General features: G+C 52.0%; 62 protein-coding genes and 2 riboswitches (2 of these 64 running past the window's edge). Of the genes, 25 read left to right on the forward strand and 37 right to left on the reverse strand.

The genetic code is table 11. The annotated features are described in order from the left end of the window. The 8 genes from OEV59_05775 to OEV59_05810 all read right to left on the reverse strand — a co-directional run. On the reverse strand, positions 1–229 hold the 5' end (the start) of the coding sequence (locus OEV59_05775; GenBank protein ID MDH4227244.1) for a hypothetical protein. 749 nt of this gene lie to the left of the window's left edge; only the first 229 of its 978 coding nucleotides appear in the window; it begins with the start codon at positions 227–229; the stop codon falls past the left edge of the window. A 137-nt stretch (positions 230–366) separates the two neighbouring features. Then, positions 367–933: an alpha/beta hydrolase gene (locus tag OEV59_05780; protein MDH4227245.1), complete on the reverse strand. Its 567-nt coding sequence runs from the start codon at positions 931–933 to the stop codon at positions 367–369. A 46-nt stretch (positions 934–979) separates the two neighbouring features. Beyond that, entirely contained in the window at positions 980–2,092 is a 1,113-nt protein-coding gene (locus OEV59_05785; GenBank protein MDH4227246.1) for a DUF362 domain-containing protein, read from the reverse strand. Between the two features lie 2 nt (positions 2,093–2,094). Beyond that, positions 2,095–2,820: a hypothetical protein gene (locus OEV59_05790; protein ID MDH4227247.1), complete on the reverse strand. Its 726-nt coding sequence runs from the start codon at positions 2,818–2,820 to the stop codon at positions 2,095–2,097. 6 nt (positions 2,821–2,826) lie between these two features. Then, positions 2,827–3,510, reverse strand: coding sequence for a hypothetical protein (locus OEV59_05795; GenBank protein MDH4227248.1), 684 nt, complete (start codon positions 3,508–3,510; stop codon positions 2,827–2,829). A 58-nt stretch (positions 3,511–3,568) separates the two neighbouring features. Next, positions 3,569–4,264 (reverse strand): hypothetical protein, encoded by a 696-nt coding sequence (locus tag OEV59_05800; protein ID MDH4227249.1) that lies wholly within the window; start codon positions 4,262–4,264, stop codon positions 3,569–3,571. A gap of 33 nt (positions 4,265–4,297) precedes the next feature. Next, positions 4,298–5,956 carry a ribonuclease J gene (locus tag OEV59_05805; protein MDH4227250.1) on the reverse strand — a complete coding sequence of 553 codons (1,659 nt, stop codon included), beginning with the start codon at positions 5,954–5,956 and terminating at the stop codon, positions 4,298–4,300. A gap of 25 nt (positions 5,957–5,981) precedes the next feature. Then, entirely contained in the window at positions 5,982–6,692 is a 711-nt protein-coding gene (locus tag OEV59_05810) for a 1-acyl-sn-glycerol-3-phosphate acyltransferase (GenBank protein MDH4227251.1), read from the reverse strand. A 148-nt stretch (positions 6,693–6,840) separates the two neighbouring features. On the opposite strand from OEV59_05810, the gene OEV59_05815 reads away from it, so the two are divergent. From OEV59_05815 to OEV59_05825, 3 genes are all read left to right on the forward strand, one after another. Next, positions 6,841–7,278, forward strand: coding sequence for a single-stranded DNA-binding protein (locus OEV59_05815; GenBank protein MDH4227252.1), 438 nt, complete (start codon positions 6,841–6,843; stop codon positions 7,276–7,278). A gap of 161 nt (positions 7,279–7,439) precedes the next feature. After that, positions 7,440–8,249, forward strand: a complete 810-nt coding sequence (locus tag OEV59_05820) for a phospholipase D-like domain-containing protein (GenBank protein ID MDH4227253.1) — start codon at positions 7,440–7,442, stop codon at positions 8,247–8,249. Between the two features lie 13 nt (positions 8,250–8,262). After that, the gene (locus OEV59_05825) at positions 8,263–8,517 is read left to right on the forward strand and encodes a hypothetical protein (protein ID MDH4227254.1); all 255 of its coding nucleotides are present in this window, start codon (positions 8,263–8,265) and stop codon (positions 8,515–8,517) included. Positions 8,518–8,739: 222 nt separating this feature from the next. On the opposite strand, the gene OEV59_05830 is transcribed toward OEV59_05825, so the two are convergent. Beyond that, on the reverse strand, positions 8,740–9,312 hold the full coding sequence (locus tag OEV59_05830; GenBank protein ID MDH4227255.1) for a hypothetical protein: 573 nt from the start codon (positions 9,310–9,312) through the stop codon (positions 8,740–8,742). 138 nt (positions 9,313–9,450) lie between these two features. Beyond that, positions 9,451–9,537, forward strand: a riboswitch (cyclic di-GMP riboswitch). Between the two features lie 59 nt (positions 9,538–9,596). On the opposite strand from OEV59_05830, the gene OEV59_05835 reads away from it, so the two are divergent. From OEV59_05835 to OEV59_05845, 3 genes are read left to right on the forward strand one after another with little or no spacing between them, the layout of a single operon-like run. Beyond that, positions 9,597–10,061, forward strand: a complete 465-nt coding sequence (locus tag OEV59_05835) for a tetratricopeptide repeat protein (GenBank protein MDH4227256.1) — start codon at positions 9,597–9,599, stop codon at positions 10,059–10,061. Positions 10,062–10,080: 19 nt separating this feature from the next. Next, positions 10,081–10,494, forward strand: coding sequence for a hypothetical protein (locus OEV59_05840; GenBank protein ID MDH4227257.1), 414 nt, complete (start codon positions 10,081–10,083; stop codon positions 10,492–10,494). Positions 10,495–10,505: 11 nt separating this feature from the next. Then, positions 10,506–11,390 carry a hydratase gene (locus OEV59_05845; GenBank protein ID MDH4227258.1) on the forward strand — a complete coding sequence of 295 codons (885 nt, stop codon included), beginning with the start codon at positions 10,506–10,508 and terminating at the stop codon, positions 11,388–11,390. Here OEV59_05845 and OEV59_05850 read toward each other — a convergent pair. Then, on the reverse strand, positions 11,387–12,208 hold the full coding sequence (locus OEV59_05850) for a DUF362 domain-containing protein (GenBank protein MDH4227259.1): 822 nt from the start codon (positions 12,206–12,208) through the stop codon (positions 11,387–11,389). The two genes, OEV59_05845 and OEV59_05850, sit on opposite strands and share 4 nt — an antisense overlap. Positions 12,209–12,299: 91 nt before the next feature. Here OEV59_05850 and OEV59_05855 point away from each other — a divergent pair, with 91 nt between their 5' ends. Next, the gene (locus OEV59_05855) at positions 12,300–13,481 is read left to right on the forward strand and encodes a universal stress protein (protein ID MDH4227260.1); all 1,182 of its coding nucleotides are present in this window, start codon (positions 12,300–12,302) and stop codon (positions 13,479–13,481) included. Continuing rightward, the gene (locus OEV59_05860; GenBank protein ID MDH4227261.1) at positions 13,478–14,701 is read left to right on the forward strand and encodes a radical SAM protein; all 1,224 of its coding nucleotides are present in this window, start codon (positions 13,478–13,480) and stop codon (positions 14,699–14,701) included. Before OEV59_05855 ends, OEV59_05860 begins: the two co-directional genes overlap by 4 nt. Before the next feature lie 170 nt (positions 14,702–14,871). On the opposite strand, the gene OEV59_05865 is transcribed toward OEV59_05860, so the two are convergent. From OEV59_05865 to OEV59_05885, 5 genes are read right to left on the reverse strand one after another with little or no spacing between them, the layout of a single operon-like run. Then, entirely contained in the window at positions 14,872–16,350 is a 1,479-nt protein-coding gene (locus OEV59_05865) for a c-type cytochrome (GenBank protein ID MDH4227262.1), read from the reverse strand. Then, positions 16,350–17,108 (reverse strand): cytochrome c, encoded by a 759-nt coding sequence (locus OEV59_05870; protein ID MDH4227263.1) that lies wholly within the window; start codon positions 17,106–17,108, stop codon positions 16,350–16,352. Before OEV59_05870 ends, OEV59_05865 begins: the two co-directional genes overlap by 1 nt. A 13-nt stretch (positions 17,109–17,121) precedes the next feature. Beyond that, entirely contained in the window at positions 17,122–17,556 is a 435-nt protein-coding gene (locus OEV59_05875; GenBank protein MDH4227264.1) for a cytochrome c, read from the reverse strand. Continuing rightward, a complete protein-coding gene (locus OEV59_05880; protein MDH4227265.1) occupies positions 17,549–19,246 on the reverse strand; it encodes a cytochrome ubiquinol oxidase subunit I in 1,698 nt (565 codons plus the stop codon). The genes OEV59_05875 and OEV59_05880 overlap by 8 nt, the downstream gene beginning before the upstream one ends. Before the next feature lie 3 nt (positions 19,247–19,249). Next, complete coding sequence (locus OEV59_05885) at positions 19,250–19,393, reverse strand: hypothetical protein (protein ID MDH4227266.1); 144 nt, start codon at positions 19,391–19,393, stop codon at positions 19,250–19,252. 100 nt (positions 19,394–19,493) lie between these two features. Between OEV59_05885 and OEV59_05890 the strand changes: the two genes are divergently transcribed. Together OEV59_05890 and OEV59_05895 are read left to right on the forward strand one after the other, a co-directional pair. Further along, positions 19,494–19,931, forward strand: a complete 438-nt coding sequence (locus OEV59_05890; GenBank protein MDH4227267.1) for an NUDIX hydrolase — start codon at positions 19,494–19,496, stop codon at positions 19,929–19,931. Between the two features lie 8 nt (positions 19,932–19,939). Next, on the forward strand, positions 19,940–21,025 hold the full coding sequence (locus OEV59_05895; protein ID MDH4227268.1) for an MBL fold metallo-hydrolase: 1,086 nt from the start codon (positions 19,940–19,942) through the stop codon (positions 21,023–21,025). Positions 21,026–21,108: 83 nt separating this feature from the next. Here OEV59_05895 and OEV59_05900 read toward each other — a convergent pair whose 3' ends face one another. The 10 genes from OEV59_05900 to OEV59_05945 all read right to left on the reverse strand — a co-directional run bounded on the left by OEV59_05900 (position 21,109) and on the right by OEV59_05945 (position 28,652). Further along, a complete protein-coding gene (locus tag OEV59_05900; protein MDH4227269.1) occupies positions 21,109–21,447 on the reverse strand; it encodes a cupin domain-containing protein in 339 nt (112 codons plus the stop codon). A gap of 152 nt (positions 21,448–21,599) precedes the next feature. Continuing rightward, on the reverse strand, positions 21,600–22,004 hold the full coding sequence (locus OEV59_05905; protein MDH4227270.1) for a DUF420 domain-containing protein: 405 nt from the start codon (positions 22,002–22,004) through the stop codon (positions 21,600–21,602). 16 nt (positions 22,005–22,020) lie between these two features. Further along, on the reverse strand, positions 22,021–22,167 hold the full coding sequence (locus tag OEV59_05910) for a hypothetical protein (protein MDH4227271.1): 147 nt from the start codon (positions 22,165–22,167) through the stop codon (positions 22,021–22,023). Between the two features lie 34 nt (positions 22,168–22,201). Next, positions 22,202–23,107, reverse strand: a complete 906-nt coding sequence (cyoE, locus tag OEV59_05915; GenBank protein ID MDH4227272.1) for a heme o synthase — start codon at positions 23,105–23,107, stop codon at positions 22,202–22,204. Next, complete coding sequence (locus tag OEV59_05920; GenBank protein MDH4227273.1) at positions 23,104–24,042, reverse strand: COX15/CtaA family protein; 939 nt, start codon at positions 24,040–24,042, stop codon at positions 23,104–23,106. The genes cyoE and OEV59_05920 overlap by 4 nt, the downstream gene beginning before the upstream one ends. Before the next feature lie 27 nt (positions 24,043–24,069). After that, entirely contained in the window at positions 24,070–25,662 is a 1,593-nt protein-coding gene (locus OEV59_05925) for a cbb3-type cytochrome c oxidase subunit I (GenBank protein MDH4227274.1), read from the reverse strand. Continuing rightward, entirely contained in the window at positions 25,659–26,408 is a 750-nt protein-coding gene (locus OEV59_05930; GenBank protein MDH4227275.1) for a cytochrome c oxidase subunit II, read from the reverse strand. The genes OEV59_05925 and OEV59_05930 overlap by 4 nt, the downstream gene beginning before the upstream one ends. Then, the gene (locus OEV59_05935) at positions 26,405–27,226 is read right to left on the reverse strand and encodes an SCO family protein (GenBank protein MDH4227276.1); all 822 of its coding nucleotides are present in this window, start codon (positions 27,224–27,226) and stop codon (positions 26,405–26,407) included. Before OEV59_05935 ends, OEV59_05930 begins: the two co-directional genes overlap by 4 nt. A gap of 43 nt (positions 27,227–27,269) precedes the next feature. Continuing rightward, entirely contained in the window at positions 27,270–28,025 is a 756-nt protein-coding gene (locus tag OEV59_05940; GenBank protein ID MDH4227277.1) for a heme-copper oxidase subunit III, read from the reverse strand. Between the two features lie 192 nt (positions 28,026–28,217). Further along, positions 28,218–28,652 (reverse strand): Rrf2 family transcriptional regulator, encoded by a 435-nt coding sequence (locus OEV59_05945; GenBank protein MDH4227278.1) that lies wholly within the window; start codon positions 28,650–28,652, stop codon positions 28,218–28,220. A 170-nt stretch (positions 28,653–28,822) separates the two neighbouring features. On the opposite strand from OEV59_05945, the gene gatC reads away from it, so the two are divergent. The 9 genes from gatC (at position 28,823) to OEV59_05990 (ending at position 37,290) form a co-directional block, all read left to right on the forward strand. After that, entirely contained in the window at positions 28,823–29,113 is a 291-nt protein-coding gene (gatC, locus tag OEV59_05950; protein ID MDH4227279.1) for an Asp-tRNA(Asn)/Glu-tRNA(Gln) amidotransferase subunit GatC, read from the forward strand. Between the two features lie 52 nt (positions 29,114–29,165). Then, positions 29,166–29,349, forward strand: a riboswitch (cobalamin riboswitch). A 109-nt stretch (positions 29,350–29,458) separates the two neighbouring features. Next, complete coding sequence (locus OEV59_05955) at positions 29,459–31,579, forward strand: TonB-dependent receptor (GenBank protein MDH4227280.1); 2,121 nt, start codon at positions 29,459–29,461, stop codon at positions 31,577–31,579. Between the two features lie 80 nt (positions 31,580–31,659). Continuing rightward, positions 31,660–32,742: a nicotinate-nucleotide--dimethylbenzimidazole phosphoribosyltransferase gene (gene cobT / locus OEV59_05960; GenBank protein MDH4227281.1), complete on the forward strand. Its 1,083-nt coding sequence runs from the start codon at positions 31,660–31,662 to the stop codon at positions 32,740–32,742. After that, positions 32,739–33,278 (forward strand): bifunctional adenosylcobinamide kinase/adenosylcobinamide-phosphate guanylyltransferase, encoded by a 540-nt coding sequence (gene cobU, locus OEV59_05965; GenBank protein MDH4227282.1) that lies wholly within the window; start codon positions 32,739–32,741, stop codon positions 33,276–33,278. Before cobT ends, cobU begins: the two co-directional genes overlap by 4 nt. Before the next feature lie 11 nt (positions 33,279–33,289). After that, complete coding sequence (gene cobS / locus OEV59_05970) at positions 33,290–34,021, forward strand: adenosylcobinamide-GDP ribazoletransferase (GenBank protein MDH4227283.1); 732 nt, start codon at positions 33,290–33,292, stop codon at positions 34,019–34,021. 14 nt (positions 34,022–34,035) lie between these two features. Next, complete coding sequence (locus OEV59_05975; GenBank protein ID MDH4227284.1) at positions 34,036–34,725, forward strand: adenine nucleotide alpha hydrolase; 690 nt, start codon at positions 34,036–34,038, stop codon at positions 34,723–34,725. Further along, a complete protein-coding gene (locus OEV59_05980; GenBank protein MDH4227285.1) occupies positions 34,718–35,566 on the forward strand; it encodes a helical backbone metal receptor in 849 nt (282 codons plus the stop codon). Before OEV59_05975 ends, OEV59_05980 begins: the two co-directional genes overlap by 8 nt. A gap of 2 nt (positions 35,567–35,568) precedes the next feature. Next, positions 35,569–36,537, forward strand: a complete 969-nt coding sequence (locus tag OEV59_05985) for an iron ABC transporter permease (GenBank protein ID MDH4227286.1) — start codon at positions 35,569–35,571, stop codon at positions 36,535–36,537. A gap of 6 nt (positions 36,538–36,543) precedes the next feature. Beyond that, complete coding sequence (locus OEV59_05990) at positions 36,544–37,290, forward strand: ABC transporter ATP-binding protein (protein ID MDH4227287.1); 747 nt, start codon at positions 36,544–36,546, stop codon at positions 37,288–37,290. Between the two features lie 24 nt (positions 37,291–37,314). On the opposite strand, the gene OEV59_05995 is transcribed toward OEV59_05990, so the two are convergent. From OEV59_05995 to OEV59_06020, 6 genes are all read right to left on the reverse strand, one after another. Then, the gene (locus tag OEV59_05995) at positions 37,315–37,956 is read right to left on the reverse strand and encodes a hypothetical protein (GenBank protein ID MDH4227288.1); all 642 of its coding nucleotides are present in this window, start codon (positions 37,954–37,956) and stop codon (positions 37,315–37,317) included. 82 nt (positions 37,957–38,038) lie between these two features. After that, a complete protein-coding gene (locus OEV59_06000; GenBank protein MDH4227289.1) occupies positions 38,039–38,734 on the reverse strand; it encodes a hypothetical protein in 696 nt (231 codons plus the stop codon). A 69-nt stretch (positions 38,735–38,803) separates the two neighbouring features. Continuing rightward, positions 38,804–39,526: a hypothetical protein gene (locus OEV59_06005; protein MDH4227290.1), complete on the reverse strand. Its 723-nt coding sequence runs from the start codon at positions 39,524–39,526 to the stop codon at positions 38,804–38,806. 43 nt (positions 39,527–39,569) lie between these two features. After that, on the reverse strand, positions 39,570–40,142 hold the full coding sequence (locus OEV59_06010; GenBank protein MDH4227291.1) for a hypothetical protein: 573 nt from the start codon (positions 40,140–40,142) through the stop codon (positions 39,570–39,572). Positions 40,143–40,219: 77 nt separating this feature from the next. Next, positions 40,220–40,927, reverse strand: coding sequence for a hypothetical protein (locus OEV59_06015; protein ID MDH4227292.1), 708 nt, complete (start codon positions 40,925–40,927; stop codon positions 40,220–40,222). A gap of 49 nt (positions 40,928–40,976) precedes the next feature. After that, a complete protein-coding gene (locus OEV59_06020) occupies positions 40,977–41,531 on the reverse strand; it encodes a sigma-70 family RNA polymerase sigma factor (GenBank protein MDH4227293.1) in 555 nt (184 codons plus the stop codon). 188 nt (positions 41,532–41,719) lie between these two features. Between OEV59_06020 and OEV59_06025 the strand changes: the two genes are divergently transcribed. Genes OEV59_06025 through OEV59_06045 form a run of 5 tightly spaced genes read left to right on the forward strand, consistent with a single transcriptional unit; the run spans position 41,720 to position 47,346 of the window. Then, positions 41,720–42,625: a DMT family transporter gene (locus tag OEV59_06025; GenBank protein ID MDH4227294.1), complete on the forward strand. Its 906-nt coding sequence runs from the start codon at positions 41,720–41,722 to the stop codon at positions 42,623–42,625. A 44-nt stretch (positions 42,626–42,669) separates the two neighbouring features. Next, a complete protein-coding gene (gene gatA / locus OEV59_06030) occupies positions 42,670–44,127 on the forward strand; it encodes an Asp-tRNA(Asn)/Glu-tRNA(Gln) amidotransferase subunit GatA (GenBank protein ID MDH4227295.1) in 1,458 nt (485 codons plus the stop codon). An 11-nt stretch (positions 44,128–44,138) separates the two neighbouring features. Next, positions 44,139–45,458 (forward strand): B12-binding domain-containing radical SAM protein, encoded by a 1,320-nt coding sequence (locus OEV59_06035; protein ID MDH4227296.1) that lies wholly within the window; start codon positions 44,139–44,141, stop codon positions 45,456–45,458. A gap of 12 nt (positions 45,459–45,470) precedes the next feature. Continuing rightward, positions 45,471–46,934: an Asp-tRNA(Asn)/Glu-tRNA(Gln) amidotransferase subunit GatB gene (gene gatB, locus OEV59_06040; protein ID MDH4227297.1), complete on the forward strand. Its 1,464-nt coding sequence runs from the start codon at positions 45,471–45,473 to the stop codon at positions 46,932–46,934. Positions 46,935–46,938: 4 nt separating this feature from the next. After that, on the forward strand, positions 46,939–47,346 hold the full coding sequence (locus OEV59_06045) for a bacteriohemerythrin (GenBank protein ID MDH4227298.1): 408 nt from the start codon (positions 46,939–46,941) through the stop codon (positions 47,344–47,346). 3 nt (positions 47,347–47,349) lie between these two features. Here the strand turns inward: OEV59_06045 and OEV59_06050 are convergent, their stop codons facing one another. Beyond that, the gene (locus tag OEV59_06050) at positions 47,350–49,062 is read right to left on the reverse strand and encodes an NAD+ synthase (GenBank protein MDH4227299.1); all 1,713 of its coding nucleotides are present in this window, start codon (positions 49,060–49,062) and stop codon (positions 47,350–47,352) included. A 174-nt stretch (positions 49,063–49,236) separates the two neighbouring features. Here OEV59_06050 and OEV59_06055 point away from each other — a divergent pair, with 174 nt between their 5' ends. Beyond that, positions 49,237–51,354, forward strand: coding sequence for an ATP-binding protein (locus OEV59_06055; GenBank protein MDH4227300.1), 2,118 nt, complete (start codon positions 49,237–49,239; stop codon positions 51,352–51,354). Here OEV59_06055 and hemL read toward each other — a convergent pair. The 5 genes from hemL to mgtE all read right to left on the reverse strand — a co-directional run. Then, positions 51,351–52,634, reverse strand: coding sequence for a glutamate-1-semialdehyde 2,1-aminomutase (gene hemL, locus OEV59_06060; protein MDH4227301.1), 1,284 nt, complete (start codon positions 52,632–52,634; stop codon positions 51,351–51,353). The genes OEV59_06055 and hemL overlap by 4 nt on opposite strands. A 268-nt stretch (positions 52,635–52,902) precedes the next feature. Then, positions 52,903–53,880 (reverse strand): hypothetical protein, encoded by a 978-nt coding sequence (locus OEV59_06065; protein MDH4227302.1) that lies wholly within the window; start codon positions 53,878–53,880, stop codon positions 52,903–52,905. Positions 53,881–53,945: 65 nt separating this feature from the next. Beyond that, positions 53,946–54,833, reverse strand: coding sequence for a glycine--tRNA ligase subunit alpha (glyQ, locus tag OEV59_06070; protein MDH4227303.1), 888 nt, complete (start codon positions 54,831–54,833; stop codon positions 53,946–53,948). A 29-nt stretch (positions 54,834–54,862) separates the two neighbouring features. After that, positions 54,863–55,636 carry a DNA repair protein RecO gene (recO, locus tag OEV59_06075; protein MDH4227304.1) on the reverse strand — a complete coding sequence of 258 codons (774 nt, stop codon included), beginning with the start codon at positions 55,634–55,636 and terminating at the stop codon, positions 54,863–54,865. After that, on the reverse strand, positions 55,633–56,386 hold the 3' portion of the coding sequence (gene mgtE, locus OEV59_06080) for a magnesium transporter (protein ID MDH4227305.1). Its footprint extends 605 nt past the window's final position; only the last 754 of its 1,359 coding nucleotides appear in the window; its start codon lies off the right edge, out of view; its stop codon occupies positions 55,633–55,635. Before mgtE ends, recO begins: the two co-directional genes overlap by 4 nt.

Below are 56,386 nucleotides of genomic sequence, written 5' to 3' on the forward strand. Positions count from 1 at the left end.
TCTCTTCCTGGGCCTTTATGGCAGCTTCCTTAAGCTTTAGCTCGTAATCCTTATGGCCCTTGGTAACGTCTGCCTCGGTCGCTATTGCAGCCGCGACAGCGCCCTCTGTCCTCTTTTTTCTTTCCTCGAGAACGCGCATAACGGGCTGGAAGAGAACGCCGTTTAGGACGAACATCAGTACGATAAATGCTACGAATTGGACTATCAGGCTTACGTCTATATCTATCATTTTCCTACATTTCCCGCGGTTTTTTACTTAAATCAGCTGTAAAAAGACACTTTCGGCTTTTTACAAGAAACGTTAGTAAGTAACATATAAATCGCGGTATTGTCAAGCATTACTTGGAAAGACTGCGGCCTGCGTCCTTACGCCTTGAGCTGTTCCTTTATAATGCGCACGCACTCGGCCCTCCTGTTAATCGCCGTAAAGTGCGTGCCACCCGGAATAACGAAGCAGTCTGCCGGGCACTTTATGGTCCTGTCCGCATCACCGTGTATACGTATGATATCTACCACCGTGCCCTTATAGCCTTCCCACGAAAATATCGCAAAGGCCATGGCCCTTATAAAGGACGGCTCTGCCGAGGCAGCCATCTTTAGAACTCCGCTGCCGGAAATACCAAATAAAAACTGAATCGGTGTTATCGGGATTACGGACGCAAGAGAGGCAAGGAGCCTTAACCTGCCGCTTATTTCGTTATGGCCAAGCGCGCTCGATATGAGCACAACCTTCGGGTTCTTTAGAATCTTATATATCTCGAGCGCCACCATGCCGCCAAGAGAGACCCCGCCGACGATATCCCCGCTCGTTATGTTGTTATCCGCGATGACCCTTTTGGCCACATCCGCGAGTGTACGCTCGCCTCTATGGCGCGGCCAATCCGGAAAGCAGACGTCCTCGATGCTCTTCCATTCATCGTATTTGGAGTACATACGACTGTCCGCGCCCATACCGGGCAGCAAGAAAAGCATATTGTCTCTATATCTCCGTTATCTTGTAATGCCTCGTGCCTATGCCGAGCTTTTCCGCGTGGTCTAACTGGTGGTTCCAGTCTATGGTCGGGTGAACGCCGCGAAACTTATCGGCTCCTTTGGCATGGTTCATCGTAAGGGCCGAGTCCTTGAAGCCTTCCTCCGCGTTCACCATGTCAGCGGAGGCCGCATCAAGGGCAACAGGGTCAATAGAGGCAAGGATGCCTACATCCTTTACAATCGGCGTGTCGTTATGGCCGTAGCAATCGCATGCAGGGCTTATCTGAGTTAGGTAATTCACGAACACGGATTTTTTCTCCTTGCCCATAAGGGCGCCGAGCACGTGCTCTGCCATCTTCTCCTGTATGTTGGCAACGGCCTCGTTCCATTGCACGTTGATTGTGCCCTCCGGGCAAACCGCTATACAATGACCGCAGCCTATACATGTCCTTTTATCAATGACCGCTGCCTTCTTTATTGTTATTGCGCTAACCGGGCAGGCCTCCTCGCACATGCCGCATGCAGTGCAGCCGCTTTGGTCAACCACAGGCGCGGTGTTCGAGTGTTGAAGAAGCTTGCCTTCCCTTGCAGCGCAGCCCATACCGACGTTCTTTAGCGCGCCGCCAAATCCCGTGAGCTCGTGGCACTTGAAATGCGTCATTACGACAATGCCGTCTGCCGATACTATGTCCCTTGCAATGATTGCCTCTTTAAGGTGCTTACCCTTTATCTCCACCCTAACCTTGCTTTCGCCCCTTAAGCCGTCGGCTATGACGATTGGCGCGCCCGTTACCTCGTAGCCAAAGCCGTTTAGGAGCGCGCATTCAAGATGGTCTGCCGAGTTCGTCCTTCTTCCGACATAAAGGGTGTTTGTGTCGGTGAGGAACGGGGCTGCGCCCGTGTCCTTTATGGCGTCAACGGCCATGCGTATGAACTGCGGTCGCAAAAACGACGTATTGCCGTACTCGCCAAAGTGGAGCTTTACTGCGACAAGGTCGCCTTTCTTAAAGAGCTTTGGAAGCCCGGCCTTTTTAAGAAGCGCTGAGGTCTTGTCAAAGAGGTTTTTATCCGCCCCTGCCCGCGTGTCCGCGAAATAAACTGTCGAAGGATTCTTTGCCACTCTTACGCTCCTTTCCCCGTGCGCTCGAAAATTGCCAGCATATCGGGCAGAACAAAACGCCTGTAAAAAAGAAACCCGGCAACGAATATTATAACCGCCATGGCCGCGTATGTAAACGCGAACTTCGCCTTCCAAGCAAAGAACGGCGCTTCCTTTGCGGCCCATTCGAGCGCGCTGTACTTCTCAACAGGCGGCTGCGGCATCAGGCTGCCAAGCACGAATTCGATGGCTGTAAAGCATCCGATAAAGACAACGGCAAAGACAAGTATCTTGATATTGAAGTTCCTTGTGCGGCCCTTACCAACGGCATTCAGGAACCCGGAAGGTTTTAGCGCAAAGTACGAGAACGCCCAGAACGCGCCAAACACCACGGAAAAAATTATCGCCGGCACGGAGACAAGGAGATAATACCCGCGAAACACGAAGACGGCAGCGAGATACAGGGCTGCCGCAAGCCCCAGGCCAAAGAGCGCGTACATTACGGGCTTAAACCTGCCTATTTCCTTTAGCACGCATGGGAATGCCATCATAAGAACCGCAAGAAAATAAAACGGCGTCCAGTCGAACACAGAGGCATAGTCGTAGTTAGTGAACCTGGCGACGTTATCAAACCTGAAGGAGAGGAGAAACAGCCTTGTGCCGGGCTGCATGAGCCCTGCTGCCGCAGCAAGGTAAAAAAGCAGATAGCTTCGTAGGTGGCAATTCGCCAATTGGATTATACGTTCCATGGTCCTTTAACCTGCTCCTTGCTGTTTTACGAATAAAAACCTGTATGCCGCAAACGACACAAAAAATATCACAGCACTTGCCGCGTAGCCCATATTAACGACAATACCTCGCCATTCATTATAGCTGTAACTTGGCGCAGGCTCAACGCCAGGCAACGGCGCAGGATAAAAAAACAATATCACCTGCCCGGAAAACATAAAAGACAACGCTACCGCGATTATATAAACCGTAAATGCCTTTGTCCTCTCTATCTTCTCAAAAGTCCCGCGCCTTACAAGAAACCACGCCAAAACCCAGAAAGCCGTCAAGAACAGGAATATCGCCTTAATCGCCGTTGAAAAAACAGCGGCCTTGCCCGTGTAAAACATATATATTACAAATGCGGCACTAAGCGCGGCCGAGAGAACAAAGAGCGGCACCTGTGCCTTCTTGAGCTTGTCAAATTGCTTTAACAATACTGACACCATAAGTACTACATGAACATATGACCCAACACTGGCAACGGTCATCACATCTCTCAAATTATCCATAAAAACATCCATATCACTACCGTGGCTCATGCTGTCAAGGTCTACAGACAGTACAGCAATTCCGGCGGCACGAAACATGACAAAAAACACCATCCAAAAAAAATAAAAGCCTAGAAACTTCTCAAGATGTCCGGACAGTTTTTGCTTGAGGTTTTCCATAGGTATTCAAAATAGCTCCGTGCATCCCAGACACTCCTGCAACATGACAAAGCGTTTTCTACTGCTCTGTTTTTCCCTTACCCGATGCCGATAAAAATATCATCCTATACGCAACAAAGGACGCTGCAAACATAGCGGCCCCGGCAATATAGAGCATGGTAACCATATCGAAGCGCCACTTATCGAAAGTGGCAAACGGATCTCCGGGCGACTTAATAAGCTTTACCGTAAGCTCCGGCAACTCCGGCGCCGGATATATAAGCGCGACGACCGCAGGCGCCACCATGAACGCCACCATCACGGCAGCAACGTAAGCCATCCAGTTCATGCGGTTTACACCGGAGATGTCGTCAAGCCACGACGGATTATCCCCGGCAAAGAACCATGCGATTACGCCAAGCGGCGGCAGACAGAGCGCGACTATAAGTACATGCGCGGCAAACGCGGCATGCATGCCCTTGTAAGCGAAGTAAAAGGCTACGGCAAGCATAAGCGTCAGCGAGACGCCGAATACAAACGGCCGCGCCCTTTTTGCCCTTCCGATGTTCTTTAGAAGCGCTGCCAGAAATAACGGCAGCGTAAGAAAGAAGTACGCCGTAACCGCGTACAGGGCCTTGTCAACGGGCAACGCGGGCTTGCCTGCCGAGTACGGAACATTCAGGGAAAGAAACGCGATATCGCGCGCAATAAAAAGCGCAAACGACGAAATGGAGAGGAAATAGAACGGCAGGTACCGCTCGAAATGTTTTTGCATATATTTTATTCTGGCAGCCGAAAGGCGCCGCCATCAAACCTCTATAATCACCGGAAGTATCACGGGCCTTCGCTCGAGGGTCTTCTTAAAGAACCTTCTAAGCGCCACCCTGACTATCTCTTCCACTTCTTTCAGGTCGCCCTTTTCCTCGGCCCCGGTGTTCGAGAGCGTCTCGACAACGTGCAGCCTTGCCATGGACAGTATCTCCGAGCTCTCTTCCTCGAACACGAGCCCGCGCGTAAAAATCTCTGGGCCGTAGATGGTCTCGCCGCTTGCCTGGTTGATTGCGATTATTGCTACCACCATGCCGTCCTGGGAAAGATGCTTTCTATCCCTTAGCACTATGTCGCCTATGTCTCCTACCCCCTTGCCGTCGACAAACACCCTGCCGGACTCCACACGGCCGGCCTTCTTTATAGAATCCTTCGTAAGCTCGACAACATCGCCGTCCTCGGCAATTACGATGTTTTCCTTTTCAACGCCAACGGACTCCGCAAGACGTCCGTGCTTTACAAGGTGGCGATACTCGCCGTGTAGCGGGATAAAGCATCTCGGCTTTACGAGATTTAACATTATAAGGAGTTCTTCCTTTGCCGCGTGCCCGGATACGTGCACGTCCGAGACCTTTTCGAAAATGACCTCTGCCCCGCGCTTAAAGAGGTGGTTCATCATGTTCGATATGGCCTTTTCGTGGCCGGGTATGAACTTAGAAGAAAGGATTACCGTATCGCCGTTGATTATCCTAAGCTGTTTGTGCGCGTCCATTGCCATCCTAAGAAGCGCGCTCATGGGCTCGCCCTGGCTCCCGGTAGTTAGAAGCACGGCCTGGTTCGGCTCAAGCGCATCGATAGTTTTAATATCCACTATAAGGTCATCTGGGACATTCAAGTACCCGAGTGTTCTTGCTATGGCAACATTGCCGACCATGCTCTTGCCGTTTAACACGAGCTTTCTGTTTTGCTTGGCTGTTGCGTTAATAACCTGCTGAATGCGGTGTATGTGGGATGAAAACGCGGCAACTATGATGCGGCCCTTTGCCCTTGAAAATATCTCGTCAAAGGCCTTGCCTATGGTGCTCTCTGATATGGTGTAACCCTCGCTCTCGACATTTGTCGAGTCAGATAGTAGAAGGTCAACACCCTTTTCCCCGTATTCCGAGAACCGGGCGTAGTCCGTTACCTCGCCGTCAACAGGCGTCTGGTCGAATTTGAAATCGCCTGTATGTATGACAACACCGGCGGGTGTGGTTATCGCAAGGGCACAACCATCTACTATGGAATGGCTCACACGTATGAACTCAACCGAGAAGTCGCCTAGCACGACGCGGTCACGCGGCCTCATGGTCTCGAAGGTGGTGGTCTTTAAAAGGTCGTACTCCTCGAGCTTTGTTTCTATGAGGCCGATGGTCATGGCGGTTGCGTAAATCGGCACGTTTATCTTGGGAAGGACAAACGGAAGCGCTCCTATGTGGTCCTCGTGCCCGTGCGTGATAACAAAGCCCTTTACCTTGTCCTTATTTGCGGCAAGATAGGAAACATCCGGAATGACCACGTCTATGCCGAGCATGTACTCCTCCGGGAACATGAGCCCGGAGTCAACGACGATTATCGAGTCTCCGTACTCATAGGCCATCATATTAAGGCCTATCTCTCCGAGCCCTCCAAGAGGTATAATTTTCAGCGCGTTTGCCATTAATCACCTTTCACTGCCGTATTCGTCAAAAACTCCAATCAATGCCTTTATCAACCGCTGTAAATGTTTGCTCGGAAAGCTCCTCTGCCTTTTTGCCTTTGCTCTCTATGGGGCTTCCGATAGAGACATTTACCTTATGCGGCCTCACAACAAAGCCGCCGATTTTCATTATATCGCGCGTGCCGCTAATGGACACGGGCACTATAGGCGCGCCGCTCTTTTGCGCGAGTATAAACGCCCCCCGTTTAAACGGCGCGAGTTTTCCGGTAGTGTTCCTCGTGCCCTCTGGAAATATCAATACCGAAGTCCCTGCCGCGATTTTCTCTGCTGCGGCAATGAGGCTCTTTACCGACTCTCTCGAATTATCAAGGTCCACGGGCACATACCCCGCCCTATACATTGCCCAGCCGAGAAACGGTATGCCAAAGAGGCTCTTCTTGGCAATCCATCGAAACTGCGCCGGAAGCCTGCCCTGCACAACCGGTATGTCGAAGGTGCCGGTGTGGTTCGCTGCCAGTATAAAAGGAGGAGGCGGAAGCTTCTCTGCCCCCGATACCTCCACCCCCACGCCGGAGAGAAAAAGGATGAGCTTCATCCACATGGACGCCACGGTGTGCGGCGCGTTGCCGCTTTTATCGAACACGGCTGCCGTGGCAGTGGCAGTCGAAAATACTATGAGAAGCGGCACGCCGATTGTCCAAAGTAAGAGCGTCCTCGCTATTATACTGAAACTCATCGTAAAATGATAACTTTTTTAAGCTCTTAAAGTCAATTTTGTTTTGGCTTCCCGCCGCATACAACGCGCCGGGGCAAAACCCTTGCACTTTGCCCTGCCTGGTGATAAAGTACATTTTAAATAACGGCTAAACATACTTTAGGGGGTAATACCTATGGCAGGCATAAACAAAGCAATCCTCGTCGGCAACCTCGGACAAGACCCGGAAATCCGGTACACTCCAAGCGGATTGGCGGTCGCCAACTTCAGCCTCGCAACAAGCGAGAGCTTCAAGGGCAAGGACGGCCAGAGGGAAACCAAGACAGAGTGGCATAAAATCGTGGCATTCGGGAAACTCGCTGAGATATGCGGCGAGTACCTTAATAAGGGCAAGCAGATATACATCGAGGGCCGCATACAAACGCGCCAGTGGGAAGACAAGGACGGCAACAAACGCTACACAACCGAAATCGTCGCCAACCAGATGCAGATGCTTGGCACCAAAGGGGGCAGCGGCGGAGGGTTTGACAAAGGCGAGTCGTCCTCCGGAGGGCCTCCTACTGCCGAAGAGCCGCCGCCGGCAGATATGGACGATATACCGTTCTAAGGCACGGCCGCGCGATTTTTGCGCCATACTGCGTTGGGGCTGTTTTTCCTTGCTCGACGTATCGGCAATATACGCCTGCGATCAAAAACCCGCGCGCGCCTCGCCTGACGGCCAACTGACGGGTTTAAAAACAAAAATAAACACTCCGCCCGGAGTTAAAAATGATAGCAATAATAAAATCACCGTGGGAAGAAACATTTATCGACCTTCTAAAACACTCCAGAAAAAACATTTACCTAGCAAGTCCTTTCATCAAAAAGAACACAGCCAAAATAGTAATAAAACATAGCCGCAAATCAGTCGACTTGAGGTGCATGACCTCTTTCAAGCTGGCCAATTTTTCAAGAGCGGCTTCAGACCTTGACGCTTTAAAAATACTTTCACACCGCACAGCCAGACAAAAAAATGTGCATAATCTTCATGCCAAATTTTTCGTCTTCGACGAAGTAGCAATAGTAACTTCAGGGAATCTAACGCCAGGCGGACTAAGGAACAACCTCGAATACGGCCTTCTAGTAGACGGCAGCACTGCGAAAAGCATTAAAAAAGACTACCTGGAAATTTTCAACAACCCGAACAATCCATCTATAACAAAAACGGTCATAGAAAAAGCAGACGAAATACTTCTTTCTATCCCAAAAGAAAAAAAGAAAACCGTACAGATTCGCGACTCAGCCCTTTTTGAAGATTTTATGAACGACGAAAACATGGAAGAGCGTTTTGATGCCGGCAAGGATATTATAAGACGAAATTTATCGTCATGGAAAAAAGACGTATTCGACTGTCTGACCGAAGTCCCAAAAGACATATTTTCGATAGATGACATTTATTCTTTTTCAACCAGGCTCAAAATGCTCCATCCGAAGAATATGAACATAAAGCCAAAAATTCGGCAACAGTTGCAATACTTAAGAAATATTGGCTTATTGGAATTCGTAAAGCCTGGACTGTATAAAAAACTCTGGTCATAAAAACGGAGGGTGTATGAAATCTTTTATTTTCACAACAGCAGAGGGATATACCTTTTCTCCAAACTCCAAAACAAGCGCGCCTGATATAGAAAACTGCCAAGTACTTGGTTTTGCCGAAGGAGCGTCTGCTGAAGATGCTTTCGACAATCTAATAAAAGAAAATTCCTATCTAACCCAAGTAGGCTTTGACATATTAGAGGCATACGAGCTAAAACAGCAAGCACCGGCACATTTTTCGATTTCCAAATACCGTAAAAAAACAATTTAACTACTCTTGCTGTCCCCGTCCCGCCCAAACCGCCAAGTTTTGCGTCAGACGAGGCAAGGGCGGTTTTTTCGCGCAGGCGTATTCGATAATACGTCGAGCAAGGAAAAACCGCCCTAACGAAGTATGGCGCAAAAATCGGCGGTTTCCCGATAAAAAAACCCCGGGGGCACTTAAAACCTCCGAGGCATCAAAATCCGCCGCACTAACCGCCAACCACCCGCCCTACTTCTTCGTAAACACTATCTTCGCCTTGCCGTCCTTCACAGTAACCTTGAACTCCGCGTTCGTAACGCCGGTGCTCTTTAATTTCTCGCGCTGAGCATCGAGGGATTTCTTGAACTGGTTATAATCCATCCCGGCAACGCCCTCATTGCACTGTTTTTTCGCGTCGAGAAAGGCCTTGAATATGGCCTCGTCGCCTCCGCCTGCCGCAGGCCTTGCTGCCGCAGCCTTAGGCGTCTCTGCCGAAGGCGCCGGCACGCCGGGCTTTGGCCCGCCCATGATGCGCGCCCTGGCCTCGTCGTACACGCCGTCCTCTATCATCTTAAGCACCTTGTTCCAGTGCTGCTTATAGGAATTGTACTTGGCAACGAGCGTATTCAAACGGAACTTTATGCCCGTATTGTTTATGACCGAGGTCGAAAGCGTGCGCACAAGCCTGTCTATGTCTTCGCGAAGCTTCGCGGGCTCTCTTTTGGTAACGCGCGCAAAGTACTGGTCGTAATCGACCCGGAGCTTTTCTATCATCCCCGAGAGACGTTCGACCTCGTTTTTATAATCCAGTTCTGTCGGCATAACCGCTATATTCTAGCAAACCGCCTGCCCCGTGTCAAAGCCATACGCAACGGCCCTGCCCCAATACGCCGTGATATCGAGGCGTTACCGTTGACTTACGGCGGCTTTGCGGCTATAATATTAATCAGAGTACGCTTCCTTTGCTCAGAGCAAACCGCGGGAAACTGCGGGACGCAGAGCCGTGAGGTTACAGCCCTTAGGGGCCATGCCCGTCCGGCCGCCAAAGGTTTTAAACCACTTTGGCGGTTTTTTATTTTGCCGCCTAAAAACCGGAGGGATTGGACATGTCTATGATAGATGACGCGGTAAACCATGCAAAAAAAGGCGAGTACACGAAGGCATACAAGCTCTTTATTGCAACGGATCTGGAAAAGAAAAGCGCCGAAGCCCTTTCCTACTACGCTCTAAGCGTTGCCGCGGCAACAAAAGACTTCGACCGGGCCTCGAAGCTCTCTGCCATGGCATTCAAGGACGAGGGCTACGACCCGGCCCTGTACCTTAATGCCGGAAAAATTCAGCTTCTTGCCGGAAAGAAAGAACTCGCCATCAAGACCTTTAAAAAAGGCCTCAAACTCGACCCGGAGAACACGCTAATAAAGAAGCAGCTTGCAGCGCTCGGCGTACGGAAGAACCCGGTAATACCGTTTCTTTCGAGAAACAACCCCATAAACAGGTTTCTCGGAAAACTCAAGCACTCGCCGGGAAAAACGGCAGCGCCGGCGAAAAAGGGCACCGGAAAAAAGCCTTAGGCAAAAGGAGAAAACACAAATGCCTTATAAAAAAGCAATTATCAAAACTTTCGCACTTCTTATAACCGTAATCGCACTCGGCTCGGCATGGGTAAACATAACTGCAGCTGCCGAAAAAAAACCTGCGGTAGCTGCCGAACCTGTCATAAAGGAAGAGCCGGATAAAAGCAAGGTGTGCATGATAAACAACAGATACATGGGCTCCGGGCAGATACCGGTAACAGTAGATGGCAAGACATACTACGGCTGTTGCGCCGGGTGCGCAAAAACGCTCACCGACAAAAAAGAGAGCCGCATGGCAAAGGACCCGCTTACCGGCAAAGAGGTGGACAAGGCAACGGCATTCATAGCGGTCGATTATTCGAACAGCACCGTCTACTACTTCGAGAACAAGGCGAACTACGAAAAATTCATAAAAACAACGGCCAAATGACCGCTTCGCGCATGAATAATGCACAAACCATAAAGGCAGCCGCGGTAGCGGCTGCCTTGCTTTTTTTCGCCTCCGGGTGCGCGGCCGGCGCGATAAAAAAGGCCGACTCGCTTTCAACAAGCTACCTTAAGGGAACGCCTCATGCCAAAGGCAGCGGCATTTTCATGGGCCGCGACGGCGCGCTAAAGATGCAGCGCCGCTTTCTTGCTAAAATCTCCAACCTCGGCTCTCCCGTAGGCTACAAGGCAGCGCTTACGAACCCGAAGATGCAGGAAAAGTTCGGCGTAACAGAACCCGTGCTCGGCGTCCTTCTCCACGGCATGCTCGTAAAGGACAAGGCGCACGTCAAGGCCTCTTACGGCGCAAGGCCCTTTGCAGAGGCGGACATCATCGTACGCGTATCGGATAGGGCAATAAACAACGCAAAGACACCTGAAGAGGCGTTCGAGTATATAGACCTGATAATACCGTTCATCGAACTTCCGGACCTCGTGTACATGGCTGACATAAAAATGACAGCAAACGACATCATCGCGGCTAACGCGGGAGCACGGCTCGGCGTCATGGGGGGGCCGGTTGCGCTGCCGCCAGGCAGCGCAAGAGCGGCGTACCTTAAATACCTAAGGAACTCAACTATCGAAGTATTTGACTATAACGGAAATCTCGTTACAGAAGGGCGCATGGACTCAATACTCGAAGACCCGATGAACGCGGTTCTCTGGATAAGGGACGAGGTATTAAGGCGCGGCCTGCAGTTAAAAGAAGGAGACCTTCTCTCTCTTGGGAGCATCACGGCGCCTATCAAAGTAGAACCCGGAGTACGCCTAAAGGCCGTGTACACCGGTCTTGACGGCCCGGGTTCCAAAGCATCGGCAGAGGTATACTTCGAGTACTAAAGCTCTTTTACCGAAAGCGGCTTTACGTGGCCAAGCCGTCCGTCAGCATCACGAATGTGCCCTATATCCTGCCACCTTCTCTTTAAAACCTTTGCACCGTAGGCATCCGTCATCACAGGATCATAACCCGCAATTATGATGCCGGGCTTCGGGTCGCAGTGCGGCCCCCAAAGATGCGCTTCGCTCATGCCGATTGTAGCATCGATAACCGTAAAATCCGGCGTCCTGTGCATGTTAAGGTCAAGGACCGACTCCTGCATCATCGAATGAAAGGCAGACTTCTTCCAGTGCCCGCCTGCACGATAATGGAGCGGCGGAACAGCGCCCATCATATTTTTCATCGTAAGGGTAACGCCTGCAAGCGAATGCGCCTTTAGAACAGGCACTGAGATTATGAAGCTGTCGAATAAAATGTCGGGTAGATAGAACTCGGGCCACCTCGTAAGCTCGGGGTTCGAAAGTTTTCTAAGCGGCTCTTTATTCAAATCAACGAGCCCGACGTTCCTTCGCTTCGCCATCTTCGTATAGCCAAGCTCATCGAATGCGTGCGGGGTATCGTAACTGGCCGCGCCGCAGCCCTCGCCTATTATTATCTCTACTCCGGGAAGTCTTTCCCTAAGACCGTCTACGAGCGCCTCTACAAGTTCAACCGGAGTCGTCACAGGCGGGGCCATGGCCTCTACGAGGTTTGGCTTTAGAAGCACCCTCTTCTTATCTCCTGTATCGAGGCGCGCGGCATCGAGGATTGCGTCCACCGAAGCCTTCCAGTCGCCATTGTGTCCTATTATAAAGGTCGTTCTTTTAAGTGTTTCGTCCATGTAAAAATTTTACCGCCATGCTAAGCGGCTGTCAACCCGCTTAATACGCATTGTGCTTTAAAAACCCGGCAAATATGATAAAATACGGCTCATGTACGAAAAAATACTTCTCTGCCTCGACAATTCAGAGGACTCGTTAAAGGCCGCCTCGGTTGCCGCATCTCTGGCAGCCGAAACAGGAGCGCAGGCCATAGCGCTCCATGTCTACGCAGCGCTTCTTCATAACGACCGCTTCATGGAGATGGAAACAACACTTCCGGAAAAATACAGGGAAGAAAACGAGCTAAAGCGCCAAAGAGAAATACACGCAAGCCTCATAAAACGCGGGCTCGAGATAATATCTGATTCATACGCAGCCCCTGTTGCAAGGACGTTCGAGGAAAAGGGCCTTACCCTCATTCCCGCAAAACGCGAGGGCCGCCACTTTGAGGAAATACTAAAAGAAACAACGGAGGGCTCCTACGGCCTCGTGATACTCGGAAGAACAGGGCTTGGAAGGACGTCTTCTGGCCGAATCGGCGGCGTCAGCATGCGTATTGCAAGGGAATGCACGGGGGCCGACGTGCTCGTAGTGCAAAACGATATTTTAGCTGAAGCCTCCTCCCCTATCGTTGTCTGCGTGGACGGCAGCGCCTCTGCGTATTACGCAGTCAAACAGGCCGCCTCTCTCTCGAAGCTTCTTAACGCTCGACTTACGGCAGTCGCGGCATTCGACCCCGAATACCACCGCGTTGCATTCAAAAGCATCTCGGGCGTTCTATCGAACGAAGACGCAAAGCTCTTTCGCTTTAAGGAGCAGGAAAAGCTCCATGACGAAATAATAAACTCAAACCTCGCGGAAATATACAAAGGCTACCTCAATGCGGCAAAGGAAATCGCCGCAACAGAGGGCGTCAAAATGGAGACCGTGCTTCTCGAAGGCAAGGCCTCTGACGAGATCGTAAAGTACGCGGCTTCAACCAAGCCTTCTCTTCTCGTAACAGGCAGGTTCGGCAGGATGTCTATACAGTCGGACACGCTTGGCATGACAGCGGAAAACATACTAAGAGAGACTGCGGTAAACGTGCTCATAGCAAGCGGCTCGCTTGAGGTAAAAAAGAACGAAGAAGACCCGCTACTCTGGGAAAACGCTGCCGAGGAGCTATTCAAAAAAATTCCTGGCTTCGTGAGATCGATGGTAAGAAAGATGGCAGAGGACGAGGCGCGCCGCCTTGGGCTTAGGAAGGTAACGGTAAAACTGCTCGAAGACTTGAGAAGGAAGATATCGCCGTGAGCCTGCATGGAGCGCAAAATGCCGTTGAGCCGCCCTTTCTCATCTCCTGGAACGTAACACGAAGATGCCCTTTGAAATGCCGCCACTGCTACCTCGATTCAACGGACATAAACGGCGCAAAAGACATCCCCACCGAAGCCGCAAGTAAAATAATAGGAACACTTAAAAATTTCTCGCCCGGCGCGATGCTCATCCTTACCGGGGGCGAGCCGCTTCTAAGGCCCGACATAAATACTCTTGTAAAGGAATGCGCCGAAGCCGGATTCCACACCGTAATCGGCACAACAGGTGTGGGGCTTACCTGCGAGGCCGCGGCAGCGCTGAAAAATAACGGATTGAAAGGCGCTGGACTTAGCATAGACTCGCTTGATGTAAAGAAGAACGACGCATTCCGCGGCCTCGAAGGCGCATACGACGCGGCGATAAAGGCTGCGGATATTTTCAAACAAACCAACATTCCCTTCCAGTTCCAGTTCTCGGTAACGCGGGCAAACATGCATGAGATAGAGGACTTTGCCTGCTTTGCCATCGACAAAGGCGCGGTTGCGCTAAACTACTTCTTTCTCGTGTGCACTGGCAGGGGCGAGGACTTCACCGACTTAAGCATGGCAGAATACGAGGCCGCACTCGAAAGAATCGCAGTAATAGAGAGAAAACATTCGGGCAAGCTGATGATACGCGCAAGATGCGCCCCTCACTTTGCAAGAATCTCGGGCAAGACCGATACAACGGGCTGCATTGCCGCAAGAGGCTACATGCGCATATCCCCGGAAGGACACGTAACGCCCTGCCCTTACATGCAGCCGGAGGATACGGCCGCAGCGAACATCTTCGATAAACCGGTAGAACAAATCTATTCCTCCGCATTATTTAAAAAGCTAAGGAGCCCTGCATACACAGGCAAGTGCGGCGATTGCTCTCTTGCGCCGGACTGCGGCGGTTGCCGCGCAAGAGCCCTTACGAAGACAGGCGACATAATGGCAGACGACGAGTTCTGCTCTTACGTGCCGGTTAACTCACCGCAAAGGCCGATAGCATCGCAAAAACCAATATGGACAACGGAGGCGGAAGAGCGGCTAAAAAACATCCCGTCCTTCATAAGACGCTTTGTTAAAAAGGGCATCGAAAAGTACGCGGAAAAGAACTCGATAACGACAATCACGCCGGAGCTCATTACAGAGCTAAAGGAGAAAAGAGCAGGTGGAAGGTTTGGCATCTAAGAAAAAATACTGGGCTGCGTTAAAGCTCACGGGCGCTGCGGTGTTCTTTACAGGCGTGCTGAACTCGATGCTAAGCTTCAAGGTAGGCTCTGCAATAGACCCGCTAAATTATATTTTCCTTGCCGCTGGCGCGGCAATAGCCATCGCGCCTTCAGCAATCAAAAGGCGCGTTAATCCTTCCTCGAGAATTTCAGCCACAAGACCTCGACACAAAGCGTCACGAGAAAGAGAGCAAGTATAAACGCATACGGGCTTCTTTCGCTGCCCTTACCCGATGTCTTGCCCATATCGAACCTTACCCACGTGGATGCCGTGTGAAGAGAGCCTGCCTCGAAGTTCGAGCCATCCCACGCGCCAACGGCAAGCATGGTCGAGACGCCGGGGGTAAGCCACAGCAAATTTGAACGCGGACGTTTTATGATTACCCGCCACACTCCGTCTTTGTACTCAGCGCTCGTCCAGAAATTATAAGTCTCGGTCTTTAATGCTTTCACAGTGCCCACGCCCGAGGCCTCATACTCGTAGACATATCCATTTAAGTCCTTACCTGCCTGCCACTTCCACATCAAGACCTTTGATGCGTCCTGCCCCATGCCAAAGTACGTAGCGCCGGATAAAGGAAACTCTATCGCCACGGCATCGCTTGCAACAATAGCCCCGGCTATCTTCGAAGCAGCCTCGTCGCCTTCTACACTCCGGCTCGGATCGGTCCATTCGAGGAGAAAGGCAATGTCAGTGTCATTATATAGGGTGCTGACAGAGACCTTACTTACCGGCGAGTAGTAGAGCTTCTTTGTTGCAAAGAACTGCGGAAAGAGCGGGACTATCTCGCCGTTCGATTCATCCCACTTCGTATTATTGGTCGTCTCGGGCAAGGCCCCTTGGACATAAGCGGCAGCGATAACGCCGTCAGAGAGTTCCTCCAAAGCGCTGCTGTCAGCAAGCGCGGCCGCGTAATTCGCAATATCCCACCTGTCTTTTGCACTAACGCTTTTTCCGTTCTCCGGGTCTTCGAATGATGGCATGGGAGTGCCGGGAATTCCGGCTGTTATACGCTCGAATATTTTTTCCGGCGTAGCGCCTCTACGAAACATATCCTTGTCAGCAAGGCTTCGCGGCCAGACAATCGAGCCCCAGTCGTCCTTAAGCCTTTTACTCGTATTCCCTCTGCCTTCTTTTCCGTGACACTCAACGCAGCGGTCTTTGAAAAGCTCTTTTCCTCTTTCTATGCTTTCATTTCCAGGCGAAACCTTTTCGCCGTAATCAAGGGAGGTTTTTTTTACAGGTTCTATTTTTCCGAATTTTTTAAGGTACTCAGCAATTAACGATACTTCGCTGTCACTTAGCACATCTTCCCACGCTGGCATTGAAGTGCCAGGAAGCCCGCGCTTTATGCTTAAAATAATATCCGCATCCGAGGCAAAGGGCTCGTCGTACGGGGTTGTTTTATATTTATAAATGCCGCTTGTGAAGTCCCTTGGCTTTGGCATCATGAACTTCGCGCCTGCCCCGTCGCCCTTGCCCTCTGCCCCGTGGCACACGCTGCAGTGCTTTACGTAAATCGCCTTTGCATCAGCGCCAAAGGAAGACGCCGGAAAAAGCGCGGCTAGCGAAAATAAAAACACTGCCGCTATGTTACGTAAAAACATCACAGCTTATGCTCCCTTGGCCTGTTGCCGGTATAATCATAGATAAAGAGCACTGCCTTCCAGACCTCTTCTTCTGTAAGTGTAGCCTCCCACGCGGGCATTGCGCTCTTATGCGGCATGGCCTCGATGGGAAGCCCCTGCCCGCCTTTTACAATCCTCCAGAACACGTAGGTCTCCTCGATCTGCGCAATCGTATCGCTTCCCTTGAAGGCAAGGGGCCTCGGGTCCATGGATGCGGCATACATGCCTTTACCGTCAAGCTTTGCGCCGTGGCAAAGCACGCAATTCACAAAATAGATATCACGCCCGGCCTCTACCAATGCCGCGAATTTGTCCTTGTCGGTCTTCTCTATTGCGCGTAGCGGATTTACAAGCGTCTTAAGTTCTATATCGCGGCCGTATGCCTTTATTACGGAAGGAGGAGGCGGATGCACGACACGCAGTTCCTTTGCAGCGCCTTCGAAGCGCCTTGCTGTCTTTAAATAAGCCGCAAACGAGAAAACAAGCGGCAGTATAAGCAGCACAACCACCTTCGCCGCGCCCTTTGAATACAGCGCGCGACCTATCCACCCAAAAAGTTCTTCCGTGCCACTGTCACTTACGGTCAATACCAAAATCGTAAGTATAAAAGTGAATATAACGTAGAGCTCTATAACGCTCGAAGGCACGGGGCTGCCGTAGAAAACGCCGGCAAGCTTTAGCGCAACGTACACGCCTATGGTCACGAGAGCGAGTTTTATTGGCGCTGTTATCTTCATCGCTTCACTATTGTCACAGTTTTATAACGTACTCGGCAACTGCCTTCAATTCGTCCTCGGTAAGAGAGGCCGGCGCCTTGGTCGCATCCGGCATGGGGCTTAGACCATCGGGGTTTGAAAAACCCGCCACCACATATAAGGAAGGCGCCCTCATGGACTCTATTGCGTAAGCTGCTACATCGCGCGCGCTTCCCTTATACGCCGCATCGTTTATCCTCGACTCTGCCAAGGCTGTAAAGCCCTTTAGAGACGGCGCCCTGCCGCCCGCCGCGTCGTGGCAAAGGGCGCACGCACCCCTGCCCTTATAAAGGCTTTCTCCAACGGACATTGGCGCGCTCCCCGCCACCTCGCCGCCGGCCTTTATGTCCGGCACATAGACCTCGCTAAAATACACATACAGCCCGATGGAGGCAAGTATGAAGATAAATATCTTTAGTGCATCACTCATCGCGCTTCCTGCCCATTGCAATAGAAAATAGAACGACCGTTATAAGCATAAATACGATTGTGCCGATAGACACAACGCGCGTTGCGTACTGTATGGACGGCGTAAAGGCCTCGACTGACGTATCCTTGTACACAGCGTACACATGCCAACCCTGCCTTATCGCAGAACGTATGAAGCCCATAAGTCCCATTAGCCAGGTAAAGCTCACTGCAAGAAGTACGAGCGCGTACTGGCTCCTTACCGGCGCTCTTCCCCATTCAACAGGGCCGACAACGGCTGCATTCTTAAAAATAATATAATCGAGCACAGAGACCGATATAAGCGCAACAAGTGTCGTCAAGACCTCTGGCACGCTGGAGGCAACCTTATACGAGCTGTCGGTAAAGTACCCGTAGTAAACGCCTACGAAGAATATATTTACGCACGCTGCGGCGATGATGGCAGCCTGGGCGGTCTTTAGCGCATCAGCCCTGGGATGCACGGAGTTAAGGTTGCTTCTTCTGTAGAGAAGAAAACTTATGAAGGTAAAAAGTATCATTATATTGACTGCGATGTTCTTTGCCGGCATCAGCCCAAGCGGCGCAATCAGCGGATGATACCTTGTACCCGCTGCCTTTATCTCGGCCCCTGTCATCTCAGGGGTGTGCGGGGTAAACCACACCATAAAAGAGACGGCGATTACGATTGCTATGTACTTTACGTACTTCGAGTAACGTTCATGCCCGGGGCATCTTGACATGGAAGTCCAGAGATAATAATTCGCGGCAAAGAATATCGCGCCTATAAGCACTGCCTGCACGATGAACATCCACCCAAACATCCCTCCCATGAGCATCATGCCCATCTCGGTGCTGTAGCGGTATATCTCGGCAGTTAGCCAGTAGCCTGCGAAAGGAAGCGGCAACAGCGCGGCTATGGCTATGAAGCTTCCGGTGTACCCCATCCAGTCGTAGTGCGCCCGGTCCTTACTCTCGGTGGCAGCTATAAAACGATAGGCCGCGTACGCGGCAAGCACAGAGCCGCCAAAAGAAATATTGGCGACAAAGCGGTGCAGGTTCATCGGATGCCAGAGAGGGTTATCGATTGCGCTCCAAAGGTTGCCGTTTAAAAACCCTTCCGGCGTAAGCCCGGCAGGCGTCATCATGAAAGTCGTCCACGCGTTGGCAACGAACATGATCGCTGTGCCGGCGATGTTCAGGGCAAGACCTATTAGCATGTGCGCCTTCTTCGAGCCGCCCTCCTGCATGGAATCCCACTTAAGGGCATAGACATAGAGAAGTGCAGCGTCGATGACGAATATGACGGCATAGACGTAAAATGTCGGAGAAAATATCTTTGTCATGTACCCCATGAACTTGGGGTAAAAGAAAAACAGCGCAGCGGCAAATATAACGCCCACTGCCACTGTCACAACATGCGCCGCAAGGCTTACGCGTATGAACTCGCGCGCCACCTTGTCGTAGCGACCATCTTTTCTCACGTATCCGACGACCTCGAGAATAAGGACGAATATGGGGACAGCGAGTATGAAGGCCGCAAACCAGAGGTGCGTCTGGGCAAGGAGCCATACTGTAACGCGCGGGCTAACGGGGCCAAGCGTATTATAATCCGCTGCACTGGCCTCTACGGCAACCAGGCAAAAAACCGCTGCAAAGACAACCGGCGTAATTATGGAAAGACCGCGGCGCACGTCTTATCCTCCGTAGAAAAAGCTCAGGCCAAAGGCCTTTAGTACCAGCGCATCAACGGCAACAAGGGCCGCAAGTGCGGCGCCAAACGCTATTGCAAATATAACGACCCTGCCCATAAAGACCGTCCTCTTGCTCCTCTTTTTCACAAAAACATCCTTATAATATCAAAATACAGCCTCGATATGTCTAAAAATTTTCCAGCATAATTCGTTTTTTGCCTGCCGACTTTTATGCTATCATTTATACATGAACTCGGAGAGAAAAAATCCACTCTCCACGGTGGACATAATAATCGAAGGCCCTGACGGCGCAATTGTTTTAATAAAGAGAAAAAACGCCCCGCCTGGCTGGGCGCTTCCCGGAGGGTTCGTTGACTACGGCGAATCGGTGGAAACAGCGGCGGTGCGCGAGGCAAAGGAAGAGACATCGCTCGAGGTAACCCTTATACGCCAGCTCCATACGTATTCCGCTCCCGAAAGAGACCCTCGCTTTCATACGATAAGCGTTGTCTTTTACGCAACGGCAAAAGGCACGCCCGTTGGCAAGGACGACGCGCTCGAGGCAAGGTTCTTTAAAAAAGACCGGCTGCCCTCACCCATTGCCTTTGACCACGCGGCCATAATCGAGGATTTTTTCAGATACAAGGCAACGGGCGAGGACGCTTACCTTCTTAAGAAGACGTGAGTTATGTTATGGCTACCACCCGTTTCAAAAGGACAAAGAAGGCGCTTCTCGCGTTTATAATAACAATAGTGGTCATAAACGCGTATTCCTATATTACGCGAGACACCTTTATCGTGCCAAAAAACATGACGCTCGAAGAAAAAATCAAACAAAAGATGCACCACCGAGGGGACGGCACTTTCCGTAACCCCTGGCTCACCGACTCGAGAAAAGGCTTTTTCGATTTCCTGAAATGGCAGTTCTCGAAAAACGCCTTTGAAGAAGAAAGGAAAAAGCCCTTTAACCTTTCAACAGTTGCAACCGACTTTGACACGCTAGAGAAAACAGGCTCTGATTATGCCGTATGGCTCGGGCACTCGACAGTGCTCATAAAGGCAGGGGGTAAGCGCATTATAACAGACCCCGTGTTCTTCGACGTCACGTTCTTTATAAAGCGGAAAGCTCCCTTCCCGGTCGAGCTTGATAAACTTCCAAAGATAGACTACGTGCTCATCTCGCACGGCCACTACGACCACCTTAGCACAAAAAGCATCGAATACCTCATAAGGCGCGACAATCCCGTGTTCGTCACTGCGAACGGATACAAAAAGTATTTCGAGAAACGCGGCACATCAAAAAATACGGTCATAGACTGGTTCGAGAGCTTTTCCTCCAGCGGAGTTAAGATAACGGCGCTGCCTTCCCAACACTGGTCAAAGCGCACGCTCACCGACAATAACAGAATGCAGTGGGCGTGCTTTCTTATCGAGGCAAACGGAAAGAAGATATTCTGGATTGGGGATTCGGGCTACTACGAAGGCTACAAGGAGCTTGGCGAAAAGTTTGGCCCTGTTGACGTGCTTTTTGCGCCAATCGGCGCGTACGAGCCAAGATGGTTCATGCAGCCCTATCACATGAACCCGGAGGAGGCCCACGAAGTTACAAAGGAACTCAAAGCAAAAATACTTATCCCCATACACTGGGGCACATTCGATTTAACGGACGAGCCGCTCTTTGCCCCTCCTGAACGCATAAAAGCAGCATTCCAATCAAATAACCCGGGGCCGGAAAATCTGAAGCTCCTTACCCCCGGAGAGCCGTTCATAATTAAATAAAGCTGAAATCTAAAACAGGGCAGGAGGCCAGCCAGCCCCTGCCCTGTCTCTTACAGGCGTATAAAAGGAAGGAGGTCCTTATTTTACGCCCTTTTTTCCATCCCGGCCGGTTGTACCGTTGCCTGGGACACGATGAGCTCGCCTTTGGCAACAATCTTGTGCCAAACGTTCTTTGGAGCAAGCACTACAACACCCGGTTCAAGGGCAAGCGTTTTCTCGCCGTTATCGTCGAGATAGAAAGTGCCCTTACCTTCGTGAACAAAAAATACCTGGTCGCCGTTTGGATGCCTGTGATAATCAAGCACCTGCCCGTCCTTGAAATAATACGTATCCTGGGCAAGGGCGTCGGTCTTTAGGTGTGTTACCTTGTTTACTGCATTATCCGTATAAACCTTCTTCTTTACTACATTCGCTTCCTGCATGTCTTCGTTACCTCCGTGTTGGTTTTGGATTATTTTGGTCTTATTTATCTTCAAACAAGGCAAAAAAATTTATCTATTACCCTACTAAATCGCTCACCTATATAATATAGACCAAAACATCCGCTTTGTCAACCCCCTCGGACTAAAATTCTTTAGTGCAAGAAAAAGTAAATAATCCAGCCGGTTACGGCAACATATATCCAGACCCCTGCGGTATAGGGCGCTATCCTTTTGTGCCTGTCGAATCTCTCTTTTAGCCCGAGATAGACCGTAACAGCAGCAAGCGGCATGTTGATTATGGAAAGTACGGTGTGCGACCAGAGTATGAAAAGGTATATGCCCCTATTGGGCCCTGCGTACCTCACAGGCGGATACATCGACGACTTTATGGTATACACGACGACAAAAAGCACTGCCAGCGCCGTTGCCGTAAGCATTGCAGCCTTGTGCCTTGTCTTTTGCCCCGAGAGTATGAAGCCCAGGCCGGTAAGTATGGAGAGCCCGCTTCCGCCTATAAGCGCGAGCCCAAGGTATGTGAGAATAGCTTCGGTACCCATTGCAGGGCATTATACCCTATCTCTTTGCTATGAAGTCAAGGGCAGAGACGGCGTTGTCCATAAAATAAGCGACTATAAGCACGGCCACCACATAAACCACAAGAAGAAGCCTGCCGTTACCCTTTTTTTCATTCGTATCGACTGTCATTTCTCTTGTTTCCATAAAAACCTCCGTTAGAAAGACTCTGTCATGTGTATTAAACCAGATCCGCCAGCAAAGCGGCAAAAAGCACCGAAAGATACACTATCGAAAATGCGAACACGAGCGGCGATTTTTCCTTTTTGGAGAAGAGGAAAAGCACAGACATCAAAACAAAGGCCGCGCCAAGGAACATCGCCGACACCATGTAAAAGGCCCCTGCCATGCCGATAACATACGGAAGCGCTGAGGCTGCGCCGAGAAAAGCCGTATAAACGAATATGCGCGTCTTGGAGGCCGCTATGCCCTTTGCAACCGGTATGACCGGTATGCCGGCCTTCTTGTACTGCTCTCTGTAAATCATTGCCAGACTTATTGCGTGCGGCTGTTGCCAGAGAGCTACAATTAAGAAAAGTATTGCTGCTGTCATATCCACAGTGCCGGTAGCAGCTGCGTAGCCTATGACAGGCGGCATAGCTCCTGCAAGCCCGCCGACCTGGTTTGCCCAGGCGCTTCTCCGCTTTAGTATGAGCGTGTAGAGAATAACATAGCCAAAAACACCGGCTGCGGTAGTTAAAGCAGCGGCAACATTCACAAACTCGTAGAGAAGCACAAGTGACAAAAACACGAGGACATAACCCGCTATAAGGACCTTTTCCGCTGACACAGCGCCCCTTGCAAGGGCGCGGCCCGAAGTCCTCTCCATAAGGCCGTCTATATCGCGGTCTATGTAGTTATTTAGCATGGCAGCACCTGCGGTGGCGCCGCCAAGCCCAATAAGACCAAATACTACGTGCAGCGCATCGAGGCCGGTAACGCCTCCGACGAACATCCCTGCAAAGGCAGCCACCAGCACGAGCCCGACTATGCCGGGCTTACAAAGCACTATCCAATCGGCAAAGGGAGAGAGCGCCGTCAAGGCGCCTATCGTCTCCTTCTTATAGCCGATGGCGTAGTTCTTCATAGGGCCTCGGCCCCCACGATGTGGCTTCGCTGTTCGGCCGCGGCCCCAGACCTCATAAGAAAGTACGGGGCCGACTTGTACGCGAGCCATCCCATAAGGAAAAACCCTGTTGCGCCGTGCAGTATAATGAACGGCAAAAACATGCTTGAGAACACTACTGCAGCGCCAAACGCGCCCTGAAGCACTATGAGGGCAATAGTAAAGAGAAGCCCTCTTGCGTTCGCTGACTTCTCCTTGCGCACAGAGCGCACAAAGAGCACCACTGCGAGCGCCAAGACGCTAAAGGCGACCGCGCGGTGCAACACCTGAAGCACTATCTTCTGGCTCATGATGTCAGGTATTATCGAGCCGTGGCAGAGCGGGAAGTCCGGGCACGCAAGTGTTGCGCTTGAGTACCTCACAAATATCCCCACAACGACCTGCATGAATATCGCCGTAAAGATGAGCGCGTACGCGCCTGTGCCGGCATCCTCGCCAAGGGGGCCGACGCTCCTTAACACAAATATAAGGAGCGTAAAGACCACCACGGCTATCAGTAGATGCGACGAAATAATGAGCACATGCGTGAAGCTCTCGAGAAGCGGGGCCTCGGTGTGCACGATAAGGCCGCCAAAGAGCACGGCGGCAACGAGCAGACCTCCAACACCGAGCATGAGGTAGAGCGAAGTTCCCTTATAGCTCTTCCATATCACGAAGGTGCTATAGAGTATAAGGAACCCGGTAAGGGCGCCAAGGAGACGGTGCCCCCACTCAAACCACACCTGCATCTCAAGGGGCGGTGCAACTGTGCCGTGGCAAAGCGGCCAATCCGGGCACCCGAGCCCCGAGCCCGTCGATGTAACGAACGTGCCCACTACCATCAGTATGTAAGCGCTGGCGACCGTTATGCCAAGCGCCATAAAGAGCTTTCTTGATTTGGATGTATCTGCGTTCATAACGAATCCTCCGCCTCTTAATTAACGTTACTCTGAGTAGTTATACGGCGTCCAGTCCTTGGAGAGTTTGGGAAGTTCCGGACCCCAGTTGCCGTGCGCAGGCGGCGTTTGCGGCGTCTGCCACTCAAGGGACTTCGAGCCCCACGGATTACCGGGAGCCTTCTTACCCGCTATTGCGCCGATTATCCAGTTAAGATAGATAATCACCGCTCCAAGGCCTATTATAAAGCCGCCAATCGTCATTAGCTGCTGATGCCCCACGAACTGGGAATAGAGCTCATAATCATAATACCTTCTCGGAAGCCCCTCGAGCCCGGGAATGAACATCGTAAAGAAGGTGATATTCACGCCTATGAAGCTCACAAAGAAACCTATCCAGCCCCACGTTTCGTTGTACATCTTCCCGGTCATCTTCGGGAATATGTAGTATACGGCCGCGAAGATGGCAAATGTCCCGGACACGGCCATGACGTAGTGGAAGTGCGCAGTCACGAACTGAGTATCCTGGAAGTTGATGTCAAGCGGAAGCATGGCAAGCGGAATACCTGTCAGGCCTCCGACAAGGAACAGGAATATGAACCCTATAGCGTAGAGCATAGGGGTCTTTACGGTTATAGCCCCCTTGTATAAAGTACCGACAAGGCTTATAACCATCAGGCCAACCGGCACGCTGATTAGAAGTGTCGTTACCATCTGCCCTACTCTTAACCAGTCGACAAGGCCGCTTGTGTAGAGGTGGTGCGCCCAAACCTCTCCGCTTATAAGCACTATTACCCAGATGCCGCCGTAGACCGCGACCTTATAGTTAAAGGGCCTGTTCTTTGCGAAGGTCGCCACTATCTCCATTATGATTGTAAAGAACGGCAGGAATATGACGTACACCGCAGGGTGCGAATAGAACCAGAAGAGGTTCTGGTATATAAGCACGTCTCCACCTGCTATGGCGCTAAAGAACTGCGTGCCGAGGTACTTATCGAAGGTCAGCATCGTCACCGCAGTGCCAAGCACCGGAACGAAGATGAGCTGTATTATGAAAGCGCCCATCGTGCCCCACACAAAGAGGTTCATCTGGTTCCATCCCATGCCCGGGGCCCTCATCTTGATGATTGTTGTGAGGAAGTTCACGCCTCCGGCTATGGACGAGAAGCCGATTAAAAGAACCGTAAATGTATAGAAGGCCGTGTTGCCAGGCGATACTATCGAATACGGCGGATACCCTGTCCACATAATATCTGGCGGGTCAGGGATGACGAATGTCAGGAGTGCGAGCACTATGCCCATGAAGAAGAGCCACACGCTAAGCGCATTAAGCCTCGGGAATGCAACGTCCCTTGCCCCTATCTGAAGCGGTATCAGGTAGTTTGCGAGGAACCCGGTAAGCGCGGGTATCTGGAAACCCAGAATCATCGCGGCTCCGTGGAAGTATAGCCACGTATTATATGCGCTGGGGTTATCGGTGATTGTCGGCCCCACGTTCCAGAGCTCGAGCCTTATCAGCACGGCCATGATGCCGGCCACTGCAAAAGCAGCGAGCGAACCTATGAGATACAGTATGCCGACCCTCTTGTGGTCGGTTGTAAATATCCATTCTTTCAGGCTAAAACCCTTTTTCTCGCTCATGACTTATTCCCCTCCTTTGACTCCGTCGCAGCAGGCTTGTGTTCCTCGAGCCACTTATCGAACTCTGCAGGCTCGAGCACCTTGACCTTGCCAAACATCTTACTGTGAAGCACTCCGCAGAACTCGGCGCATGTCATTATGAACTCGCCGTTTGCCTTTGGATAGAACCACATGTAAGTAATCCTGCCGGGCATGGCGTCTTCCTTAACCCTGTATTCCTGGATATAGAGGCTGTGCACAACGTCCGTGCTTTTCATCTTGAGCATGACGGGCTTACCCTTGGCAACAACGAGCTCGTTGTTCGTTTCCGCGCCGTTTGGATAACTGAATTGCCAGTTCCACATCGAGGCCGTCATGTTGATTTCGTAGCGCTCTGCCGGAACCTTTCTATAATCGTTAAACAGGTTCCATCCCTTTAGCGCGAGAAAGAAGTCGTCGGCCATGAATGCGAACGCCGGAATAAGCGCCCACCCAAGCATCATTCCGGTCGAGAGCTTTGGCGATTTTCCCACCGCCCCCTCGTGCTTTGCCCTGTACTTTATAAGGAGTATAATAACTATTAGTGCAACTATTACCCCTATAACGGTTATGTCTATCAGGGTGTGATGCCACAGCTTGTCCCAACCAGCAGCCGGGTCGTTGATTTTTTTTGCGACCCCGGCCTCCCCGTACTCGCCGGCCATGGCGACACCTGCCATAAACAACACGGCAAGCGGCGCAAAGGCCGCCGTAAGAAGTTTCTTCATATGCCCTCCTCCTTATTGCCTCTCTTTTTGAGTAATAAAGCGCCTATAACAAGCGACACGCCGAAAAAGAGCGATGCCGCACTTATGATGAGCGGATAGTTTAACGTATACTTTCCGCTCGAATAATTGTAGCTGTAGCAGCCGACCGTTATCATGTCGCTTATGTCCCTGAACTTGGAGCCTGTTTCCTTGCCGCTCTTTGCCTCGAGCACGGCAAGCTCCATATCCTTTGCGCCCGAATACGCGCCGTAGAGAACGCGCGTTATGCGCCCCTCGGGCGAAGCAACAATATACGCGCTCGGGTGGATAAAGAGCCTCTCCCGCGTTGACCAGTAAAAACGGTAACCGACGGAATCGGTGAACTTCTTTATGTCGCCGTTATCCTTGAACCGCGCAACCGTCCAGCCCTTGCCAAGCCCGTCGGAAAGCCCGAGCATGGAGGCAAAGTGAGTCATCTTCGAATCGGTATCTTCCTTATCGAACGACAGCGTAAGCACGCGGTAGTCTTCGCCTGCCCTGGTTCTCTTCAGGGATTCGAGCATCTTCGACAGCTCCCTGTTTAGAGTGGGGCACGCGCCTTCGCAGTCGTAATAAGAAAGAACGAGGATTAACGGTTTGCCGAGAAAGTCCTTGAGATTTAAGGCAGCGCCTTTCGAATCAACGAGAGCGTAATCGGCAATAACATTCGCGCCAAGGTACTTATCCTCGTCTATCATGAGCACGCCGGGGTCAAGGGTGGTCTTGCCGGGCTTCGGGCCAAACTCCGCCCAAGCCCTGGGTGCGCACGCGAAAAACAGCGCCGCTGCCAGAACCGACATCCCACCTATCCTCGTTGTCAAAGCCCTCATCGGAAGCCTACCCTCACCAGAAGTATATCTGCGTTACGACAAAGAACCAGATGATGTCTACAAAGTGCCAGTATATGCTGGCGCTCTTTGTGAATGTGTGGTGGATCTTGCCCTTTGCCGCAGCAAGCGCTACTGCTATAAAGGCGCATATTCCAACCAGCACGTGCGAGGCATGGAAGCCGGTAATCGAGAAAAACGATGTTGCATAGATATTGGTCTTCGGATAAAACCCTTCGCCAAAGAGGTTTGACCATTCCTTTGCCGAGAACCCGAGGAAAAATATGCCGAGTATGATGGTAATGATGAGCCAGCTCATGAACCCGGAATTATCGCCCTTTTCGAGCTTTGTCTCTGCCACGTGGATGGTAACGCTCGAGGCAAGAAGGATAACGGTCATTATGATTGGCACGAGTATTGGCATGTGCGCCGGTGTTCCCGGAGGCGGCCAGTTGCCGTCATAGGTTATCCTCGTTACCCAGTAGGCTGCGAAGAACCCGATGAATATGAAGGCCTCTGCCAAAATGAACCACGGCATTGCTACCGGCGTCAGCCCGACCTCTGTTTTGACGCTAACAGCCTCGCCTACCCAGCCTGCCACTCCGTAGACAGTTAGTATTACGCCTATACCGAATGAAAAAACCGCAAGCATCGGCATTTTGTAAACGAACTGAAATGCGAATGCCAGCGGTATGAGAAACAGTATACCGACGCTAATGATAAACGGGTATATACTTGTTTCCCAGTGCTGCTCTGATGCGTGATCGCTCATAGTGCACCTCCCTCTCCCTTCTGTGCTGCTGTTTTTATTGTTACTTCTGCTTCAATAAACGTCTCTACCTTGGTAATGCATCGGCTGTTAGCGCAAAACGGCAAACAAGATTAATGTAGTGCGTTTGTCCTAAATATCGCATAAGTATAGCAGACATTCTTGTCTTGTAAACCGATTATCTGCTTTTTGATTCTACAAGCCTGCCGCAGCCTGTTTAACGCGGCTGTCGTCGGCAAGCTTTTGAAAGCTGCAATTACGCAAATAGTCCAGGAACCTGTCCTGCGCATCGCGCCACACATCGTGCACAGGGCATCTTTTTTCGCGCGAGCAATAGCCTTTTCTTATAAGACAATCATTTAGGTTGATTGGCCCCTCCATTGCCTCGATTATCTCGAGCATGGAGATATCGCTTGCGCTCTTTATAAGAGCAAAGCCGCCGCCCGGGCCGCGCGTTGACTTTAGAAATCCTTTTTTGCAAAGCGTCTGGAAGATCTTGGCAAGATACGCCTTTGGCACTTCCTGTGCCTCGGCAATCTCCTCTATAAAGGAAATCTTACCAACAGGCTCAAGCGCAAGATGCAGTATTCCGCGTATGGCATACTCCGAGCCTCTGCTTAATCTGAACAATATTACCTCCCTGACACCTTTAAAGGCTAATTAAGACCTGTTTTATCTCAATTCCGGCTTTTTGTCAAGACCTTTTTACCCGTTTGGGCAAATACGCAGTACCATGCACTTGCAAAATGCCGCTACCTTATGGTAAAGTTGTGCCTCTTGCTTTTAAGGAGCTATGCGCGATGGCAATAACAAGAAAAGACGTAGAACATGTGGCAGTGCTTGCGAGGCTTGAGCTTACGGAAGAGGAAAAAGACCTCTACACAAAGCAGCTCGGACGAATTCTCGGGCACGTAGAAACCATCTCAAAGGCCGACACAAGTAGCGTTGCAAAACTCGGCACCAAGTCCACGGAGCGGCTCACTCCGCTTCGGCCAGACACAGTAGCCCCGTCCCTTGACAGGGATGCTGCGCTTGGAAACTCGCCCGAGAGCGCGGATGGATGCTTCAAGGTTCCAAAGGTTATAGAATAAAGCTGCTTACCTGCCTGAAAGTCCTTGACACCAAAGACAAGCAGGTATAGAATTAGCCAGATTCAAAAACGGATGCACGCGTGGAAGAGGGGTGAAAATCCCCCGCTGCCCCGCAGCCGTAAAGGGAACGAAAGCCCAAATCAACAGCCACTGCCAATAAAAGGCGGGAAGGCGGGCGAGTAGGAAGATAACGCATCATGCCCTGAGCCGGAATACCCGTGCATACGAAATCCTCGCGGGAGGTGTCCGGTGACACATACATTCCATTAAGAGCCCTAGCCGTTTCAAACGGGGCAACACGCAGCACAATCCACACACAAAAAAAACACTTAAGGAGCATCCATCATGTTTCGCGCATTTATTAATGTGCTCGTAATGGGCATTTTTCTATTCATATTCGCACTGCCGTTTAACGCGGCTGCGGAAGGCGAAGACCAAGGCACGGAAACACCGGCGGTTTCAAGCGAAGCAGCGGCAACCGAAGATAAGAAGGACGAAGAAGAACCCTCGGACGTAACCGTAACAGCCACAAGGAGCGAGGCCGAGGTAAATAAAATATCCGCGGACGCAACAGTCATAACAAAAGAGGACATAGAGGACTCGACTTCGAGGACCGTCCCGGATGTCCTCGAGGACACGCACGGAATAATAGTCAGGGACTTCTTTGGCATGGGCACGAAATCCACCGTCGACATGCGGGGCTTTGCCAGAGGGGTCAACACTGCCATCCTCGTAGACGGCAGAAAGGTTAACGCAATAGACCTAAGCGGCGTTGACTGGAACCTTATACAGCTCGAAAACGTCGAGAGAATAGAGGTTGTTCGCGGCACATCGAGCGTTCTCTACGGCGACAACGCGACATCGGGCGTAATAAACATCATCACCAAGAAACACAAACGCCCGGGCGCTCACCTTATTGCCGAGGGCTCTTACAGAAACGAACGTACGCTATTAGATGTCGGCGGCTCGAACGGAAGAACAGGGATAAACCTTAGCTTCCTCGATCGCAAAGAGGAAGGCTACCGCGAAAACAGCGACTTCGACTCAACGGACGTGAACGCCACACTCACCCACGACCTGACGGACAAACTGCACCTCGACCTCTTCGGCTCCTATCATAAAGATACGCAAGGGTATCCGGGGTATCTAAGCAAAGCGGAAGTGAAGGCGAACAGAACACAAACTCACTCCCCGCAAGACAGCGCGGATTACAAACAGAACGCAAAAGGAGCTGACCTTGCCTTCCAGGCAAGCCCCGGGACGGAACTTTCGCTCTCTTACGGCTCATCGGACCGCTCAACCGACAGCTCGATGTTTTTCACGGGCGGCGACACATGGAGCATGAACAGGGATACCACTACCGACGACATCAAGGTAAAGGCCGTATTCGAATCAACCTCGGCCCTCAGGAAAAATACGCTTACCATGGGTGCGGACTTCCAGAACGCCGAGGCAGAAGGCATATCGGAATACAATATGCCGCTATGGGCCTACATATCCACGACCGAATCCAAGGTATCCAAGGACGAAAACGCTGTTTATATGTATAATACGTTTAATGCAACTAAAGACCTCTCGATAGAAGCAGGCTACAGGCTAAACAGGACGCTTTTTAAGGACCGCATACACAATACCGACAACTTCGGTTCCGACACCATGGGGTTTGGCAAGAACCTCTTTGAGAATAACGCGGCAAAGGCAGGCGTGACATTCAACCACACAGAGGGCGGAAAACTCTTCGTAAGCTACGCAACAGGCTTCAGGCTGCCTACAACCGACGAGCTGTTTGCCTTCGACGGCACCATAGTGCCGCTAAAGCCGGAGAAAACAAAAACCATCGAGGCAGGCTTTGTGCAGCCCGTAACCGAAAACATATCGCTTGGCGTTACGGCATACAAAACCCGCTTGAAAAACGAACTCTACTACAACCCGTTTGCCAGGTACGACTCCTTCTGGATGATGTTTATCGGCGAGAACCAGAACCTCGACAAAACAATGCACGAAGGCATCGAAGGGCACATTACGGCAGAACTCCCCAAAAGGGTCAAACTAAACCTCAACTGGACATACATGAACGCAAAGTTCGAGTCCGGAACATACGCAGACATGAGCAACAACCACTGGAGAATAAAAGGCAACACCATACCGCTCATCCCCCGTAACAGCGGCAACGCAACGGCCGTAATAGCCGTAACTGATTCGCTGAAAGTCTCGGCTGCCGTGAACTATGTTGGCAAGAGATACTTTGACAGCGACAACAGCAATACGTCGAAAAAACTCGAGAGCTACTCAACCCTCGACTTAAAGCTCGACTACAAAAACGGGAACTTCGAGCTCTACGCCGGGGCTGACAACGTGTTTAGCGACGAACACTCCGAGTACGGCGTAAAGGGCTCGGCCGGACAGCTCGTGTACTACCCCTCGCCCGAGATAAGCCTCTACGGCGGAGCAAAAGTAAGGTTCTAAGCATTTCGCCGGCCCTTTACGCCGCTTTAAAGGGCCGGCGAAAACTTTTTGACAAAAAAACGTTCCTACAGGAAAAACACATGACGCCTCTCATAGAAAAAACACTGGCATCCATAAAGCCCGTTGACGAACAAAGCCTGGAAGCGGCAAGAAAAAGGCTCGATACCCTTACCAAACCCAAAGGCAGCCTCGGCCGCCTCGAGGACATTGCCGCGTCTATCGCCTCGATAAGACGCAACCCGAGGCCCGACAAGCTTAAAAAGGCCGTATTCACCTTCGCAGCCGACCACGGCGTTACAGGGGAAGGTGTTTCCGCCTACCCGAAGGAAGTAACGGCGCAGATGGTGCTTAACTTTATCGGCAACGGAGCCGCAATCAACGCCCTTGCAAGGGCCGCGTCCGCGCACCATGCGGTAATAGACGTCGGCGTTGACTACGACTTCGACAAAAGCGCGCCGATAGTTCACAAAAAAGTACTCAAGGGCACGAAGAACATGACAAAAGGCCCGGCAATGACGCGCGCGGAGGCCGAAAGATGCATCGAGGTTGGCATCGAAATGGCCGCCGAATACGCCGACAAAGGCTTCACTCTATACGGCACCGGAGAGATGGGCATAGGCAACACAACGGCATCGAGCGCCATCGCATCGCTCTATACCGGTTTTTCGGCAGCAGAGGTAACAGGCAGGGGCACAGGCATAGACGACGCCGTGCTCTTGAAAAAGATATCTGCCATAGAAAAAGCCATTATTGTAAACACCCCGGACAAAAACGACCCTGTCGGCGCGCTCGCAAAGATAGGCGGCGCGGAAATCGGCGCGATAACAGGGCTCTGTCTCGGGGCCGCGGCAAGAAATATCCCGGTCGTTGTGGACGGTTTCATCTCCGGCGCAGCGGCCCTCATAGCCTGCGCCATGAACCCTCATGTGAGAAAATACCTGCTGCACTCGCACCTCTCGGCTGAAAAAGGGCACGCTGCCGTGCTTCTAAAGCTCGGGGCAAAACCGATACTAGACCTCGGCATGAGGCTTGGCGAAGGCACCGGGGCGGCAGTTGCAATGCTCGTAATAGACGCTGCCATGGCAGCATACTCTGAAATGGCGACATTCGAGGATGCCGGCGTTGCCGGGAAAAATAACGAAACATCCGAAAAGGCAGTATGACGAAGGAAGCCGGACGCTTCACGTTCATAACAGGCGGCAGAAGAAGCGGCAAAAGCTCGCACGCGCTTGAACTTGCGAAAAAGACCGGAAAAAAGAAGCTCTTTATCGCAACCGCCATTGCCTACGACTCCGAGATGATGGAGCGCATCTCGCGCCATAAGAAAGAACGCGGCGCTGGGTGGCGCACCATCGAGGAGCCGGTCAAGGTGGCAAAGACCCTTAACGGGCTAAAGGGCTTCGACGTGGCCGTAATCGACTGTTTAACCCTCTGGCTCTTTAACATTACGCACGGAAGCGCTGCCTCGGACAATGCGATACTAAAGGAAATAAACGCGCTGGCCCTGGCGATAGAAAACTGCAAAACGCCGGTAATCGCAGTGTCGAACGAACTTGGCATGGGCGTCATACCGGAGGCAGCCTCCACGCGAAGGTTTACAGACCTTGCGGGGTTCATGAACCAGCGCATGGCAAAGAGCGCAGCAAACGCCGTTGCAATGATATCGGGCATACCGATGCAACTCAAGAAAACTTCGTAGGATAAAGGCACGTGCGCGCATTTTTTACTGCATTTCAATTTCTTACCATACTCAGGCCGTGGACGGGGCTTTCCCCTACTGCTACAGACACGGGGCGCTCTGTCATGTTTTTTCCGGCAGTAGGGATGCTCCTTGGCGCTCTATCGCTTGCATTGCATATGGCGGCATCTCCTGCGCTGCCGCCCGAGATAACAGCGGCGATCATTATTGCGCTCCTGTTCGTATTGACCGGGGCGCTGCACACAGACGGGTTCATGGACACGGTGGACGCGCTCGCAGGAGGCAGCACGCCGGAAGAGCGCCTTAAAATAATGAGAGACCCGGCAGCAGGAGCTATCGGCTCGGCCTCGGTTGCAATTCTCCTGCTCGTGAAATATTCGTGCATCCTTGTGCTTATAAAACAAAACTCGCTTGCCGCGTTATTTCTATTCCCTGCGGCAGGACGCTGGGCAATGGCGCTTCTTGCCTCGCTTGGCTCCTATGCCCGCGAAAACGGGCTCGGACTGCTGTTTTGCAAAAATTCGAAGGCAAACGCCGTTATCGCGTCGGCCATGATGCTTATACCGCTTATATATTTTTTCAAAGTCAAAGGAATAGTTTTTTTTATAGTCTGGATATTTTTCGTTGCCGCTCTGGCCGCGTTCTTTAGAAGAAAACTTGGCGGCGTAACAGGCGACGTGTTCGGGTTTGTCTCGGAAATCACAGAGGCCGCGTTCCTCGTTATTTGCGCGGCAAAAATTTAGGAACAAAAAAAGACATGGCAACCGGCAAACGCAAAAAAGTATTAATGGCCTGGAGCAGCGGCAAGGACAGCTCCATGGCCCTTGCACGGCTAAAGGCCGACGAAAACATAGAAGTGGTAGCGCTCCTTACAACCGTTAGCGAGGAGTATTCCAGAATCTGCATGCACGGCGTAAGGACCACGCTCCTTGAGGCCCAGGCAGCGGCAACAGGGCTGCCGCTTGAAAAAGTCCCGGTTTTGCCAAAGGCAGACAACGCGGCCTACGACGCCGTCATGCATAAAACGCTTTGCAAGTATAAAGACCTCGGAGTCGAAGCAGTTGCCTTCGGCGACCTTTTCCTCGAGGATATACGAAAATACCGCGAAGAGCGCCTTAGCCTTGCCGGGCTCCACGGGATATTCCCGCTCTGGGGCGAGGATACCACGGGGCTTTCACGAAGCTTTATAAAAAACGGCTTTAAGGCTATAATCACCTGCGTGGACACTAAGGCCTTGGATAAAAACTTCGCTGGCATGGATTACGGCGCCGCCTTCCTCGGCGCCCTGCCAAAGACCGTTGACCCGTGCGGAGAAAACGGCGAGTTCCACACATTCTGCTACTCGGGGCCGGTATTTTCGTGGCCAATCGAATTTACACACGGAGAAAGCGTTCTAAGAGACGACCGATTCTACTACCACGACCTGCTGGAGGCTCAACATGATTAAACGCGCTCTCGTAATACTCATACTGCTATTAACGCTCTTGACCGCAGAAAGTCAGGCTGACAAGGCTCAGAAAGCTCAGCGTATAGTATCGCTTGCGCCAAGCGTTACGGAAACGCTCTACGCGCTTGGCCTTGCCAATAACATCGTCGGCGTAACCGACTTTTGCAACTACCCTGAAGACGCAAAGCAAAAACCGAAAATCGGCGGCATGGCCAACCCGTCTCTCGAAGCGATAATAAGGGCAAAGCCCGATGTCGTAGTCCTTACCGAGGACGGCAACCCCAAGGAAATAAAGACGCGCCTCGATTCGCTCGGAATAAGGACGGTCGTAATAAAGGCCAGGCGGTTAAACGAACTGCCGGGCGAGATACGAAGGCTTGGCAAGGCCCTTGGCGCCGAAACCGCTGCAGCGAGGCTTACGACCGCACTCGAACTTCGCATACACGAGCTCGAAAAAAAGACATCGAGGCGCGGCCCGAAAAAGACCGCCATCTTCATCGTATGGCCGGAGCCCGTAATGACAGCCGGAGCAAACACGCTCCTAAACGACGCGATGATATCCCTTGGCCTCGACAACATCGCAAAGAACGCGAAGACCAATTACCCTGTGTTCTCGATAGAGGAAATAATACGCTCCTCGCCAGACATAATAATCATAGGCAGGGGCTCCGAGAATATAGAAGAAATGTCGAAGGGGCTTCTTAAAAAACTCGCCTCGACAAAGGCCGTCAAGGAAGGCCGCGTCTACTACGCGCCGGAATCGCTTCTTAGGCTTACGCCAAGGGCAATAGACGGCATGGAAGAACTCGATAAAATGATACACGCCAAAGAGGGCCGGTAATAATGAGCAAAAGGCGCGCAGCCTTCATATTCATAGCGCTTCCCGGGGCCGCGGCCTTTATTGCGCTCATCTGCTTCCCGGTCTTCATAAACCCGTTTAACCCTGACCCTGTATCGCAAGAAATACTTTTTTCAGTGCGGCTGCCGCGCGTTCTCACGGCAATTCTAATAGGAGCGTGCCTTGGCGCCTCCGGCGCAGTTCTCCAGGGAGTGCTAAGGAACCCGCTCGCGGACCCCTACATCCTCGGCATATCTAGCGGCGCTTCCTTCTTCGCCGCATTCGGACTGATCATTTCATCATCGCTTCTTGCCGCTCTCTCCGTAAACACGCTCGCCTTTATCGGCGCGGCACTTGTGTGCGTAATAGTCGGCTGGCTGGGCTCCAAGGGCGCGCGCATCGTGCCGGAAAGGCTTCTTCTCGCGGGCATAGGCACGGGGTTTATCTTCACGTCCGCGCTGATGCTTCTCTTAAGCGTATCAAGCGACCCTGGCTTACGACGCGCCCTTACATGGATATTCGGCGACCTCTCGGGCTCGGACTGGAACATGCTGCCCTACGCATTCGTCCTGATGGCCGCGGGGCTCGCGATAACGTTTACAAGGCTAAAGGCCCTTGACGCGTTGATCCTCGGCAACGAGCTCTGCCACAGCCTCGGGTTCTCGCCGTCGAAAGAACGGCTGTTATTTTTCGTCGCCGTATCCCTCATGACAGCGGCATCGGTGGCGCTTGGCGGGGTAATAGGGTTTATCGGGCTTCTCGTGCCTCATATCGTGCGGTTTTCCGGACACACGACGTCGAACGCCGTCGTGCCGTACTCCATGGCGCTTGGGGCAGCGCTCCTTACGGTCTCGGACACAGCGGCAAAAACCATAATCGCGCCAACGGAGCTTCCCTCCGGCATAATAACCGTGCTCATAGGGGCGCCGTACTTTCTCTACCTTTTACGAAAGAAGACGATGCTTGGCGACTAACGCGTTATGACAAAGACTTCGCTGGAACTTAAAAACATCCGCTTTTCCTACTCGGCAAACGAGCCGTTTATCGATTCTCTTTCCCTAAGCGTAAAGAGCGGCGCGATAACCGGACTGCTTGGCGTAAACGGCGCCGGAAAATCCACAGTGCTAAAGATCATGGCCGGTCTCGTACGGCCTCTCTCGGGCGCTGCGCTGATAGACGGCAGGGACGTGCACTCCTGTTCGCCAAAAGAACGCGCGCGGCTCGTAAGCTACCTTCCTCAGACAATGGACTTCGATGTGCCGTTCACGGTAGACGACCTTGTCAAGATGGGCGAGCAGGGGAATGCGGCAATAGGCACAGGCGAGGCATTGACGCTAACCGGCATCGCGCACAAACAGCATGCCTTTGTAAACGAACTTAGCGGCGGCGAAAGAAGGAGGGCCTTCCTTGCGATGCTGCTTAGGCAGGGCTCGAAAACGCTTTTACTTGACGAGCCTCTCGCCAACATCGACATAAAGTACCAGATAGAGTTCCTCGCGCTCCTTAAAAAAATATCGCATGAGCGCGGCGTAAGCGTTGTCATGGCGCTTCACGACCTGAACATCGCGGCGGCCTTTGACGAGCTTTTCATATTCAACAACGGAAAATTTGAGGCCTCGGGCTCTCCAAAAGAAACCCTTACCCCTAAAATAATTATGCAGGCATTCGGGGTTACAGTCGAATGCCTGCATAACATGATATTCGTCAAGACAAGCCCTGATACCTAACAGGGTATATCCGTACAGCTAGCGCTACTTCTGGCCGCCACCACCAGGGCCGCCTGGGCCACCGGGTGCGCCGCCCGGGGCGCCTTGACCGCCGCCAGGAGCACCGCTTGGTGCGCCACCGGGGCCACCGGGACCGCCAAGACCGCCAGGACCGCCAGGACCTTTACCGGGAGGGGCGTTAAACATGTTTTCGAGAATTATGAACTTAAGCGTATCCTTGCCGCCTACGGTCTTAAGAAGCTCTTCATTTCTCTTTGTGTTTTTTTCGTACGCCGTTTTTTTCACCTTTTCTATTCTCTCAACAAGGGCCTTTGCCTTTGCGTCGTCAACGCTTATAGTCCTGTCAGTCTGATTTACCGCTGCCCCGACATCGCGCCTTAAGGCAAAACTTTCGCTAATATCGATTTCGTACTTGTCGAGTATCGCTATAATCTTCTTTGCCTTATCCGAGCCGAACTCATCGGAGATGCGGGAGTTACGCTCCTTTATCGCATTCTCTTTCATTTCCTTTATTTTCTCGGGTGTGAGCTCTTGCTGCATCGCTGCCCCCGGCGGAGGCTGCTGCGGACGCTTGTCTCCGGCCCCGTTCTCAGCATAAGCAGCAGAACCTATTACCATAACCGCCAATGCCATAGCGGCTATGCCATATACCTTGGATAATTTCATGCAACCCTCCTTGTTTTTTTTAAATGACACTACCTACTGCAACATGACATTACGGCTATAAAAACCTGCCACAACAAACCCGTCATTTGGGTTGCGAAGCCGCGCCGCCCTGCTGAGGCTTGGTTCCAGGAGCCTTCGGAACGCGCGGTGGCGGAGGAGGAGCGGCTTTTTGCTTACTGCCAGCCTCTGTATTAATTCCCTGGCCGCCGGGAGGTTTACCAGGTCCGCCAAGAGGCTTACCCGGCCCGCCCTGCCGCCCAAAACCGGCAAGCAGCTCTTCCGTGCGTTGAACAAAACGTCTCTCGAATATCAGGAATTTTAGCATTTCCTTGGAAGAAAGGATATTTTTTATCTCGTCATGCCGCTTTTGCCTTAACTCAAAAGCCGCACGCTCCCTTGTCTCGTACTTTTTCAAAAACTCTTCGGCCTGCCCCCCGCTCACGCTGCCATCCTTTGCGGCATTGGCAACTTCGTTCTTGAATTCCAACGACTCGCGCATTTCAGCCTCAATAAGACCATCATACTTCGAAAGCACCTCAAAAAGCTTTGAAGCCTTGGACGAGCCCAGATCGAGCTCTTCCTTTATTTTCTTGTTACGCTCATCGACAATACGTTTTTTTAATTCACTGGCTTCCTTGGCCGGGTCGGCTCCCTCCCCGCCCTTCTGAGCCGGCTTGGTCGCAGACTGCTTATCCGCCAAAGCATCCATGCTGCCGAAAAATACCGCGAATACGAATACCGCTCCAAAAGATACAGCTACCTTCTTAAACCCGTTCATACACTGACCCTCCTTGCACCGATATATTATCGTGCAAAGCGGCGCGTTAATCAAGAATTTTTCAACGGCCTACCAGCCGCGCGGGGGCTTTAAGAAATCCCCGCCGCCTCCGCCCTGAGGCCCTCCGCCCATCGGCGGTTTTGCACCTCCCTTAGGCCCGCCGGCGGCCGGAGGCCTGCGGCCTTCTCTGTCTCCTTCGGGGCCGCGGCCAGCTCCGGGACCTTCCCCTGCCTCACCGCGCTTGTCGGCAAATTCCTTCATACGCTGCATGAAACGCTTCTCCATTATCATGAACTTTAGCATTTCTTTTGATGTGAGAATGGCCTTTATTTCATCGTGCTTTTTCTGGCGCGTGTCGCAGACGGATTTCTCCCTTTCCGCGAGTTTTTTCACTATCTCGGCGGCCTTTTCTTCGCTTATATTGCCGCTCTTTAGCGCAGCCGAGACCTCGTCCTTGAACTTCATGCCCGAGCGGATATCCTCATCAATTATAGCGTCGTACTTCGTAAGCACTGTAAAGAGCTTTGCGGCCTTTTCATCGGTAAGCTTTAGCTCCTCTTTCATCCGCTTATTTCTCTCCTCGAGTATGCGCTTTTTCACCTCAGCCGCCTTGGCCGGGTCAAATTGCCCGCCTTCCTTTGGCCCATTGCCTCCGGGCCCTGCGCCCTTTGAATAATCATTACCTCGTAGCGCCTTTTTAGGCCCGTCATCCGCCATGGAGCCGCTCGGCATAACAATGACCGCTGCCAATATCAAACACATGAATATAGCTGCCTTTGTAAAAAATCTCATTTTCCAACCCTCCGTGAAATTATAGCGGCTGCGCACTGCGGCATCAATCAAGAAGCCGTCCCATTGTCCTGACATCCGCGTATACGTTATCCAGTTCCTTTTCGCCAAGCCCGGGCGGCAGAGCGTAACGCTCGTTGTCGCTGGAGGCAAAGAACTCATCTATCTCGTCCTCGTCAAATGTTATGGCGTCGCTACTTGCAACAGTATCCGTTGTTTGGGCCGGTAAAGAGCCGCCTGTATCGCTGCTAACGGTCGTTTTGTTCCCTGTATTATAAAAAAGCGCGGCAAAGGCAATTACGGCAACAGCTGCCACAGGCGCAAATTTCCTGAAAACAAAACTTCTTCTCTCCCTGGACTTACGGCTCAAATCGCCTACTTCCCTTCTAACCGCCACGGTAAGCCCGACAAACTTCCCGATTCCAGGCAAAGCGACACGAGAATCAGCTGCATCCTGCTTAAGAGAGCCAAATACTGCCTTTAACTCCTTAAGTTCGCTTTTACACGAAGCGCAGCCGTCTATGTGGCGCCTAAGTGCATCAAGAAGCGCGGCATCGGCCAGGGCGCCGTCAACGATATCTATCAACAATCCTTTTTCCCTTATGTCTTTACAGTCCATATGCCTACCCCGTTCGATTCCGCTTTATGTGCCGGCGCGCCTGCTCCGTGCAAAACGCGCCGGCATCATAGTTATCTTTATCTGCGACCTGCCGCAGGCCTCGAGCCTTTGCCTGCTCCGCCCATCTTAGCACCTGCCGGAGGACCTGCCTTGCGACCGCTATTTAAAGCACCCTTTGGAGCCCCGGCCTGTGAGTTTCCATTACCTGCCTTCTGGACACCGTCAACAGGGCCGACCCTACGGCCTTCGCCGCCATTTTCACCGTTAGAAGGAGGGCCAACCTTACGGCCCTCTCCACCCTTTTCACCGTCAGCAGGAGGACCCACCTTACGACCTTCTCCACCCTTTGCACCATCAGCAGGCGGACCGACCTTACGGCCCTCGCCACTCTTTTCACCGTCAGCAGGAGGACCCACCTTGCGACCTTCTCCACCCTTTGCACCGTCAGAAGGCGGGCCAACCTTACGGCCCTCGCCACTCTTTTCGCCGTCAGCAGGCGGAAGCGGCGGCTTTACTGCATCCTTCAGAGCACCAGGGGGCGGAGGAGGCGGAAGTTTCTTTACGCCGTCCTTCGAAGCATCTCCTGAAGGAGGGCCTACCTTACGGCCTTCGCCACTCTTTTCGCCGTCAGCAGGAGGGCCTACCTTACGGCCTTCGTCAGACGCATTCACTGAAGATGACGAAGCATTGCCCTCGGACTCGGCCATAACCGTGCCGGTCATGCCAAAGATAACCGCGGCAGCAATCATAGATACAAGCACAGCAAACCTTTTTAAACCGTCCACGACATTCCTCCTTAGTTTTGAGATTAACGACGTCTGCTACACTTTCACTTCAAAGTCCGAAATCACTTCCTATCTTTTTTCTTAGCGACGCTAACGCGTGGTGCATGTTCGCCTTTACCGTGCCAAGCGGACATTCAAGCGTGTCCGCAATTTCCGAATAACTCAAGTCCTCGTATATGCGCATTACAACCGTCATCCTCTGCTTCCAGGGAAGTTCGTCCACAGCCCGCTTAAGTATCCTGTTTCTTTCCCCCTTGATAAGCTCTTCGGGCGGCGTTGACGCTGCTAAGGCCCCGAGGCTCTCGAAATCTTCGACCGTTACGGCCTCCCTTCCCCTTGCCTCGATGTGGTTCAAGCTCGCGTTCACGGCGATGCGATAAAGCCATGTCTTGAAGCTCGACCTCCATTCGAACCCTGAGGCATTAAGAAAGACCTGCACAAACACCTTTTGGCAAACATCGAGGGAGTCAGCCTCATTCCCGACCGTTTTGTATACAAAGGCATAGAGCCTTGCACGATACCTCTCGATGAGCGCGGCAAATGCCGCCTCGTCGCCTGTGCGGACGTAGCTATCAAGAAGCTCCCTGTCGTTAATGCCGCTCATCAAAAAAGAACCTCTGAACCGTCCCCGGCCATACTCTGCCTTTATCTGATATATAGACAGACGCCGTGGGTAAAAGGTTTAATGGTTTTTAAAAAATAAATCGACACAATGCGCTTTCGCATATTATACTACTCTATTGGCAAATTGCACAAAACATTGCCATATGGACCAGGACGATGACAGAACCTTTGACAGAACAGGCGAAATCCAGATATATTTTGACAGGTTACGTGCTAACTGCCGTATCCTCCGTGACATTTTCTGCAAAGAGCATACTTGCAAAGTACATCTACGCATATAACGTAACGCCGGAAACACTTCTTGCGCTTCGTTTTATAATGGCGCTGCCGTTCTTTTATATACTCATGTACTTCATGCCATCAGAGAAGGTCGGCAGACGCGACCTCCTCTATCTAATGGCAAGCGGGCTCCTTGGCGTCTACATAGCAGCGATGACGGACTTTCACGGGCTTCTGTATATAGATGCAACACTTGAGCGCATCATCCTCTACACCTACCCGGCGATGGTCATTATAATAACCGCGGTGTTTTTGAAGGAAGGTATCGACAAGAGTAAGATTATAGCAATCGCGCTCACGTACCTGGGCCTTGCCTTTGCACTGAAGGTCTTTAGCGGCGGCTTATCAGGGCACCTTTTTGGCGCGGCCCTCGTGCTGATATCGGCAACCGTTTATTCCGGAAGCTACGTGCTAACGCAGGTCGTAAGCTTGAGGGTATCGCCTGTGAAGGTAGCTGCATACACGACCACAACGGCAACGTGTGCGTTCCTGGCAACATGGCGCTTCGAGGCATTCCCAACAGAACCTAACGCATGGTGGCTAATCTTCGCCGTTGCGTTCTTCTCGACCTTCATACCGTTTATAACGCTTGCCGTTGGCATCAAGCGCATAGGCGCAAGCAAGGCCGCCATAACGAGCACCGTCGGCCCGGTTGCAACGGCAATTGCTGCGGCGCTCCTTCTTAACGAGGAGATGACACTCTCACAGCTCTTTGGCATGGCTCTCGTAATACTCGGGGTGTTCATAATATCGATAAAGAAAGCGCCAATTAAGGATTGTAAAATACCCCGATAGTCTTTATAATAAAGGCTAAAATTCGACAACAGGGCATACAAAAAATGGACATAACAACCCTTACGCTAAACGAACTCTCAAAGGCCCTCTCGGAGAAAAAAATATCTTCCGTAGAGGCCACAAAGGCATACCTAAAAAGGATAGAAGACGTCGAGCCCAAGGTAGCAGCCTTCATGACCGTTACCAGGGAAGAAGCACTAAAACAGGCTGAGGCAGCTGATAAGCGCATAAAGGACGGTTCATTAACCCCGCTTACAGGTGTACCCGTAGCGTTAAAAGACATCTTTTGCACCAAGGGCATAGAAACAACGTGCTCGTCGAAAATTCTCAAAGGATTTATCCCGCCATACGACGCAACTGTTGTAGAAAAGCTGAAGGCAGCCGGTGCGGTAATACTTGGCAAATTGAACATGGACGAGTTCGCAATGGGCTCATCGACCGAGAACTCGGCATACAAGCAGACAAAGAACCCGTGGGATACTTCGCGTGTTCCCGGAGGCTCGAGCGGCGGAAGCGCTGCATCCGTTGCCGCCAACGAATGCGCCTTCAGCCTCGGCACGGACACAGGAGGCTCGATACGGCAGCCTGCTTCACTTTGCGGCGTTATCGGGTTAAAGCCCACTTACGGGCGCGTGTCACGGTACGGCATGATAGCATTCGCCTCGTCGCTTGACCAGGCAGGGCCGCTCACAAAAGACGTGCTCGACTCGGCCATCGTGCTAAACGCAATCGCAGGCTACGACAAACGCGATTCGACGTCGATAAAATCCGACGTCCCGGATTATACCGAAGGCATCGACGCCTCCATAAAGGGCCTGAAAATCGGCATACCGAAGGAATACTTCGTCAAAGGGCTCGACAAGGAAGTAGAGGCATCGATAACGAACGCAATAGACTTCTATAAAAAATCCGGCACAGAGATTGTCGACATAACGCTTCCTCACACAGAGTATGCCGTAAGCGTGTACTACGTAATCGCAACGGCAGAGGCATCGAGCAACCTCGCAAGGTATGACGGAGTCCGCTACGGGCAGCGCGAGAAAACAGAGGGCGGGCTCGTTGACATGTACAGAAAGACGCGCGACGCGCATTTTGGCAAGGAAGTAAAGCGCCGCATAATGCTTGGCACCTACGTCCTCTCGGCCGGGTACTACGACGCGTATTATAAAAAGGCCGAGGACGTTCGAACACTCATCACAAGCGACTTTACCGAGGCATTCAAAAAGTGCGACGTAATACTTACGCCCACTTCTCCGACAGCGGCCTTTAAGTTCGGCGAAAAAACCGAAGACCCGCTTACGATGTATCTATCCGACATATTCACCATATCGTGCAACCTTGCAGGCATCCCCGGAATCTCGGTGCCTTCCGGGCTTACGAACGACAATCTGCCAATCGGGCTTCAGCTCCTTGGAAAACATCTGGACGAAAAGACCATACTGAAGGCCGCATACGCATTCGAAAAAGAAGCAGGGTTCAAAGGCAAAAGGCCCAAACTGTAGAACAGGGAACAATGGTAGAGACGAAGAAAAAACTTTTACTCATACTCCCAAGAGGCGACAGGTCGTACTTTGGCGGAGTATCGAAGTCCGGCAAGGCAGGGTTCATACGCCTTGCGCTCCCTACCCTTGCGGCCATCACGCCAAAAGACTGGGAAGTCGAAATACACGACGCTCGCGTAAAGGACATAGACTTTAACGTGAAGCCCGACCTCGTTGGCATAACCGGCTTTACCTCAGAGATACCGCACGCGTACTCGGTGGCAGACGGATTCAGGAAAAAAGGCGTAAAGGTCATTATGGGCGGCGTGCACGCATCAGCGCTTCCCGAAGAAGCGCTTACGCACGCAGATAGCGTTGTAATCGGCGAGGCGGAGCTTGTGTGGGAGAGCCTTTTAAAAGACCTCGAAAAGGGAGAGCTCAAGCCCACATACAAGGCCGAGAAGATGGCGGACATGGGCGGCTACCCGTTCCCGAAAAGGGAGCTCCTGAATAGAAGCATGTACACCTCCGGCTTTAACTCTCTTCAGGCGACACGCGGCTGCCCGTTCGACTGCGGCTACTGCGCTGTGACGGCGTTCTTTGGCCACAAGTTCCGCACCCGTCCGATACCCGAGGTACTGGAGGAGATATCGCGCTTCGACACGCGTAACTTCTTCTTTCTCGACGACAACATCATCGGGCATCCGAAGTACGCAAAGGAACTCTTTCATGCCCTTATCCCCATGAAACGCACCTGGGGCTCGCAGGCCTCGATAACGCTTGCACGGGACGAAGAACTCCTTAACCTGTACGCCAAGTGCGGCGGACAGTACGCGTTCATAGGGCTCGAGAGCCTATCGGAGGCTAATCTAAAGAACGTCAATAAGAGCTGGAACTCGCCGGCAAAGTACAAAGAGGCAATCGGGAAGATACACGACGCAGGGATAAACGTCATCGCAAGCTTTGTCTTCGGCCTCGATAACGACGATAAAAACGTCTTTCGTAATACCTTCGAGTTCGTTATGGACAATAACATCGCTGCAGCGCAGTTTCACATACTAACCCCTCTTCCTGGCACGCGCCTCTATGCCGAGCTCGAAAATGAAGGCCGCATAACCGACAGGGACTGGGCCAAGTACCATACTGGCGAGGTGGTGTTCAAGCCAAAGACAATGACTGCCGAGGAACTACAGAACGGCTACTACTGGATATACAAAGAGACCTACAGGATGAAAAACATTCTAAAGCGCTGCATAAGGCGGCCGGTTGGGCTTCCCTACAGGATAGGCGCGAACATCAGCTACAGAAAAAAGGCAAAGAAAATGCCTGAAGTGCAAATATACTCCTACTAAGAGGAGCATTACATGAAGTACGAACCTGTAATAGGGCTTGAGATCCACGCCCAGCTAAAGACCAACACAAAGCTCTTTTGCCCGTGCTCCATAAAATTCGGCGCAGGGCCAAACACCCAGACCTGCCCCGTGTGCCTCGGGATGCCGGGGGTGCTGCCGGTGTTAAACGAGACCGCGGTAAGGTTCGCGGTCATGATGGCGCATGCGATAAACTCAACCGTAAACCCGGAAAGCGTTTTCGCCAGAAAAAACTACTTCTACCCCGACCTCCCAAAGGGCTACCAGATATCCCAGTACGACAAGCCGCTTTGCGAGAGAGGCTATCTGGACATCGAAACAAAGGACGGGGTCAAGAGAATAGGCATAACGAGGATACACATGGAGGAGGACGCGGGAAAGCTCCTTCACGGCGAGTCGTCGTCGGATGTGAACTCGAGCCTCGTTGACTTAAACAGGGCGGGCACGCCGCTAATCGAGATAGTAAGCGAGCCGGATATCCGCAACTCGGAAGAGGCGAGCGCGTACTTTAAATCGATTCGCGACATACTTCTCTATTTAGACATCTCTGACGGCAACATGCAGGAAGGAAGCCTAAGGTGCGACGCAAACGTATCGGTTCGCCCGGTTGGAGAGAAAAAGTTCGGCACAAGAACCGAGCTTAAGAACATAAACTCCTTTAAGTTCCTAAGAGACGCAATCGAATACGAGATAGAACGGCAAATCAACGCCATCGAGGACGGCGAAAGGATAGTTCAGGAGACAAGGCTATTTGACCCGGCAAGCGGCAAGACAAGGACAATGCGGTCAAAGGAAGAGGCTCACGACTACAGGTACTTCCCTGAGCCGGACCTAAAGCCCCTTATTATAGACGAAAAAGAAATCGCGCGCCTTAAGGAAACCCTACCCACCCTTCCGGCGCAAATGAAAGAGAAGTTCGTAAACGCATATGGACTATCTTCTTATGATGCTGGGGTTCTAACCTCATCAAAAGCTGTTGCCGACTTCTATGAGCAATCTGCATCGTGTGCAGTTAGCTTAAGCGATTCACTTCAAATAAAGCCAAAGACCATATCTAACTGGATTACAGGAGAACAACTCAGGCTCTTAAACGAAAAAAACCTCGATATTTCCGAGAGTAAAGTCAAACCAACGGACCTTATAGAGCTAATAGCCATGGTCGAAAAAGGCGAAATAAACCAGAAAACAGGCAAAGAGGTCTTCGAGGAAATGTTTACGAGCGGCAAAAAAGCTGCTATAATAGTAAAGGAAAAGGGCGCTGGCCAGATATCGGACTCTGGCGCCATAGAAAAAGCGGTCGACGACGTAATAGCAAAGAACCCGAACGAGGCAAAGCGTTTCAAGGAAGGCGAAGAAAAGCTCCTTAGCTTCTTCGTCGGACAGATAATGAAGGCCATGAAGGGCAGGGCAAACCCGCAGACCGCTACAGACGTTCTAAAAAAGAAACTCCTTGGATAATGCGATGAACAACAAATGGAACGACAGCCTGGCAGTAGGACACGGCGACATAGACGAGCAGCATAAGGCGCTATTCGAGCAGTTTGCAAAACTCAAGGCGGCAATAGACTCAAAAGCGCCAAATGAAGTTCTTAGCGAAACCCTTTCCTTTATCGGCGACTACGTGGCAAAACACTTCGAGACCGAAGAAACGCTCATGGAAAAGCACGGGTACCCGGACATAATGACGCACAAGGCCGAGCACATGGCGTTTCGCGCCATGTATAAGCAGCACAAGAAAAACGTCGATTCGGGGAACATCCAGAGCGGACAGGCCACCATCATCTACACATGGCTCGTGCACTGGCTAAACGAGCACATCGGCAAGACAGATAAATCCCTTGGCGAGTTCGTAAGCAAAAAGGCCGGCTAAAACCTACCCCTTGTACCCGTTGGTAATCGGCATCCTTCTATCCCTGCCAAACGCCTTTGGCGTTATCTTTATCCCGGGCGGGGCCTGACGCCTCTTGTACTCGCTTAAATCAACCATCTTAACGACTTTTCTGACAAGCCCCTCGCCGTAGCCGTCCTTTACGATGTCTGCGATACACCTGTCATTCTCAACATATTCTCTTAGTATTTCGTCGAGAACGTCGTAGGGCGGCAGCGTGTCCTGGTCTGTCTGATTCGGGCGAAGCTCGGCGGTCGGGGCCTTTGTAAGCACGTTTAAAGGTATAAGCTCTTCGCCCGATACCTGATTTATATGCTCCGAAAGGCCGTAGACCATCGTCTTTGGCACGTCCTTTATGGCAGCAAACCCGCCTGCCATGTCGCCGTAGAGAGTGCAGTAGCCAACCCCTGTTTCGCTCTTATTACCTGTAGTGAGGACAAGAAAGCCGAACTTGTTGCTTAGCGCCATGAGCACGTTGCCGCGCACCCTTGCCTGCAGGTTTTCCTCGGTAACATCGGCCTTCCTTCCTTTGAAGCTCGGCTTAAGCGTTTTAAGGTACGACGAATACACCTTGTCTATCGGTATGACCTTGAACTCGATTTCCAGATTCCTTGCAAGCTCTCTTGCGTCCTTAAGGCTTTCCTTTGACGAATACCTGGAAGGCATGAACACGCCAAGCACGTTCTTTTTCCCGACTGCATCGGAGGCAAGGCACGCCACAAGGGCCGAGTCTATGCCGCCCGATAGCCCGATGACGCACTTTTTAAAACCGTTTTTACGCACATAGTCGCGTATGCCAAGCGTAAGCGCGCGGCGCACCTCTTCCATCTCTGAAATATTTTCCTCGCTCTCCTGTCTCACAGGAGGCTTTTTTACAGCCTTTGACAAAGCGCCGAGACTTACAGTTGAAACGCGTTTTTTCTTCGATGTGCCTCCTTTTAAAAACGCACTGCCCTTCACCATCCACTTCTCTATATCGTAGATAAGAAAGTCTTCCTCGAACGCGCGCGCGCGCACATCCACTATTCCCCTTGCGTTCACGACCATACTCCTGCCGTCGAACACAAGCTCGTCCTGGCCTCCGACACTGTTTACGTATACGATAACAGCGCCGGTCTCCCTTGCCCTTACGGCAAGGAGCTCCTCTCTCTCATCGTGCTTGCCAAAATGGTAGGGCGAGGCGTTTATGTTGACTATCACCCTTGCCCCGGAAGTAGCCTCGGCAATGGCCGGGCCGTCCGCGCTCCAGATGTCCTCGCAGATACCAAGCCCAAGCGTTACGCCCCCGATCCTTGCGTTAAGCGGCGCGCTTCCCGGCATAAAATATCTCTTTTCGTCGAACACGCCGTAATTGGGAAGATGCATCTTTCTGTAGACGCCCCTTACCCTGCCTCCGCTAACGAGCGAAGCGGCATTGTAGATGCCGCCCTTAAAAGAATCGGCAAACCCAATGATTGCGGAAATCCCCTTGATTGAGCGGGCTACGCGCTCCATCACCTTGACGTTTTTTTCTATGAAACCGGGTTTCAAAAGAAGGTCTTCGGGCGGATATCCTGTTACGGCAAGCTCCGGGAATACCACAAGGTCAACGCCTGCCTTCATGGCGAGACGTGAGTAACGCAGTATTTTTTCGGCGTTTTCGTCGATTGCGCCGACAGTTGAATTTATCTGTGCAAGACCGATACGCAGCAGGGCCATGCACAAAGATTAGCAAATGCCGGCCTGATTGTAAAGAAGCGCGTCAACATCGCGATTTAAAATGGTTTTAAGGCACACAAAGCGCCAAACTGAAACCCAGGATGTAAAAAAACCTTTACAAACCTCTACCGGAAAACTATAATCAAGACTTCACCCTTAAAAGGCAGCTATGTTATGCCGACCAAAGGCAAAACAAAAACCGAACCAACCGCGAAGACGCTTCTAAGAGAAATAGAAGCTCTACGGGAAAAGCTCGCCAAGGCCGAACAAAGCAAAAAAAAGGACATCATAAACCAGGTCGCTCACGGCATTGCCGGCGCAAAGGGCGACACGCTTTTTCAATCCCTCGTAAAATACCTCACAAAAACGCTTAACGTCGAATACGCCTTCATAGGCGAACTTGCCCCGGACAGACGCTCCATAGAGACGATAGCGCTTTGCCGCTTAGACAAGATAATAGACAACATCACCTACGACCTTAGCGACACGCCCTGCCACACCGTGCTGCCCGATAAAAAACCCGACGCATCCGCTATCGAAAGCTGCGTGTACGCAGACTCCGTGCAGGAGAACTTTCCCAAGGACGAGCTCCTAACCAAACTGAATATCAAAAGCTACGCAGGAATTCCTCTTGTCGACAGCAGAAGCCGCCTCATAGGCATACTCGTTGTCCTCGACACAAAGCCCATGGCCGATACCTCGCGCATAAAAGGGCTCTTAAAGATACTTTCCGGAAGGGCCTCGACCGAGCTCCAGAGGGTCAGGATAGAAAAACGCTTTCGAGATAACGAGCGGCTCCTTGCCGAGGCGCAAAGGATCGCAAAGATAGGCAGCTGGGAATGGGACCTGCCAAAGGACAAGATGCGCTGGTCCGAGGAAACGGCGCGCATATTCAAGCTTCCGAGGTCGGGCGAATGGACCGACTACGAGACGTTTCTAAGGCACGTGCACTACGAGGACAAGAACGCTGTCAAGAAGGCCCTGGCCGTTGCAATAGATGAAAACAAACCCGTTGAGCTTGAGAGCAAAGTGTTCCTTAACGACGGCACCGAGCGAATTGTCATAGAAAAAGCCGAAATATTTTACGACAAAAGAAAACGCCCGTACCGCGTTGCCGGCACTGTGCGCGACATAACAGAAGAAAAGGTCCAGGCAGCAGAAGTGCTCAAGGCCCAGCGTCTCGAAAGTATCGGCATCCTTGCCGGAGGGCTTGCGCACGACTTTTCTAACCTTCTTTGCACCATCATCGGCTCCATAGAGGCAGCGCGGCCTGGCATAAACGCCGAAGCACGCGAGATACTCGAACTCGCCACAAAGGCCGCGGAAGAGGCAAACGGGCTTTGTAAGCAGCTCATAGCCTTTGTCAAGGGCTCGCCTGAAACAAAGGAAACCTTCGGCCTCAAAACCCTTATAGAGGACACTGCGGCCTTTTCTCTTGCCGGCACAAGTGTCACGCTTAAAACAAAACTCTGCGCGGGCCTCTGGTCGGTGGTTGCCAACAAATCCCAGATAAGCCAGGTAATGATAAACCTCCTCATAAACGCATCGCAGAGCATGCCTGAGGGCGGAGACATAGCGATAACTGCAGAGAATATTGTGCTTGATAACGGGAATCCGAAGGAACTTAGCCCCGGCAACTACGTCAGTGTGCGCGTTAGCGACACCGGCCCTGGCATACCCGAGGTCATACTTAAAAAGATATTCACCACGTACTTCACTACCAAGAAAAAAGGCAGCGGCATCGGGCTCGCCACCTGCAAAACCGTCATAGAAAAACACGGCGGAACAATCGAGGTCGAATCAACGCCTGGAAGCGGCACGGCGTTCACGTTCTTTGTCCCCGCATCTCTGGAGGCATCAAACCAGCCGCAGCAGGCGCAAACGGAATCCATCCACAGGGAAAATAAAAAAGTGCTTATCATGGACGACGACGCAAGGATAAGAAGCGTTATGAAGAAGATGCTCTCGGCAATGGGGTATGAGAGCGTGCTCACGGCAAACGGCGAGGAGGCCGTCCGCACCTACAAGGAAGCCCTCTCGAAGGAAAAATTCGGGGCCGTAATCATGGACCTTACGGTAACCGGCGGCATGGGCGGCGAAGAGGCAATGAATAAGATAACGGACATCGACCCGTCGGCAAAGATAATACTTTCGAGCGGATATGCGGACGAACTTACACGCAAGAGATACAGCGAAAACGCAAGCCCGCATGCCGTGCTTCCCAAACCGTTTGGCATGGCAGAGCTTGCGCGCGTGTTAACGGAGATACTTGGCCAGGCAAGGCTTTCCTAAAGTCCTTTCAGGCTCTCGTCGACGGCCTTAAGGGTTTTCTTAACATCGTCTGCCGAATGCGTAAGCCCCACAAACGCTGCCTCGAACTGCGAGGGCGGCAGGTAAATTCCCCTCTCAAGCATCCTTCTAAAGAACACGCCGAACTTTTCCCTGTCGCACTTTGCCGCGTCGTCCCAGCTATACACAGGGCCGCTTGAGAAAAACATCGTGAACATGCTCCCTGCCCTCTGCAAAACGCACTCTGTACGGTGCTTCTTTATGAGAGCCTCGATACCGTCGCAGATGGCATCGGTCGTTTTCATTATCTTTTCGTACACGCCTTTTTTCCGGAGCCCCTTTAACGTCTCGAGCCCGGCTGTCATTGCAAGCGGATTGCCCGAGAGCGTTCCGGCCTGATAGGTCGGCCCCGAAGGCGCAAGCCCGGACATTATATTCTTTTTACCGCCAAACGCCCCTACCGGAAGACCGCCGCCAATCACCTTGCCAAGGCACGTCATATCCGGGTCTATCTTATATATTTTCTGCGCCCCGCCGTAACACAGGCGAAACCCGCTCATCACCTCATCCATTATCAAAAGCGCGCCGTATTTTTTCGTTACGTCGCGAAGCGCCTTCATGAACCCGGGCTTGGGCGGAACCACTCCCATATTCCCCGGAGCGCCTTCGACGATTACGCACGCCACCCCCTTGGGGTCGGAGGCAAGTATTCTCTCGACCGAGGCTATGTCGTTATACCTCGCGTTGTACGTGTGCTTTGCAAGATCCTTTGGCACGCCTGGGCTGTCCGGCACGCCAAGTGTAGCAGCGCCGCTCCCTGCCTTTACAAGAAGACTGTCTGCGTGGCCGTGGTAACAGCCTTCGAACTTCAATATATTGTCCCTTCCGGTAAAGGCCCTTGCAAGGCGTATGGCGCTCATCGTTGCTTCGGTGCCCGAGCTTACGAACCTCACCATGTCCATGGACGGGAATGCGGAAAGCACCTCATTGGCAAGCTCTACCTCGAGAGCTGTCGGAGCGCCGTAGCTTGTGCCTCCGTCAACAGCCCTTTTTATGGCAGCGGCGACGTTTTTCTCCGCGTGCCCGAGTATCATCGGCCCCCAGGAGCCTATATAATCTATGTACGCGTTGCCGTCTGCGTCGTATATCTTCGAGCCCTTGGCCTTTTTTATGAACACCGGGTTGCCGCCAACCGACTTAAACGCCCTCACGGGACTGTTGACGCCTCCCGGGATGACCTTCTGCGCGCTCTTGAATAATGCAGCCGATTTCGTCGTCTTCATGGCAAATCGCTCCTTTAAAACATATAGTAGCGTCTATACTAACTTAACAAAAACCCACTGTCAAGCCGCGCCCCACTAACCCCTCTTAGGCAAGGTATTGAGAGAACCTTTTTGTAAAAAGGTTCTCTCAAACTCTCTCCAAAAACTTTTACTTGAGTCTGCTTGCCCCCGTACGGGGGCAAGCAGACTCAAGCAAGCAAAAGTCTTTGAAGGGGGCCTGGGGGAAACTTTCTACAGAAAGTTTCCCCCAGCACCCTTATCTAAGTGGTTATTGGGGTACTGTTTGGATAATGAGTTTGCCTTCGGCCATGGCCGGGAGCCAGAGGCGGTTGTTCTTGTGGTCATAGAGGAAGTCTGCCGGGCCCTTTACATCCACAGCAAGCGTCATTTCGCCAACGATGCCGGTGCTTGGCATATAGGTATATAGCTTGCCGGGCTTGCCAAAGTCTACCCAGTCACTAAACACAACACCTTCGCCCGGGATAATGCCAACGCCATCGAGAAGGCCAATATCTTGCGTAAGCGCTTTATAGGAAACAGTACCGCCGTTCATCTTTATAAGCCCGAGCGCTCCGTTTGCGACCTTGCCGTCGCCAAAGCTTGCGACGAATATGAGGCCGCTATGCGTATCATAATAAAGCCCGTTTGCGCCGACAACATCCTTCAAAAGGACCTTATACGACGGCTTGCCTTTGAGGTTTACCTCGTATATCACGCCAGAGTCGGTCGCGGAAACAAGGAGCTTATCATCGCTTATTGCAACCGGATCGTTCAAGAATTTTACATTCTCTTTTGAGAAACTAAGTTCCATGACCTTTTTCCGCGTATTTATGTCGAAGCCTACGAGCCTGTCGATATCGGTCACGTAGATAACGCTTCCGAGTACGGTTATGCCCTTTGGAGCGTTCAGCTTCTCTCCCTTGTCCGGAAGAAAGCGTTTATTTACAATAGCGCCCTCGGGGGTAAGCTCGCTTATATACCCGTCACCGTCCCTGTCAAAAGGTTTAAGCTCAACGCCAAGGTTCGAGACGAAAAACCGCGTGCCGTCCGGGTTCGCGGCAACACTTTCCGGAGAATCAAAGCCTTCTACGACTATTGCAGACGGCCTTGGTTTTTCCGGCTCGGCAATCTTTTCCGGCTCCGCTGCCTTTTCCGGCTCTGCCGCCTTTTTAGGAGCCGCGCACCCGAAGAATACAACGACCGCCAGCATAAAAACCATCGCAACGCCAATTTTTTTCGCAATCATAACATGCCCCTTTCGCAGTTTTTACAAAACAGCATGATAAAAATCGGTGCGCCAAAACAAAGCCCCTACCCCGCCTTCTTTTTCGCTTCCTTTATGAGCGGAAAACCCAGCTCTTCTCTTACCTTAAGATACCCCTCGGCAGCGCCCTTTGCAAGGCCCCTTACTCTGGCGATATAATTCGTGCGCTCGGCTACACTTATCGCCCCTCTTGCGTCGAGAAGATTAAAGGTATGCGAGCACTTCATGCAAAAATCGTAGGCAGGCAGCACAAGTCCTTTCTCGAGAAGCCGCTTCGATTCCTTCTCATACATATCGAAGAGCGTAAGAAGCATCTGCGTATCGGCCTCCTCGAAATTATAGCGCGAATATTCGACCTCGCCTCTGTGGTGCACGTCGCCGTAGGTAAGGTCTTTATTCCATTTTATATCGAACACGCTGTCAACACCCTGGAGATACATGGTGATGCGTTCTATTCCATAGGTAAGCTCGCCGGAGACGGGCTTTAAGTCTATGCCGCCGACCTGCTGAAAGTACGTGAACTGGGTTATCTCCATGCCGTTTAGCCAGACCTCCCAGCCAAGCCCCCATGCGCCAAGCGTCGGGGATTCCCAGTCGTCTTCGACAAAGCGTATGTCGTGCTCAAGTGCTTTTATGCCGAGCTCCTTTAAGCTTTCCAAATAGAGTTCCTGTATGTTCTCCGGCGAGGGCTTGAGTATTACCTGGAACTGGTAGTAATGCTGAAGGCGGTTCGGGTTCTCTCCGTAGCGTCCGTCAGATGGCCTTCTCGAAGGCTCGACGTACGCTGTGTTCCAGGGCTCGGGGCCAAGGGACCTTAGGAAAGTGGCGGGATGAAAGGTGCCCGCGCCCTTTTCCATGTCATAGGGCTGGTGTATGATACACCCGCGCTTTGCCCAGAACTTCTGGAGAGTAAGTATCACGTCCTGAAAATGCATAAGAGCCTCCTTTTACTGTGTTGCCTGTATTATCTTTGAAGCGGCATTGCCGCGTTCAATTTTTCGAGAAACCTTCTGCTCTTTAGTTCCTTGCCTATCTGAAAGCGTATGAACGCGGAGAGGGCCTTGTCGCACTCGTTGACGAACATGGCGTTTGGCACAAGCCGCTCAAGCTTTTCAATATCCATCCTCGCGGCCATGGAAAGATGCCTCGCTGTCCCGGGCGTAAGGAGCGTCACGTCCTTTACGCGCGCGGCGCACCCCCTGCAAACCACCCCGCCCTTTTCAGGGGCAAAGAAGGCCTGCCTCTCTCCAAACCCGGCGGCGCATTCAACGCATCCGTCGAGATGCGGCAGATACCCGAGCGCCCTCAGATGCTTTATCTCGAAATAAAGGAGCATCAGCGCCGGGTCTGTCCTGCCAGACATTGCCGAGAGAAAATCCCTGACAATTGAAAAGTACGCGGCATTGTGCTGCCACTCGGGCGTCATCTCGTAGACAAGCTCTACGATTGCAGATGCAGAGCCAAGCCTCGTAAGGTCGCCTCTTAGCGCCGGAAACGCGTCGACGAGCTCTGCAGCCTCTGCCCTTACAAGGGCAGAGCCGGAGTAAAAAAAATCGAGCTTCACGTGCGCGCATGCGTCGAGATTTCCGACAAAACGCTTCTTGCTTCTGAAAGCGCCCTTTGCAACGGCGCCTATCCTGCCAAACTCGGCAGTGTAAAAGGATACTATCCTGTCCGACTCGCCGTAGGAGAAGGAATTGAGCACTATGGCCTCGGTCGAATAATGTCCGCGCCTCATATGAAACCCGCCTTCATGAACACGGTAGCAAGCCCGAGGAATATGAAAAACCCTCCGATATCCGTGCAGGTTGTTACGAATATGCTGGAGGCCAGGGCCGGATCCCTTCCGAGCCATTTAAGCGTCAACGGGATGACCGTCGCGCTAACCCCGGCAACCACAAGGTTGCCGGCCATCGCGAAGAACAAGAGCAGCCCGACCATCGGGCTTATTCCGAAAACATAGGCCACTACAATAGCAACCGTGCCGACGAGCACGCCGTTGGACATGCCCACTATTACCTCTTTTACAAGCACCCTCTTTGCGCTTCCGGGACGAATTTCGCCGAGCGCAAGCCCCCTTACTATGACGGTTATAGTCTGCGTTGCGGCGTTTCCGCCAAGCCCTGCGACTATGGGCATCAAGACAGCCAGTATCACAAGCCTCTCTATCGTGCCCTCGAAGACCTTGACAACGCTGGCTACGACAAATGCCGTACCGAGGTTCATCAAAAGCCACGGCGCCCTTAGCGTAAAGGACCTCCAGGGCCTGTCCATGGCCCTCTCGCCAACATTCAAGCTCGCCATGCGGTAGAAGTCCTCGAATATTTCCTCCTCTATGACGTCGACTACGTCGTCGATGGTGATGCGCCCGACAAGACGGTTATCCTTATCGACAACAGGCATGCTGATGAGGTCGTACTTCTGGAACATCTTTGCGACCTCTTCCTGGTCAACGTCGGTGGTAACGCTTATGATATTGCCCTCTATG

Source organism: Deltaproteobacteria bacterium, assembly GCA_029858205.1.
In the GTDB taxonomy this organism is placed as follows: Bacteria; Desulfobacterota; GWC2-55-46; order GWC2-55-46; family DRQE01; genus JAOUFM01.

Bases quoted from the DNA above. Each gene is read 5' to 3' on its own strand.
- glyQ (MDH4227303.1), bottom strand. From the start codon at position 54,833: ATGCATTTTCAGGACGTGATACTTACTCTCCAGAAGTTCTGGGCAAAG.
- OEV59_06035 (MDH4227296.1), top strand. From the start codon at position 44,139: ATGGTAGAGACGAAGAAAAAACTTTTACTCATACTCCCAAGAGGCGAC.
- gatC (MDH4227279.1), top strand. From the start codon at position 28,823: ATGGCAATAACAAGAAAAGACGTAGAACATGTGGCAGTGCTTGCGAGG.
- OEV59_05850 (MDH4227259.1), bottom strand. From the start codon at position 12,208: ATGGACGAAACACTTAAAAGAACGACCTTTATAATAGGACACAATGGC.
- OEV59_05870 (MDH4227263.1), bottom strand. From the start codon at position 17,108: ATGAAGATAACAGCGCCAATAAAACTCGCTCTCGTGACCATAGGCGTG.
- OEV59_05980 (MDH4227285.1), top strand. From the start codon at position 34,718: ATGATTAAACGCGCTCTCGTAATACTCATACTGCTATTAACGCTCTTG.
- OEV59_05955 (MDH4227280.1), top strand. From the start codon at position 29,459: ATGTTTCGCGCATTTATTAATGTGCTCGTAATGGGCATTTTTCTATTC.
- OEV59_05895 (MDH4227268.1), top strand. From the start codon at position 19,940: ATGGCTACCACCCGTTTCAAAAGGACAAAGAAGGCGCTTCTCGCGTTT.
- cobU (MDH4227282.1), top strand. From the start codon at position 32,739: ATGACGAAGGAAGCCGGACGCTTCACGTTCATAACAGGCGGCAGAAGA.
- OEV59_05840 (MDH4227257.1), top strand. From the start codon at position 10,081: ATGCCTTATAAAAAAGCAATTATCAAAACTTTCGCACTTCTTATAACC.
- OEV59_06020 (MDH4227293.1), bottom strand. From the start codon at position 41,531: ATGAGCGGCATTAACGACAGGGAGCTTCTTGATAGCTACGTCCGCACA.
- OEV59_05800 (MDH4227249.1), bottom strand. From the start codon at position 4,264: ATGCAAAAACATTTCGAGCGGTACCTGCCGTTCTATTTCCTCTCCATT.
- OEV59_05910 (MDH4227271.1), bottom strand. From the start codon at position 22,167: ATGGAAACAAGAGAAATGACAGTCGATACGAATGAAAAAAAGGGTAAC.
- OEV59_05900 (MDH4227269.1), bottom strand. From the start codon at position 21,447: ATGCAGGAAGCGAATGTAGTAAAGAAGAAGGTTTATACGGATAATGCA.
- OEV59_05985 (MDH4227286.1), top strand. From the start codon at position 35,569: ATGAGCAAAAGGCGCGCAGCCTTCATATTCATAGCGCTTCCCGGGGCC.
- OEV59_06045 (MDH4227298.1), top strand. From the start codon at position 46,939: ATGAACAACAAATGGAACGACAGCCTGGCAGTAGGACACGGCGACATA.
- OEV59_06055 (MDH4227300.1), top strand. From the start codon at position 49,237: ATGCCGACCAAAGGCAAAACAAAAACCGAACCAACCGCGAAGACGCTT.
- OEV59_05975 (MDH4227284.1), top strand. From the start codon at position 34,036: ATGGCAACCGGCAAACGCAAAAAAGTATTAATGGCCTGGAGCAGCGGC.
- cyoE (MDH4227272.1), bottom strand. From the start codon at position 23,107: ATGAAGAACTACGCCATCGGCTATAAGAAGGAGACGATAGGCGCCTTG.
- OEV59_05795 (MDH4227248.1), bottom strand. From the start codon at position 3,510: ATGGAAAACCTCAAGCAAAAACTGTCCGGACATCTTGAGAAGTTTCTA.
- OEV59_05790 (MDH4227247.1), bottom strand. From the start codon at position 2,820: ATGGAACGTATAATCCAATTGGCGAATTGCCACCTACGAAGCTATCTG.
- cobT (MDH4227281.1), top strand. From the start codon at position 31,660: ATGACGCCTCTCATAGAAAAAACACTGGCATCCATAAAGCCCGTTGAC.
- OEV59_05940 (MDH4227277.1), bottom strand. From the start codon at position 28,025: ATGAGCGATCACGCATCAGAGCAGCACTGGGAAACAAGTATATACCCG.
- OEV59_05935 (MDH4227276.1), bottom strand. From the start codon at position 27,226: ATGTCGGTTCTGGCAGCGGCGCTGTTTTTCGCGTGCGCACCCAGGGCT.
- gatA (MDH4227295.1), top strand. From the start codon at position 42,670: ATGGACATAACAACCCTTACGCTAAACGAACTCTCAAAGGCCCTCTCG.
- OEV59_05890 (MDH4227267.1), top strand. From the start codon at position 19,494: ATGAACTCGGAGAGAAAAAATCCACTCTCCACGGTGGACATAATAATC.
- gatB (MDH4227297.1), top strand. From the start codon at position 45,471: ATGAAGTACGAACCTGTAATAGGGCTTGAGATCCACGCCCAGCTAAAG.
- recO (MDH4227304.1), bottom strand. From the start codon at position 55,636: ATGAGGCGCGGACATTATTCGACCGAGGCCATAGTGCTCAATTCCTTC.
- OEV59_05930 (MDH4227275.1), bottom strand. From the start codon at position 26,408: ATGAAGAAACTTCTTACGGCGGCCTTTGCGCCGCTTGCCGTGTTGTTT.
- OEV59_05995 (MDH4227288.1), bottom strand. From the start codon at position 37,956: ATGAAATTATCCAAGGTATATGGCATAGCCGCTATGGCATTGGCGGTT.
- OEV59_05875 (MDH4227264.1), bottom strand. From the start codon at position 17,556: ATGAGTGATGCACTAAAGATATTTATCTTCATACTTGCCTCCATCGGG.
- OEV59_05830 (MDH4227255.1), bottom strand. From the start codon at position 9,312: ATGCCGACAGAACTGGATTATAAAAACGAGGTCGAACGTCTCTCGGGG.
- OEV59_06005 (MDH4227290.1), bottom strand. From the start codon at position 39,526: ATGAGATTTTTTACAAAGGCAGCTATATTCATGTGTTTGATATTGGCA.
- OEV59_05820 (MDH4227253.1), top strand. From the start codon at position 7,440: ATGATAGCAATAATAAAATCACCGTGGGAAGAAACATTTATCGACCTT.
- OEV59_05855 (MDH4227260.1), top strand. From the start codon at position 12,300: ATGTACGAAAAAATACTTCTCTGCCTCGACAATTCAGAGGACTCGTTA.
- OEV59_05905 (MDH4227270.1), bottom strand. From the start codon at position 22,004: ATGGGTACCGAAGCTATTCTCACATACCTTGGGCTCGCGCTTATAGGC.
- OEV59_06010 (MDH4227291.1), bottom strand. From the start codon at position 40,142: ATGGACTGTAAAGACATAAGGGAAAAAGGATTGTTGATAGATATCGTT.
- OEV59_06065 (MDH4227302.1), bottom strand. From the start codon at position 53,880: ATGATTGCGAAAAAAATTGGCGTTGCGATGGTTTTTATGCTGGCGGTC.
- OEV59_05925 (MDH4227274.1), bottom strand. From the start codon at position 25,662: ATGAGCGAGAAAAAGGGTTTTAGCCTGAAAGAATGGATATTTACAACC.
- hemL (MDH4227301.1), bottom strand. From the start codon at position 52,634: ATGAAGACGACGAAATCGGCTGCATTATTCAAGAGCGCGCAGAAGGTC.
- OEV59_05810 (MDH4227251.1), bottom strand. From the start codon at position 6,692: ATGAGTTTCAGTATAATAGCGAGGACGCTCTTACTTTGGACAATCGGC.
- OEV59_06050 (MDH4227299.1), bottom strand. From the start codon at position 49,062: ATGGCCCTGCTGCGTATCGGTCTTGCACAGATAAATTCAACTGTCGGC.
- OEV59_05780 (MDH4227245.1), bottom strand. From the start codon at position 933: ATGTACTCCAAATACGATGAATGGAAGAGCATCGAGGACGTCTGCTTT.
- OEV59_05835 (MDH4227256.1), top strand. From the start codon at position 9,597: ATGTCTATGATAGATGACGCGGTAAACCATGCAAAAAAAGGCGAGTAC.
- OEV59_05990 (MDH4227287.1), top strand. From the start codon at position 36,544: ATGACAAAGACTTCGCTGGAACTTAAAAACATCCGCTTTTCCTACTCG.
- OEV59_06000 (MDH4227289.1), bottom strand. From the start codon at position 38,734: ATGAACGGGTTTAAGAAGGTAGCTGTATCTTTTGGAGCGGTATTCGTA.
- OEV59_05920 (MDH4227273.1), bottom strand. From the start codon at position 24,042: ATGAACGCAGATACATCCAAATCAAGAAAGCTCTTTATGGCGCTTGGC.
- OEV59_05865 (MDH4227262.1), bottom strand. From the start codon at position 16,350: ATGTTTTTACGTAACATAGCGGCAGTGTTTTTATTTTCGCTAGCCGCG.
- OEV59_05825 (MDH4227254.1), top strand. From the start codon at position 8,263: ATGAAATCTTTTATTTTCACAACAGCAGAGGGATATACCTTTTCTCCA.
- OEV59_05845 (MDH4227258.1), top strand. From the start codon at position 10,506: ATGAATAATGCACAAACCATAAAGGCAGCCGCGGTAGCGGCTGCCTTG.
- OEV59_05805 (MDH4227250.1), bottom strand. From the start codon at position 5,956: ATGGCAAACGCGCTGAAAATTATACCTCTTGGAGGGCTCGGAGAGATA.